At 59.8% G+C, this 56,592-nt stretch carries 54 protein-coding genes (1 of these 54 cut by a window edge); 16 read left to right on the plus strand and 38 right to left on the minus strand.

Features of this window, described 5'->3' with window-relative positions; all coding sequences use genetic code 11:
• Positions 1 to 56: 56 nt before the first annotated feature.
• Entirely contained in the window at positions 57 to 284 is a 228-nt protein-coding gene (locus tag J7399_RS16230; RefSeq protein WP_209087576.1) for a hypothetical protein, read from the minus strand.
• Positions 285 to 516: 232 nt separating this feature from the next.
• Between J7399_RS16230 and J7399_RS16235 the strand changes: the two genes are divergently transcribed.
• The gene (locus J7399_RS16235) at positions 517 to 1,098 is read left to right on the plus strand and encodes an NAD(P)H-dependent oxidoreductase (protein ID WP_209087578.1); all 582 of its coding nucleotides are present in this window, start codon (positions 517 to 519) and stop codon (positions 1,096 to 1,098) included.
• A 174-nt stretch (positions 1,099 to 1,272) separates the two neighbouring features.
• On the opposite strand, the gene J7399_RS16240 is transcribed toward J7399_RS16235, so the two are convergent.
• Positions 1,273 to 1,797, minus strand: coding sequence for a GrpB family protein (locus J7399_RS16240; RefSeq protein WP_209087580.1), 525 nt, complete (start codon positions 1,795 to 1,797; stop codon positions 1,273 to 1,275).
• Between the two features lie 124 nt (positions 1,798 to 1,921).
• Positions 1,922 to 2,581: a DUF2161 family putative PD-(D/E)XK-type phosphodiesterase gene (locus tag J7399_RS16245; RefSeq protein WP_209087582.1), complete on the minus strand. Its 660-nt coding sequence runs from the start codon at positions 2,579 to 2,581 to the stop codon at positions 1,922 to 1,924.
• Positions 2,582 to 2,697: 116 nt separating this feature from the next.
• Between J7399_RS16245 and J7399_RS16250 the strand changes: the two genes are divergently transcribed.
• Entirely contained in the window at positions 2,698 to 3,699 is a 1,002-nt protein-coding gene (locus J7399_RS16250; RefSeq protein ID WP_209087584.1) for a TraB/GumN family protein, read from the plus strand.
• 104 nt (positions 3,700 to 3,803) lie between these two features.
• Positions 3,804 to 4,718, plus strand: coding sequence for a manganese-dependent inorganic pyrophosphatase (locus J7399_RS16255; protein ID WP_209087586.1), 915 nt, complete (start codon positions 3,804 to 3,806; stop codon positions 4,716 to 4,718).
• Positions 4,719 to 4,813: 95 nt separating this feature from the next.
• On the opposite strand, the gene J7399_RS16260 is transcribed toward J7399_RS16255, so the two are convergent.
• From J7399_RS16260 to J7399_RS16315, 12 genes are all read right to left on the minus strand, one after another.
• A complete protein-coding gene (locus tag J7399_RS16260; RefSeq protein WP_247742934.1) occupies positions 4,814 to 5,710 on the minus strand; it encodes an alpha/beta fold hydrolase in 897 nt (298 codons plus the stop codon).
• Positions 5,710 to 6,171, minus strand: a complete 462-nt coding sequence (locus tag J7399_RS16265) for a MarR family transcriptional regulator (protein ID WP_209087588.1) — start codon at positions 6,169 to 6,171, stop codon at positions 5,710 to 5,712. The genes J7399_RS16260 and J7399_RS16265 overlap by 1 nt, the downstream gene beginning before the upstream one ends.
• 144 nt (positions 6,172 to 6,315) lie before the next feature.
• Positions 6,316 to 8,253 (minus strand): beta-galactosidase, encoded by a 1,938-nt coding sequence (locus J7399_RS16270; protein ID WP_209087590.1) that lies wholly within the window; start codon positions 8,251 to 8,253, stop codon positions 6,316 to 6,318.
• The gene (locus J7399_RS16275; protein WP_209087592.1) at positions 8,250 to 9,110 is read right to left on the minus strand and encodes an SMP-30/gluconolactonase/LRE family protein; all 861 of its coding nucleotides are present in this window, start codon (positions 9,108 to 9,110) and stop codon (positions 8,250 to 8,252) included. The genes J7399_RS16270 and J7399_RS16275 overlap by 4 nt, the downstream gene beginning before the upstream one ends.
• Entirely contained in the window at positions 9,107 to 9,712 is a 606-nt protein-coding gene (locus J7399_RS16280) for a 2-dehydro-3-deoxy-6-phosphogalactonate aldolase (RefSeq protein WP_209087594.1), read from the minus strand. The genes J7399_RS16275 and J7399_RS16280 overlap by 4 nt, the downstream gene beginning before the upstream one ends.
• A 4-nt stretch (positions 9,713 to 9,716) precedes the next feature.
• Positions 9,717 to 10,607, minus strand: a complete 891-nt coding sequence (locus J7399_RS16285; protein ID WP_209087596.1) for a 2-dehydro-3-deoxygalactonokinase — start codon at positions 10,605 to 10,607, stop codon at positions 9,717 to 9,719.
• Positions 10,608 to 10,610: 3 nt separating this feature from the next.
• On the minus strand, positions 10,611 to 11,372 hold the full coding sequence (locus J7399_RS16290) for an SDR family oxidoreductase (RefSeq protein ID WP_209064356.1): 762 nt from the start codon (positions 11,370 to 11,372) through the stop codon (positions 10,611 to 10,613).
• Complete coding sequence (locus tag J7399_RS16295; protein ID WP_209087598.1) at positions 11,372 to 13,081, minus strand: IlvD/Edd family dehydratase; 1,710 nt, start codon at positions 13,079 to 13,081, stop codon at positions 11,372 to 11,374. The genes J7399_RS16290 and J7399_RS16295 overlap by 1 nt, the downstream gene beginning before the upstream one ends.
• Positions 13,078 to 15,144, minus strand: a complete 2,067-nt coding sequence (locus tag J7399_RS16300) for an alpha-galactosidase (protein WP_209087600.1) — start codon at positions 15,142 to 15,144, stop codon at positions 13,078 to 13,080. The genes J7399_RS16295 and J7399_RS16300 overlap by 4 nt, the downstream gene beginning before the upstream one ends.
• Complete coding sequence (locus J7399_RS16305) at positions 15,141 to 15,989, minus strand: carbohydrate ABC transporter permease (protein WP_209079575.1); 849 nt, start codon at positions 15,987 to 15,989, stop codon at positions 15,141 to 15,143. The genes J7399_RS16300 and J7399_RS16305 overlap by 4 nt, the downstream gene beginning before the upstream one ends.
• Before the next feature lies 1 nt (position 15,990).
• On the minus strand, positions 15,991 to 16,917 hold the full coding sequence (locus tag J7399_RS16310) for a sugar ABC transporter permease (protein WP_209087602.1): 927 nt from the start codon (positions 16,915 to 16,917) through the stop codon (positions 15,991 to 15,993).
• Between the two features lie 100 nt (positions 16,918 to 17,017).
• The gene (locus tag J7399_RS16315; protein WP_209079573.1) at positions 17,018 to 18,274 is read right to left on the minus strand and encodes an ABC transporter substrate-binding protein; all 1,257 of its coding nucleotides are present in this window, start codon (positions 18,272 to 18,274) and stop codon (positions 17,018 to 17,020) included.
• Between the two features lie 148 nt (positions 18,275 to 18,422).
• Here J7399_RS16315 and J7399_RS16320 point away from each other — a divergent pair, with 148 nt between their 5' ends.
• Together J7399_RS16320 and ugpC are read left to right on the plus strand one after the other, a co-directional pair.
• Positions 18,423 to 19,217 carry an IclR family transcriptional regulator gene (locus J7399_RS16320; RefSeq protein WP_209064345.1) on the plus strand — a complete coding sequence of 265 codons (795 nt, stop codon included), beginning with the start codon at positions 18,423 to 18,425 and terminating at the stop codon, positions 19,215 to 19,217.
• Positions 19,214 to 20,272, plus strand: a complete 1,059-nt coding sequence (ugpC, locus tag J7399_RS16325) for a sn-glycerol-3-phosphate ABC transporter ATP-binding protein UgpC (RefSeq protein ID WP_209087604.1) — start codon at positions 19,214 to 19,216, stop codon at positions 20,270 to 20,272. The genes J7399_RS16320 and ugpC overlap by 4 nt, the downstream gene beginning before the upstream one ends.
• A 370-nt stretch (positions 20,273 to 20,642) precedes the next feature.
• On the opposite strand, the gene J7399_RS16330 is transcribed toward ugpC, so the two are convergent.
• Together J7399_RS16330 and J7399_RS16335 are read right to left on the minus strand one after the other, a co-directional pair.
• Entirely contained in the window at positions 20,643 to 21,260 is a 618-nt protein-coding gene (locus J7399_RS16330) for a class I SAM-dependent methyltransferase (protein WP_209087606.1), read from the minus strand.
• A 116-nt stretch (positions 21,261 to 21,376) separates the two neighbouring features.
• A complete protein-coding gene (locus tag J7399_RS16335) occupies positions 21,377 to 21,967 on the minus strand; it encodes a TetR/AcrR family transcriptional regulator (RefSeq protein WP_209087608.1) in 591 nt (196 codons plus the stop codon).
• Positions 21,968 to 22,087: 120 nt separating this feature from the next.
• Between J7399_RS16335 and J7399_RS16340 the strand changes: the two genes are divergently transcribed.
• Positions 22,088 to 23,149 (plus strand): alpha/beta hydrolase, encoded by a 1,062-nt coding sequence (locus J7399_RS16340; RefSeq protein ID WP_209087610.1) that lies wholly within the window; start codon positions 22,088 to 22,090, stop codon positions 23,147 to 23,149.
• A 127-nt stretch (positions 23,150 to 23,276) separates the two neighbouring features.
• Here J7399_RS16340 and J7399_RS16345 read toward each other — a convergent pair whose 3' ends face one another.
• The 6 genes from J7399_RS16345 to J7399_RS16370 form a co-directional block, all read right to left on the minus strand.
• Positions 23,277 to 23,630 carry an H-type lectin domain-containing protein gene (locus J7399_RS16345; RefSeq protein ID WP_209087612.1) on the minus strand — a complete coding sequence of 118 codons (354 nt, stop codon included), beginning with the start codon at positions 23,628 to 23,630 and terminating at the stop codon, positions 23,277 to 23,279.
• A gap of 113 nt (positions 23,631 to 23,743) precedes the next feature.
• Positions 23,744 to 24,139, minus strand: coding sequence for a F0F1 ATP synthase subunit epsilon (locus tag J7399_RS16350; RefSeq protein ID WP_209064335.1), 396 nt, complete (start codon positions 24,137 to 24,139; stop codon positions 23,744 to 23,746).
• A gap of 11 nt (positions 24,140 to 24,150) precedes the next feature.
• The gene (gene atpD / locus J7399_RS16355) at positions 24,151 to 25,575 is read right to left on the minus strand and encodes a F0F1 ATP synthase subunit beta (protein ID WP_209064333.1); all 1,425 of its coding nucleotides are present in this window, start codon (positions 25,573 to 25,575) and stop codon (positions 24,151 to 24,153) included.
• Positions 25,576 to 25,591: 16 nt separating this feature from the next.
• Positions 25,592 to 26,464 carry a F0F1 ATP synthase subunit gamma gene (locus tag J7399_RS16360; RefSeq protein ID WP_209087614.1) on the minus strand — a complete coding sequence of 291 codons (873 nt, stop codon included), beginning with the start codon at positions 26,462 to 26,464 and terminating at the stop codon, positions 25,592 to 25,594.
• 12 nt (positions 26,465 to 26,476) lie between these two features.
• A complete protein-coding gene (gene atpA / locus J7399_RS16365) occupies positions 26,477 to 28,015 on the minus strand; it encodes a F0F1 ATP synthase subunit alpha (protein ID WP_209064330.1) in 1,539 nt (512 codons plus the stop codon).
• Complete coding sequence (locus J7399_RS16370; protein ID WP_209064327.1) at positions 28,015 to 28,575, minus strand: F0F1 ATP synthase subunit delta; 561 nt, start codon at positions 28,573 to 28,575, stop codon at positions 28,015 to 28,017. Before J7399_RS16370 ends, atpA begins: the two co-directional genes overlap by 1 nt.
• A gap of 439 nt (positions 28,576 to 29,014) precedes the next feature.
• Between J7399_RS16370 and J7399_RS16375 the strand changes: the two genes are divergently transcribed.
• Complete coding sequence (locus tag J7399_RS16375; protein ID WP_209087616.1) at positions 29,015 to 30,589, plus strand: hypothetical protein; 1,575 nt, start codon at positions 29,015 to 29,017, stop codon at positions 30,587 to 30,589.
• 264 nt (positions 30,590 to 30,853) lie between these two features.
• On the opposite strand, the gene J7399_RS16380 is transcribed toward J7399_RS16375, so the two are convergent.
• Positions 30,854 to 31,594: a methyltransferase domain-containing protein gene (locus J7399_RS16380; RefSeq protein WP_209087618.1), complete on the minus strand. Its 741-nt coding sequence runs from the start codon at positions 31,592 to 31,594 to the stop codon at positions 30,854 to 30,856.
• A gap of 61 nt (positions 31,595 to 31,655) precedes the next feature.
• Here J7399_RS16380 and gloB point away from each other — a divergent pair, with 61 nt between their 5' ends.
• The 3 genes from gloB to J7399_RS16395 all read left to right on the plus strand — a co-directional run bounded on the left by gloB (position 31,656) and on the right by J7399_RS16395 (position 35,984).
• A complete protein-coding gene (gene gloB / locus J7399_RS16385; RefSeq protein ID WP_209087620.1) occupies positions 31,656 to 32,423 on the plus strand; it encodes a hydroxyacylglutathione hydrolase in 768 nt (255 codons plus the stop codon).
• A 268-nt stretch (positions 32,424 to 32,691) separates the two neighbouring features.
• Entirely contained in the window at positions 32,692 to 35,022 is a 2,331-nt protein-coding gene (gene clpA / locus J7399_RS16390) for an ATP-dependent Clp protease ATP-binding subunit ClpA (protein WP_209064318.1), read from the plus strand.
• Positions 35,022 to 35,984, plus strand: a complete 963-nt coding sequence (locus J7399_RS16395) for a M23 family metallopeptidase (protein ID WP_209087622.1) — start codon at positions 35,022 to 35,024, stop codon at positions 35,982 to 35,984. Before clpA ends, J7399_RS16395 begins: the two co-directional genes overlap by 1 nt.
• A 57-nt stretch (positions 35,985 to 36,041) precedes the next feature.
• On the opposite strand, the gene J7399_RS16400 is transcribed toward J7399_RS16395, so the two are convergent.
• From J7399_RS16400 to J7399_RS16410, 3 genes are all read right to left on the minus strand, one after another.
• Positions 36,042 to 38,279 carry a peptidoglycan -binding protein gene (locus J7399_RS16400; protein WP_209087624.1) on the minus strand — a complete coding sequence of 746 codons (2,238 nt, stop codon included), beginning with the start codon at positions 38,277 to 38,279 and terminating at the stop codon, positions 36,042 to 36,044.
• Between the two features lie 3 nt (positions 38,280 to 38,282).
• Positions 38,283 to 39,521, minus strand: coding sequence for a biopolymer transporter ExbB (locus tag J7399_RS16405; RefSeq protein ID WP_247738805.1), 1,239 nt, complete (start codon positions 39,519 to 39,521; stop codon positions 38,283 to 38,285).
• Positions 39,522 to 39,625: 104 nt separating this feature from the next.
• A complete protein-coding gene (locus J7399_RS16410; RefSeq protein WP_209064312.1) occupies positions 39,626 to 40,150 on the minus strand; it encodes a gamma-glutamylcyclotransferase in 525 nt (174 codons plus the stop codon).
• Positions 40,151 to 40,219: 69 nt separating this feature from the next.
• Between J7399_RS16410 and J7399_RS16415 the strand changes: the two genes are divergently transcribed.
• Complete coding sequence (locus J7399_RS16415) at positions 40,220 to 41,218, plus strand: DUF2125 domain-containing protein (RefSeq protein WP_209087626.1); 999 nt, start codon at positions 40,220 to 40,222, stop codon at positions 41,216 to 41,218.
• 9 nt (positions 41,219 to 41,227) lie between these two features.
• Here the strand turns inward: J7399_RS16415 and J7399_RS16420 are convergent, their stop codons facing one another.
• The 6 genes from J7399_RS16420 to J7399_RS16445 all read right to left on the minus strand — a co-directional run bounded on the left by J7399_RS16420 (position 41,228) and on the right by J7399_RS16445 (position 46,607).
• Complete coding sequence (locus J7399_RS16420; RefSeq protein ID WP_209087628.1) at positions 41,228 to 42,079, minus strand: extensin family protein; 852 nt, start codon at positions 42,077 to 42,079, stop codon at positions 41,228 to 41,230.
• Positions 42,076 to 43,011 carry a prephenate/arogenate dehydrogenase family protein gene (locus J7399_RS16425; RefSeq protein WP_209087630.1) on the minus strand — a complete coding sequence of 312 codons (936 nt, stop codon included), beginning with the start codon at positions 43,009 to 43,011 and terminating at the stop codon, positions 42,076 to 42,078. The genes J7399_RS16420 and J7399_RS16425 overlap by 4 nt, the downstream gene beginning before the upstream one ends.
• A complete protein-coding gene (gene hisC / locus J7399_RS16430; RefSeq protein ID WP_209087632.1) occupies positions 43,008 to 44,093 on the minus strand; it encodes a histidinol-phosphate transaminase in 1,086 nt (361 codons plus the stop codon). The genes J7399_RS16425 and hisC overlap by 4 nt, the downstream gene beginning before the upstream one ends.
• 268 nt (positions 44,094 to 44,361) lie before the next feature.
• Positions 44,362 to 44,718 carry a hypothetical protein gene (locus tag J7399_RS16435; protein WP_209064302.1) on the minus strand — a complete coding sequence of 119 codons (357 nt, stop codon included), beginning with the start codon at positions 44,716 to 44,718 and terminating at the stop codon, positions 44,362 to 44,364.
• A gap of 267 nt (positions 44,719 to 44,985) precedes the next feature.
• Entirely contained in the window at positions 44,986 to 45,606 is a 621-nt protein-coding gene (rpsD, locus tag J7399_RS16440) for a 30S ribosomal protein S4 (protein ID WP_209064300.1), read from the minus strand.
• Between the two features lie 167 nt (positions 45,607 to 45,773).
• Entirely contained in the window at positions 45,774 to 46,607 is an 834-nt protein-coding gene (locus tag J7399_RS16445; RefSeq protein ID WP_209087634.1) for a LysR family transcriptional regulator, read from the minus strand.
• A 92-nt stretch (positions 46,608 to 46,699) separates the two neighbouring features.
• On the opposite strand from J7399_RS16445, the gene J7399_RS16450 reads away from it, so the two are divergent.
• Both J7399_RS16450 and J7399_RS16455 read left to right on the plus strand, forming a co-directional pair.
• Entirely contained in the window at positions 46,700 to 47,695 is a 996-nt protein-coding gene (locus J7399_RS16450; RefSeq protein WP_209087636.1) for a zinc-binding dehydrogenase, read from the plus strand.
• Positions 47,696 to 47,838: 143 nt separating this feature from the next.
• Positions 47,839 to 48,465, plus strand: a complete 627-nt coding sequence (locus J7399_RS16455; RefSeq protein ID WP_209087638.1) for a hypothetical protein — start codon at positions 47,839 to 47,841, stop codon at positions 48,463 to 48,465.
• Here J7399_RS16455 and J7399_RS16460 read toward each other — a convergent pair.
• Positions 48,437 to 48,973 (minus strand): winged helix-turn-helix transcriptional regulator, encoded by a 537-nt coding sequence (locus J7399_RS16460; RefSeq protein WP_209087640.1) that lies wholly within the window; start codon positions 48,971 to 48,973, stop codon positions 48,437 to 48,439. The two genes, J7399_RS16455 and J7399_RS16460, sit on opposite strands and share 29 nt — an antisense overlap.
• Positions 48,974 to 49,024: 51 nt before the next feature.
• On the opposite strand from J7399_RS16460, the gene J7399_RS16465 reads away from it, so the two are divergent.
• Positions 49,025 to 49,402, plus strand: coding sequence for a VOC family protein (locus J7399_RS16465; RefSeq protein ID WP_209064279.1), 378 nt, complete (start codon positions 49,025 to 49,027; stop codon positions 49,400 to 49,402).
• Between the two features lie 8 nt (positions 49,403 to 49,410).
• On the opposite strand, the gene J7399_RS16470 is transcribed toward J7399_RS16465, so the two are convergent.
• The 3 genes from J7399_RS16470 to J7399_RS16480 all read right to left on the minus strand — a co-directional run bounded on the left by J7399_RS16470 (position 49,411) and on the right by J7399_RS16480 (position 52,289).
• Positions 49,411 to 50,478 carry a Hint domain-containing protein gene (locus J7399_RS16470; RefSeq protein ID WP_209087642.1) on the minus strand — a complete coding sequence of 356 codons (1,068 nt, stop codon included), beginning with the start codon at positions 50,476 to 50,478 and terminating at the stop codon, positions 49,411 to 49,413.
• Between the two features lie 125 nt (positions 50,479 to 50,603).
• Positions 50,604 to 51,530 carry a lipid A-modifier LpxR family protein gene (locus J7399_RS16475; protein WP_209087644.1) on the minus strand — a complete coding sequence of 309 codons (927 nt, stop codon included), beginning with the start codon at positions 51,528 to 51,530 and terminating at the stop codon, positions 50,604 to 50,606.
• A 141-nt stretch (positions 51,531 to 51,671) separates the two neighbouring features.
• The gene (locus J7399_RS16480) at positions 51,672 to 52,289 is read right to left on the minus strand and encodes a response regulator transcription factor (protein WP_209087646.1); all 618 of its coding nucleotides are present in this window, start codon (positions 52,287 to 52,289) and stop codon (positions 51,672 to 51,674) included.
• Between the two features lie 279 nt (positions 52,290 to 52,568).
• Between J7399_RS16480 and J7399_RS16485 the strand changes: the two genes are divergently transcribed.
• Together J7399_RS16485 and J7399_RS16490 are read left to right on the plus strand one after the other, a co-directional pair.
• Positions 52,569 to 53,090: a molybdopterin-dependent oxidoreductase gene (locus J7399_RS16485; RefSeq protein WP_209087648.1), complete on the plus strand. Its 522-nt coding sequence runs from the start codon at positions 52,569 to 52,571 to the stop codon at positions 53,088 to 53,090.
• A 155-nt stretch (positions 53,091 to 53,245) separates the two neighbouring features.
• A complete protein-coding gene (locus tag J7399_RS16490) occupies positions 53,246 to 55,873 on the plus strand; it encodes an ATP-binding protein (RefSeq protein WP_209087649.1) in 2,628 nt (875 codons plus the stop codon).
• Positions 55,874 to 55,880: 7 nt separating this feature from the next.
• Here J7399_RS16490 and J7399_RS16495 read toward each other — a convergent pair whose 3' ends face one another.
• Positions 55,881 to 56,592 carry the 3' portion of a LysR family transcriptional regulator gene (locus J7399_RS16495; protein ID WP_209087651.1) on the minus strand. 197 nt of this gene lie beyond the right edge of the window, so 712 of the gene's 909 nt are visible here — the last part of the coding sequence; its start codon lies off the right edge, out of view — the gene reads right to left on this strand; its stop codon occupies positions 55,881 to 55,883.

Consider the following 56,592-nt stretch of genomic DNA (forward strand, 5'->3'; position numbering starts at 1 on the left):
CGGCGGGCTGCGCCCTTGTTCCGGGCCCAAAGGCAACAGCAAAGACACCTTATGCCTTAAGGCTTAGGAACGTATTTGTAAGCTGGATCCCGAATTACTTTATCGGCGTGAGATACATGTCCAGAGCGACTAGCAACTTCGCTGAGAGACTGAGCACTTATTAGTTTCAAAGACTCAGCAATGCTCTTCAGTGAATGGACAGCCGAAACAATTGCCCAAATCACAAAAATCAACGGCGCTAGGCCACTTACAAAGGCAATCAGTACTGCTGCTTCAGAGTTCATTCAAATATCCTTTAGGTCGATAAATACAAAACACGTTTTCGGAGAGCAATCCGGTGACAACCGAGACCGAAGCTCTATCTTTAGAACGCATTTCAACCTAAAAACGCTACTCCTCGAAAGTCCACGCCCATTCGTGGCGATTGCCGACCTTTCCTGCCTAGCGCTCCCCCCTCGCAATCCACCGCCCCCTCCCCTATCTCTCTGAGAACACAGCCAAACCGGATCAGACGACATGCATGTTCTCACGGTGATCGACCACCCCAACCCCACCTCTTTCAGCCACGCGGTTGCCGCCGAATTTATGCGCGGCGCACAGGCGGCGGGTCACACCACTGAGTTGGCCGATCTCAACGCTGAGGGGTTCTCCCCGCTCTGGTCCATGGCCGATATCGAGAGTACAGACACGCCCCCGTCTGACGTGCGGCGCGAGCAGGAGCGCATTGAGCGGTGTGACGCGATCTGCCTTGTCTTCCCACTGTTCTGCTGGGGCATGCCGTCGATGATGAAGGGCTGGATGGATCGCGTCTTTAGTTGGGGCTGGTCCTATGATCAGCTCGATGATCCCGCACAAAGCCTCCTAAAACCCCGCACCGGCGTGTTGCTCATCCCCGCCGGCGCGCGCTCTGACGAGATGGAAGAGGAAGGCTATACGGCCGCGCTTAACACCCTCTGGAGCAAAGGCACCTTTGGCTACTTCGGCCTCTCCCCGCGCAAGATCGAACTTCTGAACGGCGCCACCGGCTCCGCCCCCCGCCGCGCCGCTCTCTTGGAGCGCAGCTACCAGACCGGCCTCACCTTGGAGCCGCCGTGTTAAGTCTGACCAAGAGCAACCTCACTCAGGCACCACATTTCGCAGGCGGCGAAGCCGACCAGCCCCCGACCCTCCCCCAAGGGAGGGGGCTTCACCCCCACCCAGGGTCGGGGGCCGGTCTATGTGACCCGACGCAGCTGCGGCAGATTTGTTGGGCGACGAACTAGAAAACTGCCCTCAGCTCTGATCCCGCCCCCGCGCCCAGACCGAGGCCTCCGCCTCAACCCGCTGCACAAAGGCGTCTTTGCCGTCAATATACGCCTCCCAATCGCCGCGACCCTCGGCAATCAGCTCGCGCTTCAACGCGCCATAGTCCGCCGCCACCTTGGGATGCGCGCGCAGGTAGTCGCGAAATGCCAGATGGCGTGCCACATGCGCAGAGCCTCTTTCAAACACATGCAGGTGATGGCTGCGCTGCCCCGCAGCGTCCATCTTGCGAAAATACCGCCGCCCCGGGATGCCGAGCTCTCCCATCACCTCATAGCCCAGCGCTTCAAACTGCGCCTTGGCCGCATCCACCGCCGCCAGATCCGCTACCTCACCAAGCAGATCTAGGATCGGCTTAGCCACCAGTCCGGGCACAGAGGTACTGCCAATGTGATGCAACTCGATCGCCTCTGCGCCCAGTGCCGCGTGGATCGCGGCCGCCTCTTTCGCAAAGCCCGCCGCCCATGCGGGATCATGTTCCACAACCAAAACCATGCCGCTGCATTAACCTTTCAAGTCCAAAAAATTCCACCTCCGCGAAACAGCCGCAATACCGACGCGATACCGACGTGCCAACAGGGCCAGTTTTGCGGATTAATGCACCGTCCCGGCGCAACGCTTAACCCGCATCTGCAAGCGCCGCGACGCCAGATTCGCTCAACATGTAGACGCCTTTTTCGACCTTCTCAAACCAGCCATAGTGGTTGTCCCGCATCAGGGTTGTTGCGTTCTCCACACCTGTGCCACCGGCCACATCCCGCCCCCGGCTTGCGCCGTTTTCATTGAGATATACCGCGCATTTTTCCGCGTCCTGACGGTAAACCGTCACGGTTGCGCCGCGCGTCCCGCCCACATTCGGATCTCCCTCAAGGCGCGAAAACGCCTTTAATAGCTGGGCTTTACGTGCCTTGGATTTTCTCGGTTGAAACGGCACCGGATCACAATGCGCCTCCACCGCGCCGTCCTTGAGCCGCACCGAAAGCACCCCGATGCCCAGCCGTTTGCACAGGCCAATATTGCCGGAAAACGCCTTCCATCCGGCCCGCCCCTTCCAGCGCGGCACCGCCACATAAACCGCATCCGTCACCGCCTGCCGCGCCACCGCCTGTTGCAGCAACGCGAGGGAGAAACCAGTCTTTAACTCTATGATGACAGGCTCTTCCCCTGCCCGCATCGCCACCACATCCGCCGCACCCACTTCGGCTTTCACCTCAAATCCCCGCGCCTCCAGCCAGGCTTTGATCGGGGCATAAAGCTCTGTTTCGGCGATCTTGCTCATACCTCTTGGTAGCGGCAATTTGGGCAAATGCCCACAACGCTTTGCCTGCCGGTGCACGCGCCCTTGAGTGCAGGAGGCAAACTGCTAATTTGGCGCCAATTCCTATGAGGTTTCTGATGCGCATCTTCACGACGTTCTTGTTTCTGCTCGGGTTTTCCGGGGCAGCCATGGCCAATTGCGAAGGCCCAAACCTGTTTGAACAGCGCCCCAAGACGGAACGCACGGCGATGCTTGAGGCCGCCGCACAAGCGCCCTTCTCCGAAGGTCTGCTCTGGCAGGTGGAGAAAAACGGGATTGTCTCCCACATCATTGGAACCTTCCATCTGCACCTGCCCGAGCACGCCGCCACCGTGGAGCGCCTGCGCAGCCTTACGCCACAGCCCCAGCAGCTCTTCATGGAGATGACATCGGAGGCCCAGCTCAGCTTTCAGCGTCACCTGACCCAAAATCCGGAGCTCTTTCTGATCCAATCCGGCCCCTCCCTCATCGACCGTCTCGGAGATGAGAACTGGGCCAAAGTCTCTGATCAACTGAAGGCCCGTGGCATGCCGCCCTTCCTGGCTGCGCGCTATCAGCCTTGGTTTCTGGGCATGACGCTGATGGTGCCGCCTTGCGCCTTTGATGTTGTTAAATCTGGCAAAAAAGGGCTGGATCTGCAAATCGAAGCCCTTGCCCAAGCGCGTGATCTGCCCCGGCATTCTCTGGACAACACCGAGAGCCTGATTGGGCTGCTTGCCGGTGACCCGATCGAGCAGCAGGTCGATGATCTGCGCTGGAGCCTTGATCTGGGCACCGACCTTTCAGGCGCAGATATGATCCCCACGGTGATCGACATGTATCTCTCTGAAACCATTCAGCTTATCTGGGAGCTCAACCGTGCGGACATGCTACAGGCGGCACAGGGCGATGCCGACGCAGAGCGCATCGCCACCCTGCTGCAGCAGGTCGAAGAAGACCTGATCAAAACCCGCAACACCGACTGGGTTAAGACCCTCTCCCCCGCGCTGGCCAAGACCCCTTCGCTTGTCGCCTTTGGCGCGCTGCATCTGCCTGGAGACCACGGCGTTCTGGCCCAGCTTGAGGCCGCAGGTTTCACCGTGACGCGCCTGCCGCTCTAGGCCAAATCGCCGCCCCGGCGCCTGCCCCCGTGACAAAGCCCGCGCGCCCTTCTATAAGGCGCGCAAATCCGCAATATTCCCCTGTTTTCTAAGGACCTCTCGACATGACCATTCAGGTTTTTGGCCACAAGTCTCCTGATACCGATTCCACCGGCTCCCCGATCATCTGGGCGTGGTATCTCTCTGAAATCAAAGGCTCCCCAGCCGAAGCAAAGCTGCTGGGCGAGCCCAACACCGAAGCCGCATGGCTGCTGGAGCGCTGGGATCTGACCAAGCCTGAAATCATCGCCGACGTGGCAGATGACGCTGCCGTGGTGATCGTGGACACCAACAACCCTGCCGAGCTGCCTGCCAACATCAATGGCGCAGACGTTCAGGCGATCATCGACCACCACAAGCTGGTGGGCGGCCTGGAAACCAAAGGCCCGATTGACATCACCATCCGCCCCGTGGCCTGCACCGCGACCATCATGCACGACCTGATGGGCGACATCGAGATGCCAGACTGGATCAAAGGCACCATGCTGACCTGCATCCTGTCTGACACGCTGGAATTCCGCAGCCCGACCACCACCGACCATGACAAAGCCGTGGCCGAGAAACTGGCCGCAGATCTGGGCATCGACATCCCGTCTTATGCTGCTGAAATGTTTGCCGCAAAATCCGATGTGTCTTCTTTCTCCGACGCAGAGCTTCTGCGCATGGACTCCAAGGAATACGAAGTCGACGGCACCAAATTCCGCGTCTCCGTTCTGGAAACCACCTCTCCTGCCATCGTGCTGGACCGCAAAGCGTCCCTGATGGAAAGCATGACCACCGTGGCCGCTGAAGACGGCGTGGATCAGGTTCTGCTTTTCGTGGTGGACATTCTGAACGAAGAAAGCACGCTGCTGGTGCCAAACGATTTGGTGAAATCAGTCGCGGCGAAGTCCTTTGACGCAACCGCTGAAACCGACAGCGTTGTGCTGCCGGGTGTTGTGAGCCGCAAAAAGCAGATCATTCCAAACCTCAAAGTCTGATCGCGCATATAGCATAAAACGAAATGCCGGCGTGTCCCCACACCGGCATTTTTCTTTTCCCTCGTAGGGTGCGCAGTCCCTGCGCACCCCACCAATCACTTAGGCGCAGCCCCCTCCGGCAACGCCCCTTCCGCCAGCCACTCCCACAGCTCCGCCCAAAGCGCCTCCCGCCCTTTGCGAAACGCGCCTTCATGGCCCAGCTTCTTGACACCCAGCGCCGCTGGTGTGCGCAAAGCCAAATGCTTCTCTGTAAGGGAATAATATGACAGCGTGTCTTCCGAGGCGGCCTCAGTTGCAATCGGATCGTCACTCAGGGACCAGGAGCATATCGGGGCGGTCACCTGATCGTAGTGATGCGGGTATTTGCCTGATGCGAGATCCGGCAACAGATAGCTCCTCCGGCTGCTCCACCGCCGCCAGGTGCGGAACACTTTCGGTGGCAGAGCTTCTCCGCCCCAGATGCCACCGGCCGGAATAGATCCATATCTCGCAAGGCAATAGCTGCCATAGCCCCACCACCAGAACAGCTCCAGCGGCCAATTCACAGGCTTGTGCAGCCGCCAGTACCCGCTGCCCACCGCCACAAAAGCATGCCGCACCGCAAGCGTATTATTCTGAGCAAACCCGACAAATTGCCCGCCAACGCTATGCCCCAATGTGGTCAGCGGCAGCCCCTCTGCTTCCTGCGCCAACCAGCTTAGCGCCGCCGTCATATCCAATCGTCCCCAATCGGGATAATCGATCTCAGAAGCCGCGAGATCTCCACCGCCACTGTCGCCGATTCCCCGAAAATCATAGGTCAGCACCACCGCACCCCGCGCCGCCAGATAGGCCGCCGCATGACGGTAAAACCTGCGCGGATATCCGGTCCCTGCCGAGATCAGGATCGCCACCTGCGGCGCAGCCCCTCGATAGAGCGTGCCAGTAAGTGCCGTGCCATCCTCGGTGGTGAGCGTTACATCTTCGACAGCAACATCACTCATATCCAACATCACACCCGCTCCTCTGAAAGGTCCACCTGATCAATGATCTCTTCCGCATTCTCAGCCATATGGGTCAGAAAGCGTCCGATCACCTCCTGCTCGGCCTCGTCAAAAGGTGCGAGCAGCAGCCCGTTGATGTGCTGAACCAAAGGCAACGTACGCTGCAGTAAATCCTGCGCAGACGGTTCAAGGTACACTCTCACCACGCGCCCATCAGCATCCTCACGCGCGCGACGGACAAAGCCGCGCTCGACCATACGGTCGATCAACCCGCTGAGGCTCGATTTGCGCATCGAAAGCGTTTTGGCCAAGTCGGTCACCGTTTGACCGTCCTCTTTGGACAAAAGCGCCAAGACACCGTGTTGCGGCATCGACAGCCCAGCCATGGCTTGCGTCTTTCGCTCAGACGCCCGCGCCAGCGCCGCATAGGCTTTGTTGATCAGAAAAAACAGACGAGGTTGTCTGGCCATTTTGGTTCGCATCCGAATTTGTTTCGCTTAATTCGTATACGAACCACCTGCTTTGACAAGCCATCTTGACGTTGACGTCACGCCAACCAAAAAGGGCGAGAGAACCTCCTCGCCCTTTCTGTATATCCATTTGAGTTGCCGAGATCAGCTCCGGCTCAGATCGCTCACCGCAATTGGCACGCCGTCTTTGAGCACCGCAACGCCACAGGCGGGCACCGTCACATCCCCAAGGTTTTCCGCAAAGCCATTGTAGTTGATCACAAATTCCAGCTCTCCGAAGCGGCGCTTGCGCAGCCCCTCCGGCACAGGACTGACAGTGAAACCAGCCTTCCCAGCTGCCATAGCCACAAGCCGATCCCACAACGCATCATCTGGGAAACTGCCGAGATACCAACGGTCTCCCTGCCCCATCAGCACCGGCGCGCCAGCCTCCGTCGCCAGCAGCACCTCTGCCCCGCCGCTCAGCCGTTCATGCCAATGATCAGCCATGCCACCGCCAGCCACCGGCATCCCGGCATGAGGTGGCATGCTTTCAATCAGTTCCACACGCACATCCAGCCCCGGCAACTCCGGGCGTCCACCCGCAGGGATAAAGAAGTCTTCGGTAATCGCCCCGGTGCGCGGCCCATAAATGCCCAACGCGCCTGCGGTACTCACCGCCTCCACCAATGCCAGATCCACCGTCGCCACGCCCGGTGCAAACACCGCTTTGTAGCCTGCAAAGTCACGGCAAGAGGCGCTTACGATGTCCACCGAAAGCCCCGCACGGCGCAGCCCGCGGTAGGCCGAAAACACCAGTCTGAAATAGTCAAAGCCAGCGCCCTGCGGCTGTGTGTGCCAGGCCCAATCCGAAGGATAATCAAACACCAGCGCCACCTCGGCCTGCTGTGTCTCTTGCGGGGGCAAATCGGCCAAAATCTTGGCCACCGCACGCGCCTCATCCATGCCCGGTGCCTCACGGCCATCGGGCGTCTGCAGCCCTGCGTGCATCTGCTCCTGCGCAAACGGGGCCTGCCGCCAGCGGAAATAGCTCACTACCTCTGCCCCATGGGCAAAGGCCTCCAGCGACCACAGCGCCACCATCCCTGGCAAAGGTGCGGGGTTATACGGTGCCCAATTCACCGGGCCGGGTTGCTGTTCCATGACCCACCAACGACCCTTGCCCACCGCACGATAGAGATCGTGGTGGAAGGCCTGCATGTCCGGATCCCCTTGGCGCAGGAACCGCACCTTATGGTCCTCTGACGCCTCCAGGCGATCTGATAGAAAGCCAATCGGATAGCTGTCCCAGCTCGCGATATCGAGGTCTTCGCCCACATCAAAATGGTCAAATTCCAGAATGCGGCCCATGTAGTTGTGGATCAGCGGCGCATCGGTATGGGCACGCAGAATATCGGTCTGAACCTTGTTGAATGCCACCACTTGATCGGAGGAAAACCGGCGGAAGGCCAGCACATGTGCAGGGTTCGGCTCGGTCACCGTAAGGTTGGGCAAGTCGATCTGTTCAAAGGAGAAATACTCCATCGACCAGAAGATATTGCCCCAGGCCTCATTCAGCGCCTCAACCGTGCCATAGCGCGCCTTGCACCAGGCTTGGAACGCGACCTTGGCGGGTTCTGAATAGCTCAAAATCGTATCGTGACAGCCGTACTCATTGTCGGTCTGCCAGGCCGCCACATATGAGTTCCTACCGTAGCGCTCCGCAATGATCTTGGTGATCCGCGCGCTCTCCGCCTTAAACCCTTCATGGCTGAAGCAATAATGCCGACGCGAGCCAAATTTGCGTGGATTGCCATTTTCATCCACCGCCAGCATGTCGGGGTGTTTGTCGATCATCCAGCGCGGCGGTGTCGCGGTCGGTGTGCCCAGCACAACCTTCAAGCCGGCACTGCCCAGCACGTCAATCGCGCGGTCCAGCCATTCCAGCGTCAGCGTGCCTGCCACAGACTCCATACGGCTCCAGGCAAACTCGCCAATCCGCACCCAGGTGATGCCTGCCGCGATCATATCGGCGGCATCTTTCGCCCACATCTCCTCCGGCCAATGCTCCGGATAATAACAGACGCCCAGCTCTTGTTTCATAGGATCACCCGCGGTTCCGCAACGCCCTGACCGGCGTTTTCCTGCACAAATGTCATGCCGTTTTCCGGCGCAGCAGCCAGAACATCAGCCGCCAGATCTTCCGCCGCTGTGGTCACATAGAGATCGCGCAGCTCGGGGCCACCAAAGGCAGGACAAGAGGCTTGCACCCCGCCCACCTCCACGGCCTTCACAAAGTTGCCCGCAGGATTATAGGCCGCCACACGCGCGGCCCCCCATTGCGCGATCCAGACATTGCCTTCGGCATCCACGACCGCGCCATCCGGGTTCAACCCTTCCGGCTTCAGGTCGAGATAAACCTCCACCGCGCCCACAGGCCAGCCGGTATCCGAGTCCACACTTTGGCGCATCACCTGCCCTGTCGGCGTGTCGGCGTAATAGGCACAGGCGCGTGTCTGATCAAAACAGATCGCGTTTGAGATGGTGATGTCTCCAACCACCTGACGCAGTTCCCCTTTGTAGAACCGATAGATCGCACCGGCCTTGGCCTCAGCGGATTTCCCCATGGTCCCGATCCAGAAACCGCCCCAAGGATCTGCGCGCCCGTCGTTAGAGCGCGTCACCGGATTGTCGGCTTCCAGATCGACCACATGCTCGCGCAGGCCGCACTCCAGATCCATCCGCCACAGCGCGGTCTCTGAGGCCACGAGGAGAGTCTCCTCATCCACCCAGCCAGCGGCGGAGAAGAACTCATCAAACACCCATTCCTGCTGCACGCCCTCTTTCTGGGTCAGCAGACGTTTGCCTTTGATATCAAACCAATAAAATTGCTCGCGCACCGGATGCCAGAGCGGCCCTTCCCCCAACTCACAGACACGATTGTCAAAGACGACGCTCATGCCATGGCCTCATCATAGGCCGCCACAATCGCATTTGCCTTGGTGCGCACATCAGCTGCACTCATCCCCGGTTTGTAGATCGCAGAGCCGATGCCAAATCCGCTCGCACCTGCCGCGACCCACTCACCAAAGTTGTCCGGCCCCGCACCGCCCACAGCATAGACCGCACGGTCTTTGGGCAGCACGGCGCGCATCGCTTTAAGGCCCGCTGGCCCCGCCATGTCACCGGGGAAAAGCTTCAGCCCTGTTGCGCCAGCCTTCAGTGCGGCAAAAGCTTCGGTGGGCGTGAACACGCCGGGCCAGCTTTCCATGCCAAGACTTGCTGTGTGGGCAATCACGTCCACATCGCAGTTGGGCGAGACTATCAATTGCCCGCCAACCGCTTTCACCGCGTCCACCTGCGCCACCTCCAGCACCGTGCCTGCGCCCACAAGCGCTTGAGCGCCGATGGATTTAGCCAGCAACCCGATGCTCTCCAGCGGCTCCGGCGAGTTCAGCGGCACCTCGATCTTATCAATGCCTGCGGCGAGAATTTCCTGTGCAATCGCTTCCACTTCGCCCGGGGTCACCCCGCGCAAGATCGCAATAATCGACCGGCTCATGTTGTTATCCCAAAAGGTTGCGCGCGGCGATCAGCCCCGCAAGTGTCATTTCCTGGCAGTCCACCACAGAGACGAACCCACCCTGCGCCTTGAGCGCCTCAGCGTAGATATTTGAGAGCGCCGCATCGCCAATCACCGCGATCTGCTGCCCCAGCCAATAGGGGCGCGATGCCGCCAGCTCGGCACCCAACAAAAGGCCCGAGAGCCGCGCACGGCCAACAGCCGCAGGCGTCGCCTCCAGCAGGTCACTGGCCCGGATCGCAAACAGCTCTGTCGCGAGATTTTCCGGGCGCGACAGCGTCACATCCATGCCCGCGCGGAAGGCCTCTTCGTCCCAGCCTTCGCCGACCGAGTGCTGCAGCACCGATTGTTTGGACAGAAGCGCAAACATCTCTCCGGTCATGAAGGTGCGAAAGCTCACCACCTCGTCCGCGCTCACATGCACCCATTTCGTATGGGTGCCCGGAAGGCACAAAACCCCGTCCCAGTTCTGATGTTTGGACAGAAAGCCAGCAACCTGGGTCTCTTCGCCCCGCATCACATCGGCGGGTTTCATCTGCTTCAGGCCCGGCACCACATGCACACGCAGGCGCGCATCCGTATCCGGCACGCGAATGATGCGTTCCGCCAAGGCCGGCGCAGGCACCGCGCTGTAAGGCGCCTCAACCCAGCCCTGACGCGCGCCAACCATGCCGCAGGCAATCACATCGGTCACGCCATCGCCCAGCCAGTCTCCAACCAGCGCCATCAAGGCCGGCTCAAACTCTGCCTTGCTGAGCTTGGACATACCCTGCTCTGACTCTGCAGTGGCCAGCACCTTCTCGCCCGACATGGCAAAGACCCGCAACCGAGAGGTGCCCCAATCCACCGCGATCCATTCTGCTTGCACGCTCATCACTTACCCCGAAACCACAACGCCACCGTCCACTGCCATACATTGGCCCGTCATCATCCGGCTGGCATTGGAGGCGAGATACAGCGTCGGATCGATCATATCCTCGGGCTTCAGATGCTCTTTCAGACACTGACGCTCCATATGCGCCGCCAGCGCTTCCGGCTCGGCCCACATGTCCAATTGTTTCTGGGTCAGCACCCAGCCCGGCGCCAGCGCATTGACGCGAATGCCTTTTGGCCCCAGCTCCCGCGCCAGCGAACGGGTCATCCCGGTGATCGCCGCATTGGCCGCCGTATAAATCGGGTAGCCTGCGTTACCCATGATGTAGCTGATCGAGCTGAAATTGATGATCGAGCCGCCGTCCGTCATCTGCCGCGCCGCTTCCTGACAGGCAAAGAAATAGGCTTTCTGGTTCACCGCCTGCATCCAGTCGTAGAACGCTTCGTCCACCTCATCGAGTGCATGGCGCTGGTCGTTGGCCGCGTTGTTCACCACCACATCCAGACCGCCGTGTTCTCCCACCGCCTGCTGGATCGTTTCGCGCAGGCGCGGAATGTCAGAGATATCGCCTTGCATGAACAGAGGCGTGGCGCCGTGTTTGGTTTCCATCTCTGCGATGAAGTCATCCGCAGCGGAGCGCCCGATGATGGCCACCTTTGCGCCCTGCGCCATAAACCCGTCGGTCAGGGCCGCGCCGATGCCACTGGCCCCGCCTGTGATGTAAACGGACTTGCCTTTGAGATCTGGAAAAATCGTGCCTGCCATCAGTGGCTCTCCCGTGTGACCAAACGTGTGTCCTTGCCGACGAGGAAGTCGAGGTCCGCACCTTTGTCGGCCTGCAACACGTGGTCGTAATAAAGTTTTGCGTAGCCGCGTGTATAATGCTCTGGATCGGGCTGCCAGTCGGCACGGCGCGCCTCAAGCTCTGCTTCATCCACCAGCAGCTCCAGCACACCGTTTTGCGCTGACACTTTGATGCGGTCACCGGTTTTCACCAACGCCAGCGTGCCCCCGGCCTGTGCCTCCGGGCTGACATGCAGGATCACAGTGCCAAAGGCCGTGCCAGACATACGCGCATCCGACACGCGGATCATATCTCGCACGCCCTCCTTCACCAGCTTGGCTGGGATCGGCATATTGCCCACCTCCGGCATCCCCGGATAGCCCTTCGGACCACAGCCTTTCAGCACCAGAATAGTTTCCGGCGTCACCGGCAGATCATCCCGGTCAATATTGGCTTTCAGGTCTTCGATGTTTTCAAACACAAAGGCCTCGCCCTCATGCTCCAACAGCGCATCCGTCGCCGCGGAAGGCTTCACAATCGCGCCGTTGGGAGCAAGATTGCCTCGCAGCACGCGCAGCCCGGCGGCGGGTTTGACCGGATTATCGAGCGGGCGGATCACGTCGTCATTATAGATCTCAGCCCCCTCGTGATAGGTCACAATATCTTTGCCCAACACGGTATTGGCCGGACGCACGTGATCTTTCAGCTGGCTCAACACGGCAGGCACACCGCCCGCGTAGCAGAAGTCTTCCATCAGGTATTTGCCTGATGGCATACAGTTGACGAGCAGCGGGATTTCAGAACCGATCTCAAAGTCCTTCAGCGTCAGATCCACACCCACACGGCCCGCCAGCGCCAGCAAATGCACCACCGCGTTGGTGGAGCCCCCCACTGCCGCATTGGCCAGAATGGCGTTTTCAAAGGCTTCTTTGGTGAGGATGTCCGACGGTTTCAGATCTTCATCCACCATTTCCACAATGCGTTTGCCGGTCAGATGCGCCAGCGCCATCCGGCGCGCATCCACTGCAGGCAATGCCGCATTGGTCGGCAGCGCCATCCCCATCGCTTCGACAAGAGAGGCCATGGTGGAGGCCGTGCCCATGGTCATGCACACGCCCGCGCTGCGGCTCATGCCGCTTTCTGCATTCATGAAATCCTGCAGGGTCATCTCGCCCGCGCGGACCTCTTCAGAGAACTTCCAGACATCGGTGCCAGAGCCAATGTCCTTGCCCTTGAACTTGCCGTTCAGCATCGGGCCGGAGCTCACCACGATGGTCGGCAGGTCCACCGACGCCGCGCCCATCAGCTGCCCCGGCGTGGTCTTGTCACAGCCGCCCAGCAGCACAACACCGTCAATGCCATAGGCGCGGATGCTCTCTTCCACATCCATCGCCAGCAGATTGCGAAACAGCATCGCGGTCGGCTTCATCTGGGTCTCGCCAAGCGACATCACCGGGAACTCCACCGGGAAGCCCCCCGCCTCCCAGACCCCGCGCTTCACGCCTTCGGCCAACGTGCGCAGACCGGAGTTACAGGGGGTCAGCTCCGACCAGGTGTTGCAAATCCCGATGATCGGGCGCCCATCAAAAGCGTGATCCGGAAAGCCCTGGTTTTTCATCCAGCTGCGGTGAATGAACCCGTCTTTGTCCAGCTTGCCATACCAATGCTGGGAGCGGCGTTTCTTGGTCATACTCGTTTTCCTTCAATCACCCACATCCGGTCCGGGAAGGACCACGGCAGGATGAGTCCGTGTTGCATCAATATCTGGCCACTCACCGTGAGCGGCCCGTCTTTTATCGGCATCTCGCGACGGGACAAATGATGTGCCTCCTCGCGGTTGATCAGCTCAATTTCGTAGTGCGCATCCGGCTCTAGCCCCGTGAGCCTCAAAGGACGCGGCATGATCTGCCTCCCGGTGTCCGCCTTACCGGCAAAAACCACAAAGCGCGTCTTGTCCTGCGCCAGTTGCTGCTCTGCAATCACACTGCTGTCCGCCGCATCCAGCCGAAGGATGTCCGCCGACATACGCCAGTCCCGATTGGCCTTCCACCAGGTGGTGACACGGGTCAGCACCTCGGTTTCACTGTCCGTCAGCTCGCGAGGGTCCATTTCGCACCCCATATGCCGCTGCGCCGCCACCCAGGCGCGGAAATGGATGTCATGCACCCGCCCGGAGGTATGGCAATGGCGCGGCCCAACATGGCTGCCGGTGATCGCCGCAGGCAGCATCAGCGCCGCATCATGCTGAATACGCAACCGCTCCAGCGCGTCATTGCTGTCACTCAGCCAAACCCGCTGCGTATTGCGCAAAATCCCCGCATCAATCCGCCCCCCACCAGAGGCGCAGCTCTCAATCTCCACCTTAGGGAACGCCGCGCGCAGCGCGCCCATCAGCGCATAGATGCCTTCCGCCTGCGCCGCATCAGCCACGGGCAGCAAGCGGTTGTGATCCCACTTGATGTAATCAATGTCGTGGCTTTCCAGGATCGCGCTGATCTTGCCATAGAGGTAACCCCGCACCTCAGGGTTGGCCATATCCAACACCCGTTGCTGACGCCCTTCGATCTGATCTGCGGGCCCGAGGATCCACTCCGGATGGGCCCGCGCCAGATCACTGTCGAGGTTGACCATCTCCGGCTCAAACCACAGGCCAAAGACCATCCCAAGCGACGCCACATGATCTATCAGCGGGCTCAGCCCGTCTGGCCATTTGCGCGGATCAATGTCCCAATCCCCAAGACTGGAGGTGTCATCATCGCGTTTCCCGAACCAGCCGTCGTCCAGCACAAACCGCTCCGCGCCCAGTGCCGCGGCCCGATCGGCAATCGCCTTGAGTTCCTCAAAGTCGTGATCAAAGTAGATCGCTTCCCAGCAATTATAGTGCACCGGGCGCGCACGCTCCGGATGCGGCCAGGTCACCACATGGTCCCGCAGATGACGCTGGAATGCCACTGCGCAGCCATTCAACCCTGTATCGGAAACCGATAGATAGAGCTTTCCAGTCTCAAACTGCGTCCCCGCGCGGCGCGTGCCGGTGGCATGGCCCCACTGGATCTGACGCCGCCCATCCGGCAGCTCTTCGGCATACATGACATGTCCACCAGACCAGCCGTAATGCATCGCAAAGACCTGGCCTTGTGTATTGCTTGCGCCCTGCTCCGGGAAATAGGCCAGCGGCGGGTGCTCATGGCCGGACCGGCCCGTGCGCGCCTCCCGCATCAGAACCCCTGCGCGCCATGGGCTGCGTTCCATCTGAAACTCACCAACCCAGCGGCCCGAGAAATGCAAAATCTCCGCCCCCATCTGCGGCCCCGGCAGCACCGGCGCAGCCAGATGGTGCACACTGATCTCCGCACGGGAGGTCAGCGTGGTTGAGGCGGCAATCACATCACCCTCAACGGCAAAGGTGAAGGTCAGCGTCAGCCCGGCCTCTGCGTCCTCGCAGACAAAGCGCGCGCCGTCGGTCTCAATCAGTTTAAAACGTGGATAAAGCGCCTGCCCATCGCGGTAGGCCACCAGCCCCGCCTGCCCCTGAAAGCTGTTGCCCGCTTCCGGACACAGCGACAGGGCGGGCAGTGCGTCGATCATGCCCCCGGTCACATCACGCGCGGTCGCGGCCGCAAGCGCGCTCAAATCGTCTCCCGCAGGCAACGGAGCGCCCCAGTAGAGCGCGCCGGGCACGCCCCCGTCTGAACCAAGCACCAATGTCTGACCCGGCGCATCAATGCGCCAGGTTTGCAAAGCTTGCGTCACTTCACAGCTCCCAAAGTGAGACCGGCAATGAAGTGCCGTTGCATCAGGAAGAACATCGCCACAGGGGGCAGAGCCGCCACAATCGAGCCTGCGCTCATCAGGTGATAGGCAGCACGGTACTGCGCGTTAAACGAGGTGATCCCGGCGGTCACAGGCTGGCTCTCCGCCCCTTGGGTCAGCACCACCGCCCAGAAATAGTCGTTCCAGATGAAAGTGAAGATCAGCACCGAAAGCGCCGCCAGCGCGGGCTTCATCAGGGGCAACACCACATACCAGAAGATGCGCCATTCGCTCACACCTTCCACCCGCGCCGCCTCAATCAGCTCAAACGGCAGAGCGCGGATGAAGTTGCGCATAAACAGCGTGCAGAACCCGGTCTGGAAAGCCACATGGAACAGCACAAGGCCGGTCTTGGTGTTGTACAGCCCCATGTCCAGCGTCAGGTCACGAACCGGCACCATCAGGATCTGGAACGGCACGAAGTTTCCGGCCACAAACATAAAGAAGATCCAGAGGTTGGCGCGGAACTTATAAATCCCCAGCGCAAACCCCGTCATCGAACTAAGCGCCACAGCCCCGATCACCGTTGGGATGGTGATCATAAAGGAGTTCAGCAGATAACGTGGCATGTCGGAGTCAAAGAAGACCCGCCCATAGTTCGCCGCGCCTTCAAAGCTCGAAGGCAGCCCCCAATAGTTGCCGGAAGTGAAATCCGCATCCGGCTTGATGGAGAACAGAGCCACGGCCAGCAATGGCGCGAGCCAGAGCAGCAGCGCAATCGGCAGCATGGTCTTATAGGCAAGCTGCGCGGCCTGAGGCTGTTTTTCAATCGGTTGTGGAAACATCTCAGTGCCCCTTCTCTTCGCGGTACATCGACCACAGGAAGTAGGTGATAAAGCAGAGCATGATCAGGAACAGCACCACGGCAATCGCCGCGCCATAGCCCATGCGGAAACCGTATTCCGACAGCGCCACTTCAAACATATAGTAAGCCAGCACACGCGAGCTGCCAAACGGGCCGCCCTGCGTCATGATGGAGATCAGATCAAAGGAGCGCAGCGCGCCGATGATCGTCACCACAAAGGCAATGAAGGTCGCCGGGCGCAGCTGCGGCAGAATGATGTGCCAGAGCATTTTCCAACCCTTCGCCCCATCCAGACGACCGGCCTCGATCTGCTCCGGATCCACCGCGTTCAGGCCGGTGAGGTAGAGGATCATGCAGTAAGCCGTCTGCGGCCACAGGCCCGCAGCAACGATGCCATAGGTCACAAGGTCTTCGTTCCCAAGCACATTGATCGGGCCCATACCAACCCAGCCCAGCATTGTGTTCAGCAGGCCGAAGTTCGGATCGTAAAACCAGCTGAACACCAGACCAACCACCACCTGGCTGATCACGAAAGGAAAGAAGAACAGGGACTTATAGATACGGATGCCCGCAACGGTCTGGTTCAGGAACAGCGCAATGAACAGTCCGGCAGGAATGGCAAGCAGGTAGAGAAACAGCCACAGCACGTTGTTTTTCAACGACACAAAGAAGGCGTCTCGATCCACATACTCCCAATAAAGGTCTTCATAGTTGCGAAAGCCCACATAGGTCTTTTCGCCCAACCCGTCCCACTCATAGAGCGACAGGTTGAAAGATTGGAACACCGGCGCGATCACATAGACCGCGAAAAACAGGATGCCCGGCGCCAGGAAAACCCAGGGCGCGATGCGCTGTTGATTGCGGTGGAACCAGCTTTCGGTTTCAGGAATTTCAGAAGAAACGGTCATAACATAACCCGGGGTTTGAGGGCTGAGAGGCGGAGAATTCCCCCGCCTCTCGTGTCAAACGGCGGTCAACTGGCCAGAAGGCCAAGCCAACGCCTTGTTTTTATTTATAGATACGACCGCGTGCGCGCTCGAGCTTGGCCAGGATCTTGTCCAGCTGATCTGGCTTCACCATGAACTCCTGGAAACCTTCCATGGAGACTTTGGCCATCTCTGCTGGGGCATCACGGTCCCAGAACTGCGCCACACCACCGGTGGAGTTGGTGGACAGCATCTCAAAGCCCTGCTGCAGGAACTTGTCATCATCCACGGAGGAGGCTGCGTTCACAGGCAGCTGACCCAGGTTCTTGCCGTTGTTGATGATGGTCTGCTCTTCTGGCGAAGTGGCAAAGCGCAGGAACTCACGTGCCGCTTCTTTGTTCTTCGCGTTTGCAGGGATGTGGAAGGTGTCGGTTGGTGCATCTTCAGATAGTGCAACGTCCGGGTTGATCTTCACAAACTGATAGAAGTCCAGCTGGTCATCAGACAGGCCTGCTTCGCGCAGCGGCGCCACAGCGAAGTTGCCCATCAGATAGGCTGCTGCTTCACCGTTCACCATGAACGGCAGCGCTTCCTGCCAGCTGTAGGTCTGGTGGTCAGCAATAAAGCCGCCCATGTCGATCAGCTCTTTCCAGTTCATGAAGGTCTGCTTCACGCGCTCGTCTTCCCAAGACACGTTGCCAGCGGCCAGATCCATGTGGAAATCAAAGCCGTTGGTGCGCATGTTCAGATAGTCAAACCAGCCGCCAGCGGTCCACAGGTACTTGGTGCCGATGGTGTAGCAGGCGCGGCCAGACTCTACGATCTTGGCGCAGTTGGCTTTCTCTTCGTCCCAGGTGGTTGGCTCAGACAGGCCCAGCTCCGCGAAGATATCTTTGCGGTAGTAAACGCCCCACTGATAGTAGGTGTAGGCGACGCCCCACTGCTTGTCGTCAATGGTCAGAGCACCTTTGGTGGAAGCCAGACCTTCTGCGATGGCTGGCTCTGCATAAAGATCGGATACATCTTCAAACAGGCCCGCTTCTACGTAGGGGCGCATACGGTTGGCGGCATACCAGGTGGCAACATCCGGCGCATTTGCGGTCAGGAAGTTGCGGATCTGGGTCTTATAGGCTTCGCGATCGATCACAGTGGTTTCGATGTTCAGGTCCGGGTGCTTCTCACCGAAACGCGCAATCATCGCTTCCATTGTCGCGCGCGGCGCTGGGTTCGATGTGTCCAGGAAAATGGTCAGATCGCCGCTCAGCTCCGCGGAAGCCGGTACAGCAAACGCCGAAGCAACCGCGGCCGCGGCTGCAGTGGTTTTCATTTTGGAAAGCATTGTGTCCTCCCTGTGCTCCAAAATTATGTAAGTTTTGGTTTCATTATTTGAAACCTCGTTTTACATATTGAAAACTACACCCTGTTCGAGCTAGGTTGTCAACAGATTCCTGCGGATCCGCAGGAAAGCGGAGGAGCATAGAAGCGTCATGGCAGGCGACGGAACAGTCGGCAAAGCACTGGATGTGCTTGATCAAGTGGCCGCCTTTGAGCGGCCTGTGCGCTTTGGAGAGTTGCAGGAACAAAGCGCCTTCCCGAAGGCCACGCTCTATCGGTTTCTGCAAACCCTGACCAATCAGGGCATGCTGTCTTATGACAGCGAACGGCAAACCTACACGCTGGGCATTCGCCTGGTGCGTCTCGCCCATGCCGCATGGACACAAAGCTCGCTTGCCCCCATCGCCCGCCCACATCTGGATGCGCTCTCGCAAGCCACCGGAGAAACCGTGCATCTCGCGCAGCTGGACGCCTCGCAGGTGCTTTATGTGGACAAACGAAACGCGCGCGACCCGGTTGAAATGTATTCTCAGGCTGGCAAGGTTGGCCCCGCCTACTGCACCGGCGTTGGCAAAGCGATGATGGCCTTTCTGGATGAAGCCACTTTGGCGTCCGCCATCGCCCAACAGAGCTTTCACCGCTTCACCCCCACCACCTTGGTGACAGGGGAAGACTTGCGCGCCGAGCTCGAAAACATCCGGGCGCGCGGTTACGGCTTTGACCGGGAGGAACATGAACCCGGCATCGTCTGTATCGCAGCGCCAGTTCTCACACCCAACGGCCGCATGCTGGGTGCTTTGTCCGTGACTGGCCCGACCAGCCGAACCTCACTTGATCAACTTGAAACCTGGGCGCCGCGCGTGATGGAAACCGCCGCTCAAATTGGCCGGGAAGCCCAGGCATGGCGTTTCCCCGAAACCAGACAACAAAAGGTAGCGACCACATGACAGGCGTAACTCTGCAAGGAGCCATCAAGAAATACGGCGAAACGCAGGTGATCCACGGCGTGGATCTGCAGATCGAAGATGGCGAATTCTGTGTGTTTGTCGGCCCGTCAGGCTGCGGCAAGTCCACCCTGCTGCGCATGATCGCCGGTTTGGAGGAGACCACCGGCGGCACCATCAACATCGGCTCGCGCGATGTCACCCACATGGACCCGGCCAAGCGCGGCGTCGCCATGGTGTTCCAGACCTACGCGCTTTATCCGCATATGACCGTGGCCGAAAACATGGGCTTTGGCCTGCGCATGAACGGCGTGCCCAAGGCCGAGATTGAGGAGAAGGTGCAAAAGGCCTCCTCGATCCTCAAGCTGGATCAATACCTCAAGCGCAAACCCAAAGCGCTCTCGGGTGGTCAGCGTCAGCGTGTCGCCATTGGCCGGGCCATTGTGCGCGGGCCGGAAGTCTTCTTGTTTGACGAACCGCTCTCCAACCTCGATGCGGAACTGCGTGTCGACATGCGCGTGGAAATCGCCCGCCTGCATCAGGAAATCGGCGCCACCATGATCTATGTGACCCATGATCAGGTCGAAGCCATGACCATGGCCGACAAGATCGTGGTGCTGCGTGATGGCCGCATCGAACAAGTCGGCGCGCCGCTGGATCTCTACCGCGATCCCGACAACCGCTTTGTGGCGGGTTTCATCGGCTCCCCCTCCATGAACTTCCTGGAATGTGATGTGGTGGACGGCACGCTGACAAACCCCGCCTTCTCCGCGCCCATCCCCTCCCCCATCGCATTGCCGCAGAACCAGACCAAAGTGACGCTCGGCATTCGCCCGGAGCATCTGCAATTGGATCACAGCGCAGACCAGCTCACCATCGAGCTCACCGAAGCGCTTGGCGGCGTGTCCTACTGCTATCTCGGCGGCATCGGCGACACCCGCCTGATTGTTGAGGAACGCGGCGATGATCGCAGCCCTGAAGGCGCGAAGGTCGGCCTCACAATCCCGGCCGAGCGCATCTACCTGTTTGACCCCGACACCGGCGCGCGCATCCGCTGAGTGACGGAACAAGCAACAAACAGACGCCCCGTTCTTTGAGCGGGGCATTTTTCTGTGCATAGCAGTGCACTGGCTTGATTTTGGGAAATCCGGACACAACGGACATAAAGCGTCAGCGCTTGACCAACCGTTTTGGAATTCATTTCATCGCGTGCAACTGAACAAGTTGACCACGGCCGGAATTCTGACTTCACCCCTTGCTTGGAACTTCTCAAAGGCTAGCTTCACAGCCCCTTCTATTGCCGCCTCATCCGTTTCTGTTCCCATATGAGCTTTCACTATGCGAGCCGCAGGACCTACCTTACTGGCCGCTCTGGCAGCGCCTGCGACACCGCCCGGAGGTGTCAGTTCAATATCCATTGGTCGCGCTTCAATATTGGACAGACCTGCCTGAACAATCAGTTCTCTGACACGATCGCAATCTTGAAATGCAGTTGGACCAGGAGCATGGGGATTCCCCTGAGGCTGAGGTCCAAGCCTTTCCTCTGCCGCTTTTTTTGGGTATCTCGAACCAAGGGTTTTCCGCTACTGACGCCCAGCTCACGAAGACCATTTTACCTTGTGTATCCAGCGCCCTGGCTAAATTTCCCAATGCGACAACCGTGTCAGAGAAAAAGCTCATGCCCAATCGTGAGACCAAAATATCAAAAGACTGGTCAGAAAAATCATGTGTTTGAGCATCGGCCAAAAGGAATGAAACGTTCCGTAAACCTTCCCCTTCTGCTCTTCTGGATGCGCGTTTGAGAAGCGGGTCAGAGATATCTACCCCAAGCACCGCGCCGTCGGAAACCCGTCGAGCGGCTTCAAGTGTACTGGCACCGGTTCCACATCCAATGTCGATGATACGGTCCGTAGGAACAATTTCAGCAACATCGAGCATCATGTCCAGCATGCCGGACATCGCGGTATCCAGAGCATGCTCGTGTTCAATCCATTTCAGGCCCGCGGGAGACGTCCAATAATCAGCCTGCGCCCTATTTGCTTCCATGAAAGATCACCTCTTTCATCCCAAACTAGCAAACATTCCCGGAATGCGCAGCATTGGACATTTGGCGTCAATCCAGCCACACGCCTCAGCGCCTCACTGCAGGTATCAACCCGCGCTCACCCGTCCGCCTTGTAGTGCGCCAAAAACATTGCGACGCAATCATCCAAGGCATCCTTTGGCGCCGGAGTCTCGCCGAGGAAAAATTCCGGCCAGAAGAAGAAGTTTTTGACGAGCGCCAACAGCTGGTTGGTGGCAAAAACCGGATCCGCCTTACGCAGCACGCCTGCCTCCATGGCCTCTCCAATCAACCGCGTCATCGGGTAATCGTGGGTTTCCGTCTCGGTGAAGAATTTTCTGGAACGGTCAAGATCGCGGATCAGCTCAGAAAGAACCATGCGGTTCAATCCGATGGCCGTCTCTTCTGTTATGACCGCGATATACCGCCACAAAGCGTCTTTTAACTGCTCTACGAAGTCGCCGCTTGGGTCGTAGGCCACCGGCTCCATGCTCTGGTTCTGCTCCAACATGATCGCCGAGATGGCTTCAAACAACGCCTCCTTGCTCTCGAAGTGATTGTAGAGCGTGCGACTCGAAACCTGCGCTTTTTTGGCGATTGAGGTGGTTTTGGCCCCCAGAAATCCCTGTTCGCGGAACTCATCGATCGCCGCATCGATAATATCTTTTCTTTTCTTTTCAGTGCGTTTCACGATTTTCCACCCCAAAAGTAAAATAATCTGTTTACAAGAGACATCCGCCCCACCTAAGTAAACACAGAGATTTACTTTAGCAAGGCGAAACACGATCCTGGAAACCAGTGGACCACGACAATGACCAACCTCTCAAGACGCCACCTCATCCAAACCGCCTCGCTTGCCTCCCTGATGTCCTTCGCGGGCTGGGGCGCAGGCGCAAAACAGACATCCCTTCCCATCAACGCAGGAGCTTCTGAAATGTCCTTCAAACCCGGAACAAACCCCGTCACTTTCAAATCCTTCGGCCTTGATCTTGTGGGCGATCTGTATCTGCCCGAAGACTTCGACCCGGCCAAGACGTACAAGGCCATTGTCGGTGCCAGCCCCTTCCCGCAGGTCAAGGACCAGATCCCAGCGACCTACGGCCCCGAAATGGCCGCGCGCGGCTTTATCTACCTTGGTTTCGACTACATGGGCATGGGCTCCTCTCCGGCGCTTCCCGGCGAACATATGCAATCACGCTACAATTTCCGCCTGATCGAGAATACATGGGACGCCGTGTCCTATCTGGGCACCCTACCGTTTGTTGACGAAATCTACGGTCTTGGCGTTTGTCAGGGCGGTCAGACGATCGCCTCAGCAGCGGTCACAGACCACCGCATCAAGAAGATCGCTATGGTATCAGGTATGATGGCCTCAGACGCATTTCAGTGGACAGACCGGGATATGGCCAATCAGATGATCGCCGCCGCCAACGCCTCGATGCAGACGCAATATGAAACTGGCGCGCCAGACTATGTTGCACCCTTTGGTCTGAACGACGAGATGTCCCGTGAAGAGTTCACCTCTGCAGCTGCTTATCCGGAGATGGCTGGCGAAACTTACGACTACTACGGTCGCGACGGCGCCAAAGGGCCGATTGCCGTACCGAATTACACCAATATGCACATCGGTGATCAGCCCATGCAGTCCTTGTTCTCGATCTGTGAAGCATATGCCGACAAGATCGTGCAACCATCGCTGACAATCTATGGCACAAACGCCGCAACTGCGATTTGCTCAACCGCCTTTGTCGAGAAGCTGACCAACGACCACAAAGAGCTGGCCTTTGACGAGTTCACACACGTGGATTTCTACCACAAGCCAGAGGCCGTCAAAGCCTCCACCGATGCCGTGGCAGAATTCTTCAACGCGTAAAATGATTGGTGGAGGTCATAGCAATATGATCTCCACTTTCTCTTGCACTTAAGCTGATACCAGTAGACCAACAGCGCCCATAGCTATTGGCTCCCCCCAGTGACGCCTCTGCGCTCCACCGCAGGCTTCAATCCGCGATCACCCAGTCGTCTGCATAAGCCAGCTCGCCGATCGCCATCCAGGACATGCGCACACGTGCCACACGGCTGTCGCCCCAGGTGCGGAATACGAGCTGAAACCCGAGATTGGTGATTTCTTCGGCCACCACTTCGGAACGGATGTTCGGGCCGCTGTCCATATCCCACAGCGACAATGACACATGCACCGCCGGCGGCACGCGGTACTTGGACCGAAACTTGACCAGTTTGCGCCGCTCCCGTGGCCCATCCCCGGTCCACATCTGTCCATTTTCTTCAAAGTCGGAGAACAGGGCCACATCCCCCTGATCCACCCCGACATAGCTATTTCGTATCCGTTTCATCGCCATCTGTGTGCAAGCCAATAAAGGCAGCATCAAGCCAAAATATGGTTACGAAAACGCAAAAGGCCCCGCCGTGGTGGCGAGGCCTCATGTTGATCATGTCCCGGTTGGGATCAGACCATATCTTCCATGAGCTGTTCCAGATCGGAGAGGAATTTCTCCGCACCGTCCTTGTGCTCTTCACCGGCTTCGGCGGCAGCCTTGCGGGCGTCTGCGATGACGTCCTCAAGATCTGCCTTGGTCACGGTGTCACCGCTATGTGCGTGTTCCGCGATCACCGAGATCGACTCTGCAGAGATTTCCGCGAAACCGCGGGTCACCACAAAATCCTTCTCACCATCCGCCGTCTGAACCCGCACCACGCCTGGGCGCAGCGAGGTCAGCAAAGGCGCATGGCCTGGCATTGCGGTGAGGTCACCATCAGCGCCAGGGATCTGCACGGCGGTCGCCTGGAGCGAAGCAAGGCTCCGCTCAGGGCTGACCAGATCAAATTGCAGTTCGTTTGCCATGTCGGGCCTCCTTAGGCCGCTTCAGCAGCCATCTTCTCGGCTTTTGCGATCACTTCCTCGATGCCGCCAACCATGTAGAAGGCACCTTCAGGCAGGTGGTCGTATTCGCCAGCCACAACAGCTTTGAACGAAGCAATGGTGTCTTCCAGAGGCACCTGAACACCGTCAGAACCGGTGAAGACCTTCGCAACGTCGAACGGCTGGGAGAGGAAACGCTGGATCTTACGCGCACGCGCAACGGTCAGCTTATCTTCTTCAGACAGTTCGTCCATGCCGAGGATCGCGATGATGTCCTGCAGCGACTTGTAGCGCTGGAGAATACCCTGAACCTCAAAGGCCACGTTGTAGTGCTCTTCACCCACAACAGATGGGTCCATCAGGCGCGAGCTGGAGTCCAGCGGGTCCACAGCTGGGTAGATACCCAGTTCGGAAATCGCACGGGACAGAACGGTTGTCGCGTCCAAGTGAGCAAAGGTTGTCGCTGGTGCCGGGTCGGTAAGGTCGTCCGCTGGAACATACACAGCCTGGATCGAGGTGATCGAGCCGGACTTTGTAGAGGTAATACGTTCCTGCATCGCACCCATGTCGGTGGCCAGTGTTGGCTGATAGCCCACAGCAGAAGGAATACGGCCCAGAAGCGCAGACACCTCGGAACCCGCTTGGGTAAAGCGGAAGATGTTGTCCACAAAGAACAGAACGTCGGTACCGGATTGGTCACGGAACTGTTCCGCCAGGGTCAGACCGGTCAGAGCAACACGGGCACGCGCACCGGGAGGCTCGTTCATCTGGCCGTAAACCAGAGCAACCTGAGAGTCTTCGAGGTTGTCAGGCTTAATCACGTTGGATTCGATCATCTCGTGATAAAGGTCGTTCCCTTCACGGGTACGCTCACCAACACCTGCGAACACCGAGTAACCGGAGTGCACTTTTGCGATGTTGTTGATCAGTTCCATGATCAGAACGGTTTTGCCCACGCCGGCGCCGCCGAACAGACCAATCTTACCACCTTTGGAGTAAGGTGCCAGAAGGTCGATCACCTTGATGCCGGTGACGAGGATTTCGGACTCGGTTGCCTGCTCAGCGAACTCAGGTGCTGGCTGGTGGATGGCGCGGGTTTCTTTGGCTTCGACCGGGCCACCTTCGTCAACCGGCTCACCGATCACGTTCAGAATACGACCGAGGGTCGCGTTGCCAACCGGGATCGAGATCGGAGCGCCAGTGTCTTCCACTGCTGCGCCGCGAACCAGACCTTCGGTTGCGTCCATTGCGATGGTACGAACGGTGTTTTCACCAAGGTGCTGGGCAACTTCCAGAACCAGTTTCTTACCGTTGTTTTCGGTGTTCAGTGCGTTCAGGATCTCCGGCAGAGTGTCGTCGAACTGCACGTCGACAACAGCGCCGATGACCTGAGTCACCTTACCTTTTGCGTTTGCCATGTTTCGTCTCCGGTTCTTAGAGCGCTTCCGCGCCCGAGATGATTTCAATAAGCTCGTTGGTGATCACAGCCTGACGTGAGCGGTTAAACTCGATGGTCAGCTTGTCGATCATGTCGCCTGCGTTGCGGGTTGCGTTGTCCATTGCAGACATCCGCGCACCCTGCTCAGAGGCACCGTTTTCCAGCAGTGCAGCAAAGATCTGTGTAGCGACGCCGCGCGGCAGCAGGTCAGCCAGAATGGCCTCTTCGCTGGGCTCGTAGTCATACAGAGTTGCTTCGCCACCTTCCTCAGCCTCAAATGCGGCCGGGATGATCTGCTGTGCGGTCGGGATCTGGCTCACGACGTTCACGAACTTCGAGTAGAAGATCGTTGCGACATCAAATTCGCCCGCGTCAAAGCGCACGAGAATGTCACGGGCAATGCCCTGAGCGTCGTCGTAACCCACGCGTTTCACCTCGGTGAGGTCAACGTGGCCTACAAAGTCATCACCCAATTCGCGTTTGATCGCGTCACGGCCCTTCTTGCCAACGGTCAGAACCTTGACGGTTTTGCCTTCAGCTTTCAGTTCCGCCGCTTTCGCACGCGCCAACTTAGCAATGTTTGCGTTGAAGCCACCGCAGAGGCCGCGCTCAGCGGTCATCACCACCAGAAGGTGGGTCTGATCGCTGCCGGTCCCTGCAAGCAGCTTAGGTGCAGAGTCAGAGCCGCCAACCGAGGCCGCGAGCCCGGCCAGAACGGCGTTGAACCGTTCTGTGTAGGGGCGCGACTGCTCAGCAGCTTCCTGCGCGCGGCGAAGCTTCGCCGCGGCAACCATCTGCATGGCTTTTGTGATCTTCCGAGTGTTTTTCACACTCTCGATCCGGTTTTTTAGGTCCTTCAGACTAGGCATTGTCCGAACCCCTTATGAAAAGTCAGCGGCGAACGCGTCCAGAACGGCTTTCACTTTGTCAGCGGCCTCGCCTTTGATCTTCGGATCTTCGTCGGTGATCCACTGAAGCAGGTCGGCGTGCTTGCTGCGCAGGAAGGTCAGCAGAGCTTCTTCAAAGCGGCCAACTTCGGATACGTCCACTTTGTCGAGGTAGCCGTTCACACCCGCGAAGATCACGCAGACGATTTCTGCGTTGGTCAGTGGGGAGTACTGAGGCTGCTTCATCAGTTCGGTCAGACGTGCACCACGGTTCAGCAGCTGCTGGGTTGCGGCGTCAAGGTCGGAACCAAACTGAGCAAACGCTGCCATCTCACGATACTGCGCGAGGGACAGTTTCACCGGACCCGCAACGGAAGACATCGCGGAAGTCTGCGCGGAGGAACCCACACGGGAAACCGACAGACCGGTGTTCACAGCAGGACGGATACCCTGGTAGAACAGCTCGGTTTCAAGGAAGATCTGACCGTCGGTGATGGAGATCACGTTGGTCGGAATAAACGCGGAAACGTCGCCACCTTGGGTTTCGATGATCGGCAGCGCGGTCAGCGAGCCTGCACCGAAGTCTTCGTTCAGCTTCGCGGAACGCTCAAGCAGACGGGAGTGGAGGTAGAAAACGTCACCAGGATAGGCTTCACGGCCGGGCGGACGACGCAGCAGCAGGGACATCTGACGATAGGCCACAGCCTGCTTGGACAGGTCATCATAGATGATCAGCGCGTGCTTGCCGTTGTCACGGAAGTACTCGGCCATCGCGGTTGCGGCGTAAGGTGCCAGGAACTGCATCGGTGCTGGGTCGGACGCAGTTGCGGCCACAACGATGGAGTATTCAATCGCGCCGGTTTCTTCCAGCTTCTTCACCAGCTGAGCAACAGTGGAGCGCTTCTGGCCAACCGCGACGTATACGCAGTACAGCTTCTTGCTCTCATCGTCGCCTGCGGCGTCGTTGTAGGATTTCTGGTTCAGGATCGCGTCCAGAGCAACGGCGGTTTTACCGGTCTGACGGTCACCAATGATCAGCTCACGCTGGCCACGGCCGATTGGGATCATCGCGTCAACGGACTTCAGGCCGGTCGCCATTGGTTCGTGAACGGATTTACGCGGGATGATGCCTGGCGCTTTAACGTCTGCAACACCACGTGTGTCAGAGTCGATCGGACCTTTGCCGTCGAGCGGGTTGCCCAGACCGTCAACAACGCGGCCCAGCAGGCCTTTGCCGGTTGGAACGTCCACGATGGAGTTGGTGCGCTTAACAGTGTCACCTTCTTTGATGTCACGGTCGGAACCGAAGATAACGACACCCACGTTGTCGTTTTCCAGGTTCAGCGCCATGCCCTGAATACCACCTGGGAATTCAACCATCTCACCGGCTTGAACGTTGTCCAGGCCGTAGACGCGCGCAATACCGTCGCCGACGGAAAGCACACGGCCGACTTCGGCCACTTCGGCCTCTTGGCCAAAGTTTTTGATCTGCTCCTTAAGGATCGCAGAGATTTCGGCTGCTTGGATACCCATTATCCGACCTCTTTCATTGCATTCTGTAGGGATGCGAGCTTGGAGCGGATCGAGGTATCGATCATCTTCGAGCCCACTTTAACGACAAGACCGCCGACGAGAGACGCGTCAACGGTCGCATTAATCTTGACATCTTTGCCCACGCGCGCGGCCAGGGTCTTGGCCAGCTTTTCGCTCTGGGTTTTGGTCAATGCCTTGGCGCTGGTGACGTCTGCAGTCACTTCGCCTTTGTGCTCTGCAAGCATCGCTTGCAGGTGCTCAATAAGCTGCGGCAGCACAAACAGGCGACGTTTCTGCGCCATCAGGCCCAGCACGTTCACCAGTACATCTTGTACACCGATTTTTTGGGCAACGGCCGTGATGGCTGCACCTTGTTCATCGCGGCTGATCAAAGGCGAATTGATCAGATCACGCAGCTCTGCGCTGTCGGCGACTGCCGCGCTCAGGCCTTCGAGGCTGCTTTCCAATTCGCTCAGCGCATTGTTCTCTTGTGCGATCTCAAAGACCGCGGCGGCATAGCGTTCTGCAATGCCGGAGGAGATCGAAGCTGGTTCGGACACGTCCACCCTTCCGCTTGCTGGCCTCACCTCTCGCATACAATTGTATGCAAAAAACGAGGGCGTTTATGGCCCCGGGACTAACGAGGCGTTAAAATCCGTCGCGGGTGTAGCAGAGGGACGCTCGCCTAGCAACAAGTTTGCACGGCAATAGGAAGGTCTGGAAAATGGCCTCCACAGCCATCGAACCATCCGCTGTCAAGGCGTTGGCGCAAGCGGCTCTAAACATATCCTATGAACCTGTTTTTTAGGCGAAACCCGTGAGTTTCCCAAATATTGACCCAAACCATTCGTGGCGTTGCGTCACATAGTGCGACAATTCGGCACGCCTAGCCTTATCCGGTTTCGGTCACCCACGGCATGTATCAACGAAATTTCAATCTACTACGCGCTCAATACTTCCTCGGCGGACGGAGTCCGATTCTAAATTTCTGAGGTAGTCATGGGACCGCTTGTAATTCTCTCTCTGCTGGGCATCGGCGCAGCAACCGCCGTTGTGGATGTGATGGGCTCCTCAAACGAGGACCAAGATGGGACCACTCCGCCGGAAAAGGGTGATCAGCCCGATGAGGACACCTCCTCCAACCTGATTGAAGAAACTCCCGACAGCTCCGGTGACACCCCCACTGAGCCTGATGCAGCCGCCCCAGCTTTAGAAGACGCGATCATGGGTACCGATGAGGGCGACAGCCTTATTGCACGCGGTAGCGACAACATTATGGCGGGCGATGGCGAGGATACATTGATCTCCTGGGGCTCAGGCGAAGTTCACGGCGAAGACGGCAACGACGCCTTCAAGATCGGCGGCTCCGTGCAGGGCTTTGGCGGGGACGGCGAAGACTATATGCACATCTCTCAGGCCGCCCGCGGCTATGGCGGCGACGGGGATGACACCTTCTTTCTGAAGGCCTCCCAGTCGGCAGAGGGCGATGCAGCCCACGCCGATGGCGGCGATGGCGACGACACCTTCCTGATGCGGCCCCTGTCCGGCTTCCCCGAGGACACGCTTGCCCATGTGCTGACCGGCGGTGCCGGTGCCGATGTCTACGCATTGGATGTGGACGCGGCCACGGCCATTCGCGATGGCGAGGATGGCAGAGACCTCATCGTGGCGCGGATCACCGATTTTGACACCGAAGAGGACATGCTTCTGGTCGACATCGGCGCCAGCGCCAATATGCCCGACCTTGCGCAGATCCCGACGCCGGAAATCACGACCACCACAGATCCGGATGGCGCCTTTACCGATGTGCACATCAGCTGGCAAAACCCGCTGAACCCCGACAATGTCGAAACCCGCACCGTGCGACTTGAAGGCGTCACCGATTTCTCTGCTGAGGATGTGGAGCTCACCAGCGTCTTTGACCCCGACAGCGGCTATTTCAAAGACGAGACCAATGGTGCCAGCGCCCATCGCATGTTTGCCCTCAATCACCTGACCGGCACCGCCTCCGATGACACGCTGACCGCCAAGGAAAACAGCCTGATCGCGCTGAAAGAAGGCAATGATACGCTGACGCTCGTGGGCGGGAGCCACCTGGCGCATGGCGGTGAAGGCGATGACACGATCACCGTGACCGAGGACAGCGACGGACCAGTGCATCTCTTTGGCGGTGAAGGCGACGATGTGATCACCGCTGATCTGGTCAAAAACAACGACACCGCGCTCTTTGGCGGGGATGGGGATGACCACATCACCTTCGGCCTTGGCCACTACGTGGATGGCAACGCGGGCGAAGACACGCTGGTGCTCAATGTGATGCCCGATGCCTTTGATCAGGGTCCCGCAGTACTGCGCACCCTCACGGGCAATCATCTGACAATCAACATCCCGCCTGAGCTTCAGGGCGAGGTCGACATCGTCAACCACACCTACGGCAACGGCTTTGAAGTGGCCTATTCCGAAATCTACGTGGGCGATGTGGCCGTGCTCAAACTGCTTGAGGAAGACTTTGAAAGCGGTGTCGGCATTGCCGATGACGATCCGCGCATCACCATCTTGCGCAACGTGGCCTAGGATCTTCTGACATTCAGCGCGCGCTCCGGCGCGAGAAGAATTTTGCTCAGCGCGAGGCATTTTGACCGCTCTGATCTGGTTGATCACGAGGGAAAAATTACGACGCGATGGGCAAAATTCGCCGCGTCTCTGTGAGATTTGGCCAAAATCCACCATCGCCGCGTTATTTTGGTTCGAAAAGGGGCCACCTTTACATCACCAAAATGCCTTGCGCTGGTGGATTTTGGTCTCAAACCGGGGGGGCGCGGTGAATGTCAACAGACCCTAGGCTGGCGCCACTTCCGGGCTGGGCGCTAGAACGCCCAGTTGCCGCGTGACCCGCGTGCGCACCCCGGGCCCGCTTGGAGCCTGCACCCGTTTGCTGGCCTCCACAATCAAGACGCCCCCTGCCATCACCGGCGACACCGTCTTGCCAAAGCTCTCCAGAAGGTTGCCGGTCTTGCGCCAGAAGCGCTTGTGGCTTGGCGGCTGATAAAGCGTGGCGCGGTGCCGCTCCGGCATAAACCCGTGCTGCTTCAGCAAGCCTTCCAGCTGCGCCGTAGAATAAGGCCGGCCAAAGCCAAAAGGCGTCTTATCGCTGCGCGACCACATGCCGGAACGGTGCGGCACAATGAACACCGCGCGACCACCCGGCCCCAGCACGCGACTGGCCTCCGCCAGCACATCTCCGGGCCGCTCGCTGGTTTCAAGCCCGTGCATGATCACCAGCTTGTCTGCATGTCCGGTCGCAATCGGCCATAGCGTCTCTTCACAGAGCGTCGCAACATTCGCCATCCCCGCAGGCCAGGGCATCACCCCCTGTGGCCCCGGCATCAGGCCGACAACGCGCCGCGCCTCCGCCAGATAGGGCCGCAACAGCGGCACCGCAAAGCCAAACCCGACGACCGTTTGTCCCTTGGCCTCGGGCCAAAGCTCCAGCAATTCGTCACGCACAGCCTTCTGGGCCGCACGCCCCAAAGTGCTGCGGTAATAGAAATTGCGTAGGTCCTGCACATCAAGATGCATTGCGCCTGGCTCTCTGATCGGCAAATCTAGTGCTAACATAACCATGCAGAGGCGGATTTCCATGCCCCATCAGATCGTGACCATTCCCTGCCTGTCAGACAACTACGCCTTTCTGGTGCATGATGAGGCCAGCGGAGCCACTGCACTGGTCGATGCACCCGAGCCCGGCCCGATTCTCGCAGCCCTTTCCGAGCGCAACTGGCAGCTCAGCTATGTGCTTTTGACCCATCACCATTGGGATCATGTCGACGGGCTCGCCGGCATTCTTGCGGAACATCCCGCCAAGGTGATTGGCGCCAGCGCCGATGCCCACCGCCTGCCCGCGCTGGATCTCGCCCTGGCGGAGGGCGACAGCTTTGATTTTGCGGGCGAAGAGGTCGCGGTGATTGATGTGTCCGGCCACACCGTGGGCCACATCGCCTTTCATTTTCCCGACACACAGGCCGTCTTCACCGGCGACAGCCTGATGGCCATGGGCTGCGGCCGTCTTTTTGAGGGTACACCGGCGCAGATGTTTAAGAGCCTCAGCAAGCTCGCCGCCCTTCCAGACACCACAACCGTCTGCTCAGGTCACGAATACACCGCCTCCAACTGCGCCTTTGCCGCCTCTTTGGGCGAGGACAATCCGGCTCTGACCGCGCGGATCCTTGAGGTGGATGCCTTGCGCGCGGAGGGGAAATTCACCGTGCCCTCCAGTCTCGGGCAGGAAAAGGCCACGAATCCCTTCCTGCGCGGAGACGATCCGGCCCTTCGGGCCGCCATCGGCATGCCGGATGCCACGGCTGAGGAGGTCTTCACCGAAATTCGCAAGCGCAAAGATCATTTTTGATCGGCCTTGCCAAATCATGCAGGGCGGCGCCGCGCAAAGGCATGGTGCCGCCTCAAATCCAGCCTTTACTGGCCGTTTTGCAGCCCATTCCTTCAGCGTTTCACGACAGAGTGACCCAACCTTAGGCTGCATCCTGCGACAATCTGTGTCAAATTTTACAGAAAGTCCTTGAAGACCGCCGACAATCGACCAAACTTTAACAGTACAGACCCTATGATGATACGCGGAGGTTCCGCCTTCATCTAACCTCGGAGGGAGCAGTCACACCGTGCCGTCATTTTCAAACACGCTCGAACAAGCCATTCATGCCGCACTTGCACAGGCCAACCAGCGCAAACATGAGTTTGCCACACTGGAGCATTTGCTCCTGTCGTTGCTGGAAGAGCCCGATGCCCTGCGCGTGATGCAGGCCTGCGGCGTGAACATCGACGAATTGCGCAGCGACCTGATCGAATTTATTGACGATGACCTGTCCAATCTGGTCACCGACATCGAAGGCAGCGAGGCGGTCCCGACCGCCGCATTCCAACGCGTTATCCAGCGCGCCGCGATCCATGTCCAAAGCTCAGGCCGCACCGAAGTCACCGGTGCCAATGTGCTGGTGGCGATCTTTGCGGAGCGTGAATCCAACGCCGCTTATTTCCTGCAGGAGCAGGACATGACCCGCTATGATGCGGTCAACTTCATCGCTCATGGCGTGGCCAAAAACCCCGCCTTTGGCGAGGCGCGTCCGGTTTCTGGCGCCGAAGATGAGAGCGAACAGCGCATCGAAGGCACGGCAGAGGGCGGCGAAGGCAAAGAAAGCGCGCTGGCCAAATACTGCGTCGACCTGAACGCCAAAGCCAACAAAGGCGACGTTGACCCGCTTATCGGTCGCGACCATGAGGTCGAGCGCTGCATTCAGGTGCTGTGCCGCCGCCGCAAGAACAACCCGCTTCTGGTGGGCGACCCGGGCGTCGGTAAAACCGCCATCGCCGAAGGTCTCGCGCGCAAAATCGTGCAGGGCGAAATCCCCGAGGTTCTCTCCCAGACCACGATCTACTCCCTTGATATGGGCGCCCTTCTCGCCGGCACCCGCTACCGCGGTGACTTTGAGGAACGCCTCAAAGCTGTGGTGACCGAGCTTGAGGATCACCCGGACGCCGTCCTGTTCATCGATGAAATCCACACCGTGATCGGTGCTGGTGCCACCTCCGGCGGCGCAATGGATGCCTCCAACCTGCTGAAGCCTGCGCTTCAGGGTGGCAAACTGCGCACCATGGGCTCCACCACCTATAAAGAGTTCCGCCAGCACTTTGAGAAAGACCGCGCCCTGTCCCGTCGTTTCCAGAAAATCGACGTGAACGAGCCAACCGTGCCCGACAGCATCAAGATCCTCAAAGGCCTCAAGGAGTACTTTGAAGAGCATCACGGCGTGAAATACACCGCCGATGCGATCAAGACCGCTGTGGAACTGTCTGCGCGCTACATCAATGACCGCAAACTGCCGGACAAAGCCATCGACGTGATCGACGAGGCCGGTGCCGCACAGCACCTGCTGGCGGCTTCCAAACGCCGCAAGACCATCGGCGTGAAAGAGATCGAAGGCGTGGTCGCCAAAATCGCGCGCATCCCGCCGAAAAACGTCTCCAAAGACGACGCCGAAGTGCTCAAGGATCTGGAGAAATCCCTCAAGCGCGTGGTGTTTGGTCAGGACAAAGCCATCGAGGCGCTCAGCTCCGCCATCAAACTGGCCCGCGCCGGTCTGCGCGAGCCTGAAAAGCCCATCGGCAACTACCTCTTCGCCGGTCCAACCGGTGTCGGTAAAACCGAGGTCGCCAAACAGCTGGCAGACACGCTGGGTGTGGAACTTCTGCGCTTTGACATGTCTGAGTACATGGAGAAACACGCGGTCTCCCGCCTGATCGGCGCGCCTCCGGGCTATGTCGGCTTTGATCAGGGCGGTCTTCTGACCGACGGTGTGGATCAGCACCCGCATTGCGTGCTGCTGCTTGATGAGATCGAAAAGGCCCACCCCGATGTCTACAACATCCTCTTGCAGGTGATGGACAACGGCGAGCTGACCGATCACAACGGCCGCACCGTGAGCTTCCGCAACGTGGTTCTGATCATGACCTCCAACGCGGGTGCCACCGAACAGGCAAAGGCCGCCATCGGCTTTGGCCGCGACCGTCGCGAGGGCGAAGACACCGCCGCAATCGAGCGCACGTTCACGCCGGAATTCCGCAACCGTCTGGACGCGGTGATCTCCTTCCAGCCTCTGCCGAAAGAGACCATCCTGCAGGTTGTCGAGAAATTCGTGCTGCAGCTTGAGGCCCAGCTGATGGACCGCAACGTGACCATCGAGCTCACACCAAAGGCCGCGCAGTGGCTGGCGGACAAGGGCTATGACGACAAGATGGGCGCCCGCCCGCTTGGCCGCGTGATCCAGGAGCACATCAAAAAGCCGCTCGCCGAAGAGCTGCTCTTTGGCAAGCTTGCGAAAGGCGGCGTGGTCAAGGTCAAGGTCAGAGATGGCGAGCTGGTGCTCGATCTGTCCGGCCCGGACAAGCCGCGCATCACTGGCGACAAACAGCCGCCGCTGCTGACGGCGGACTGATGCGCCTCACAGGCATCGCACTTCTTGGCGCGCTCGCAGCTTTCCCCGCTGCGGGCGCGCCATTGTTTTCGCTGCCTGTCGACTGTGAGCTGGGCGAAACCTGCTTCATTCAGAACTATGTCGATCAGGACAGCTCGGATGGCACGCAGGATCACACCTGCGGCGGGCTGTCTTATGACGGGCACAAAGGCACGGATTTTGCCCTCCCCACCGCCAAGGCCATGACTGAAGGAGTCAATGTGCTTGCTGCTGCGGGCGGGGTGGTTCTGGGCGTGCGCGACGGCATGCGCGATCAGATCATCCGCACCGAAGACATTCCCAAACTCAACGGGCGTGACTGCGGCAACGGCGTCGCGATTGACCACGGCGACGGCTGGGTCACCCAATATTGCCATATGAAGCGCAACACCGTCAGCGTCGCCACCGGAGATCAGGTCAAACGCGGCCAGCCCCTGGGCGAGATCGGCCTCTCCGGACGCACACAGTTTCCGCATCTGCACATCTCCGTGCGCCACAATGATCAGGTGGTTGATCCTTTCTCCGCCGACACCCTCGGCACCTGCGGCGGCGCGCACAGCTCCCTCTGGGCAGAGCCTATTTCCTACGTGGCGGGAGGTTTGATCCGCATCGGATTTGAGGTCGGCATTCCGGAATATGACCGGGTCAAAGACGGCATGGCCGGGCGCGACCGCATCCCTGCGCAGGCCAAGGCGCTTGTGCTGTTTGGGCATGCTTTTGGCAGCCGTCCGGGCGATCAGATGACCTTTACGATCTATGGCCCGCAAGGCGCTGTCTACAACCAGACCATGCTGCTGGACCGCGCACAGGCGCAGTATTTCCGCGCTGGCGGGCGCCGCACACCGCAGGGCGGCTGGCCCAAAGGCACCTACACAGGTGAGGTTCTTCTCAAGCGGGACGGCGCCATTCTTGATCAGTCCACGGCGATCCTGACGATAGAATGAGATCGCTGCCCCGCATGTAGGGAGCAGCAAATGATCAAACAGTACCTTTGAAACCGCTTATTTCTCGGTGAATTTCAACTCGATCCGCCGATTGCGCGCCCGCGCCTCCTCGGAGTCTGCCGGATCCACCGGCTGATACTGGCCAAAGCCATTGGCAGACAGGCGCGTGGGCGGCAGGCCCAGCACATCAATCAGATAACGCACCACAGACAGCGCCCGTGCTTGGCTCAGCTCCCAGTTATCGGCAAAGACGCCACCTGAAATCGGCACATCATCGGTGTGGCCATCCACCCGCAGGATCCAGTTGATCTCGGCCGGAATGTCATCCACCACGCCCAGCAGAATGCCCGCCACCTTGGCGACTTCACTCTGTCCTTCCGGTGACAACTGCGCACCACCCGGCGGGAACAGCACTTCAGAGGAGAACACAAAGCGGTCGCCGACAATCTGCACCCCTTCCTGCGCGCCAAGCACATTGCGCAAGCGCCCAAAGAACTCAGAGCGATATTGCGCCAGATCCCGCGTCTCCGCCGCCAGCGCAGCGGCCTCGGCCTCAAGCGCCAGCTTCTCTTCTTCCAGCCGTTTGCGCTCTGCTTCTTCCAGCTGCCGCCGTCTGCGCTCCTCTGCGGCGGCCCGCGCAAGTGCCGCGTTGAGATCAGAGCCAAGCGCCTCAAGCTGGACCTGCGCCGCCGCATCCCGTTCCGCATATTCATCCAGAATGCCCTGCAGCGATCCCAACTGTGCACGCAGCGCGGCAATCTGCTGATTGAGCACTGCGATCTGGCGCTGGCTCTCCGCCGATCTGGCCTCTTCTTCTGACAGTGCTTTGTTGGCCTCTGACAGCAAAACATCCCGGCGCTCCGCCTCGCTCAGCGCATCGGCCTGCGCCGCTTCCGCCGCCCGCTGGGCTGCCAGTGCCGCCGCAAGGGCCTGTTGCACATCGTCACCGTCGCGCAGCTGCTGCTCTGCGGAAAGCTTCGCCGCCAGAGCCGCCGCAAGCCGCTCACGCAGATCATTGCCGCTGTCCTGCGCCTGCACCTGCGCGGCCACCGCCGCTGCCAGTTGATCTTCCAACGTGGCAACCCGCGTGGTCAGCCCGTCCACCTGCGCAGAAGAGGCAGCGCCTTCGGTCTCCGCAGCCAGTTTTGCGGCCAGCGCTTCGGCCAATTGGGCCTCAAGCGTCGCCAGATCGTCAGAGCGTTCAGAAACCTGTGCTTCCGCCGTGGCGCGCGCGGCCACTTCCTGCACCAGCTGAGCCTGCAAATCACTCACGGTGCGGCGGTTCTCTTCAAGCCCCAGCAATGTTGCCGCCAACTCTGCCTTTACCGAGGCCAATTGACCATCGCGTGTGTCCAGCTCCGTCTGAAGCGTTGCCAGCTGCAGCGCCGCCTCCGCCAGATCAGAGCCCACGTCCTGCCCTTCGACCAGCGCCGCCGCCAGTTTCAGGTCCAGATCATCCCGCGCAGCTTCCGCCGCTGCCAAAAGCGTCAGCGTGTCCTCAGCCTCTTTGCGCTGTTCTTCCAGCGCCAGCGTCATGGCGGTCAGCTCCGCATCGGCGTTTTCCAACCGCTTGCGCAGCTCTTCCGCCGCCGCTGCCTCAAGCAAGCGCTGCTGTTCCTGCTCGGTGAGCGCGCGGTCCAACTGATCCGCCTCCGCGCCCAGCTCATCAATCTGCAGCTGCCCTTCGGCCACATCTTCGCGCAGGCTCGCAATCAGCGCTTCCATTGCCTCCGCTTCTGCGGCCACCAGACGGGCAGCCTCTGCACCGGCATCAATTTCATCCCGCGCCGCCGCCAGCGCCAGATTGAGCGCCGCGCGCTCATCAATCAGCGCATCGCGTGCCACTTCCAGCGCGGCCACATTGGCCTGTGCGTCATCGCGTTGCGCCAGCAGTGTCGCCACCTGCGCCTCAAAGCTTGTGATCTGCGCCCGCGCACGTTCCAGCGCTGCGCCTTGGGCATCCCGCGTTGCCGTCAAAGCCGCGATCAGCGCTTCCTGCTCGCGCAGCTGGCTGTCGCGATCCGTCAACGTCGCCGTCAAACCGCTCAGCTCGCCTTCCAGATCGCGCGTCCGCGTCCGCTCCAGCCCCAGCGCATCAGCCAGCGCCGCAACTTCGCCCTGTAGCGCATCAAGCTCGCTTTCCTGTCCGGTGATGGTCTCGCTCAGCACAAACTGCACGATCATGAAAATCGTCAGCACAAACATCAGCACCAGCAAAAGCCCGGTCATCGCATCCACGAAACCGGGCCAGATCGAGCCTTGAAACCGTTGTCCTGTGCGCCGCGAGAGGGCCATGGATTAGCCCTCCTGCCCACCTTTTGAGATTGGCGAGCGCTTGAGCTGCACCTTGGTGTTGGGCGCGGCGTTTTCCGCTTCCTGCGCCTTGGCCAGCCGCCGCAGCACACGGGAAATCCCGCTCAGCTCGGTGCGCAGCTCCGCCATGCTTTCCTGACGCCCGGCGGAGATCTCTTCCAGAATGCGCAGCATCTGCACATCGATCGAGCGCAGCCGCATCCGGCTTTCCGCATCAATGCCACCGTCCCCGACAGTCCCCTCGCCCATCTTGGCCAGCAGCGCTTCCTGCCCTTCCGCCAGCCGCAACAATGCCTGGGTCACAGGCGTCTGCGTGTCCACGCGGTCCGCCATCCGGTTCACCGCCTCGATCAGCTCACCCATCTGGCCGCTGTTCTGCCCGCGCATCTGAGCGGTTTCGATCATGGTTTCGCGCAGCTGATCAAGCTGGCCCGACATATGCTCAAACGCCGCCCCCAGCACCTGAATATCGCCGCCCTCGCCATCGCTGGTGGCAAAACCCACCCGCGTGATCGAGCTCAGCCATTCTTCGAGTTCGCGATAAAACCGGTTCTGTCCATGGCCGGCAAACAGCTCCAGCAGGCCCACAATCAGCGAGCCCGCAAGCCCCAGCAACGAGGAAGCAAAGGCCACGCCCATGCCACCAAGCTGGCTTTCGAGCCCCGTCATCAGACGCGAGAACACCTCAACACCGCCTTCGCCACCGCCCACATCAAGGCTGCGGATCGTGTCCACCACCGCAGGCACGGTGGTCGCAAGGCCGTAGAAGGTGCCCAAAAGGCCCAGGAAAATCAGCATATTGACGAGGTATCGGGTGATTTCCCGCCCCTCATCCACACGGGTGGCCACCGAATCCAGAATGGAGCGCGCCGAGGAAGAGGCGATCTGCCCATGCGCCCCGCGTTCCCTCAGCAGGCTCGCCAGCGGTGCCAGCAATGTCGGCGGGTTGTGCGCGTCATAGCCGTCGCGCAGCCCCGCAAACCCCTCGATCCAGCGCACCGAGGAAATCAGCGACAGCACCTGACCAAAGGTCGCGGCCACGCCGATCAAAAAGACAAAGATGATAAAGCCATTCAGATAGGGGTTTGCCTGAAACACAGGCAAGACACGCGGCAGGGCAAAATAGCCCAAAGCCCCGGTCATTCCCAAAACGCTCACCATCAGGAAAATCTGGCGCGTTGGCTTAGAGAAATGCGGCTCGACTTTGCGGTCCGGCTGATCCATGAGGACGGATCCTGACACTTGTTTATTCTGCGTTATTCAGCGCTCACCCTACTGGCATGTCCTTCATGTGCCAAGGTATTTCCAGCCCCCGCCCCGCGCTGGTGTCAGGCTGTGGTCATTCTGCTTACTTCGCGGGACAACCAGGCCAAATCCGCATCCTCAATGCCCAGCTCAAACAGGTGATTGGCGGTGTTGTGCAGATATTCAGTGTTCGGCCCACGCCCACCCACAGCCGTGGAAATGATCGCGGCCTGCTCCGCCAGTGGCAGGTGGCAATACTGCACATGTTCGGGATCGATCACATAGGTCACCGCCTCCACCACACGCCCATCGGTCAGCGTCAACGGCAGGTTGCGCTCCAGATAGGCCGAGCTGATCAGCTCCCGCTCGCGCAGATACTCAAGCGTGCGCGCCTCATGACCCTCTGCCACCTTCAGCGCCAGCCCCTGACAATGCGCGCCCACTTCGGCGTCCAATGCCAGCACCAAACCGGGGTGCTCAACCGTGCCGCGATGATGGATGGAGCGCATGCAGAAACTGCGGTGCCAGCCATCAAGCCGCGCCACCGCCTGTTCGGCGACCTCAAAACCGGGGTTCCACAAAAGGGACCCATATCCAAATACCCACATATGCTGCCTCTGGTCCTACTGGCTTTGCGCCGTTAAACACCAAACTGGATCGGGGAGAAAGGGCCAGCCATGATGAAACGTCTCACAGTTCTGATCGCTCTGGCGGCCATGGCATGGTCCGGTTTCTGGCTCGCGGGATACTGGGGCCTCTCCAAAGGCATCCCCGCCTGGTTTGAGGCACGCCAGAATGATGGCTGGGTTGCCGAATATAACGATCTCTCCCTGCGCGGCTTCCCCAGCCGCCTGGACAGCACGCTCACAAACGTGACCCTCGCGGATCCGGACACAAGCGTTGCCTGGGATGCGCCCTTCTTTCAGATTTTTGCGCTCACCTACCGCCCGCACCACGTAATTGCCGTCTGGCCAAACACCCAGACCGTTTCGACCCCAACCGAAAAGCTGACGATAAACACCGCAGACATGCGCGCCTCCCTGATTTTGGAGCCGGGCACCGATCTGACACTGGCGCGCAGCAATCTCGCGATCGACGGGCTGGCCATCAGCTCCTCACAGGCCTGGGAGCTTCTGGCCAACGCGGTGAACATTGCCATGCACCGGCAGGAGGACAATCCCACGCGCTACCGTCTCGCGTTTCAGGCCGATGAGTTTGCCCCGACCGCCATGCTCAACCTGCCTGCAGATCTCGACCTACCGCGCAGCTTCTCCAGCTTTCAGGCCGACCTGACCGCCGAATTCAGCCGCCCGTGGGATCGCTCCGCCATTGAACAGGACCGGCCACAGCCCGTCGCGCTGGATCTCACTCTGGCCGAGGTCATCTGGGGCGATCTGGAGCTTAATGCCGCCGGCGCCGTGACCATCGACCGCTTTGGTGTGCCGACCGGAGAAATCACCATCCGTGCGGTCAACTGGCGCGACATTCTGCAGGTTGCCCGCCAGTCTGAACAGGTGCCCGCCTCTGTGGTGGACACAGTCGAGCAGGCGCTTGGTTTTATCGCCGGGCTTTCGGGCAACACCGCCACACTCGACATTCCGCTGACCTTCAAACGCGGCGCAACCCATCTCGGCCCGCTGCCCATTGGCCCCGCGCCAAAAATTGTGCTGCGGTAAACGCGCCGCTTAACGGCAGTAAGGTCCGCCACGGTGGCGCGCCGTGTCAAAGTGGAAGTGATCGCGGTGGAAACGGTCCGAATTCGGCCCCAGCACCGTGCCAAACGGCCCACAGGCGCTTTTGTGCATTTTCTTGAGCATCCGGCCACGTTTGCCTTTGCCCCAGTCCCGCAGCACAGAGATTGTGTCGCCGTTTTCCAGTACCAGCGCTGAAATATCGATCGCCTTGCCTTTGCCGTGCTCGCTGATCTTGGCGCCTTTTTTGTGGTTGCGTGTCCGGCAGGAATAGCCCGCCGCGACCTTCAGCGTGTCGATGCCACCACCATAGTTGCGCACGGCTCTCTTAGCGCCTTTGTTGACCCATTTTTTCAGGGCTTTGGCGGTGTCACAGGTCATAACTGCCGGTGTGCTCAGCGCAACGCCGTCCACTTCATAAAGCTTGACCGCCCCGCGCCGAATGCCACAGCCGGGCAATTTCGCGGGCACAGGAGGCACCTCTTTGCCGATCAAATCGCGGTCCCGACAGATCTTGCCGATCCCGGCCGCCTTGCGCGCCTTCTTCTCTTCCCGAGTCACCCGCGCGGGTATGGGTTGCGCCACCGGCTCCAGTGCAGCCAATGAGCTTTGCACAGAGGCTGACACGGGCACGACATTGGCCACGGCACCGCCCGAGCCGGGTCGGATCACCGGGCGCAAAGACCGGTCCGGCGCAAAGCTTGGCAGCGCCACCGGAAACACCATCAGCCGCGTCACAGGGCGCAGGCTGCGCTCGGGCGCATTGGCCTGCGCAATGGGTGTGGCCGCTGTCAAAACTGCGCCCAAGCTCAGGACACCCAGCAGATATCCTGAAACGCGCCTCATGCGCTTGGCGCACCCCGGCCAAAGTTCGGCTCTGCGGTGTCCTGTCCGGCTTCAATAATGCCGCGCCGAATGGCGCGTGTGCGGGTGAAGTAATCGTGCAGATGATCGCCGTCACCGGTGCGGATCGCCCGTTGCAGCGCAAACAGCTCTTCGGTGAAGCGTCCCAAAATCTCCAGCGTCGCGTCTTTGTTCGTCAGGAACACATCGCGCCACATGGTCGGATCAGAGGCCGCAATCCGCGTGAAATCCCGGAAACCAGCGGCGGAGTATTTGATCACTTCGCTGTCTGTAACACGGCGCAGATCATCGGCGACACCCACCATGGTGTAGGCAATCAGGTGCGGCGCGTGGCTGGTGACGGCCAGCACCAGATCATGGTGATCGGCGTCCATCTCATCCACATTGGCGCCCATGCCTTCCCACAGCGCGCGCAGCTTGGCGACCGCCTCAGGCGCGCTGCCCTCCACCGGCACCAGCAGAGACCAGCGGTTGTCAAATAGCTCGGCAAAGCCGCTCTCAGGGCCGGAATGCTCGGTGCCCGCCAATGGGTGGGCAGGCACAAAATGCACGCCGTCCGGCAAATGCGGGGCCACCGCGTCAATCACGTGGCGTTTCACAGAGCCCACATCCGTCACGGTTGCGCCCTGCGCCAATGCCGGTGCAATCTCGGCGGCCACAGCGCCCATCGCCCCTACAGGCACACAGAGCACCACAAGGTCTGCACCCTCTACCGCCTCTTTAGCGCTGCCACACACACGGTCACACAGGCCGATCCGCCGCGCGGTCTCGCGGGTTTCCTCAGAACGGGCAAAGCCTGTGACCTCGCCCGCAAGCCCTGCGCGTTTGATCGCCCAGAACATCGAGGAGGCAATCAGCCCAAGGCCAATCAGAGCCACACGGTTATAAACCGGCGCGGACACCACGTCGCTCATCGTGCACCGGCCTTGAACTGACCAATGGCATGGGCCACACGACGGCAGCTTGGCTCATCCCCCACGGTGATCCGCAGGCAGTTGGGCAGCCCATAGCCCGCCACCTGACGCACAATCAGCCCCTGGGAGGCGAGGTAAGCGTTGCAGCCTTCCGCCTCTTCCTGATCGGCAAACCGCGCCAGAATGAAGTTGGTGCATGAGGTGTCAGACGGCACACCGATCTCCATCAGCGCCTCTGCCAGCCACGCCCGCAGGCGCGTGTTTTCCGCCCGGCATTTCGCCACCCATTCCTGATCACGCACCGCCGCTTCAGCCAGCTTCATCTGGATGTTTGACAGGTTGAACGGCTGACGCACCCGGTTGAGCACATCAATGATCTCTTTGGAGGCATAGCCCCAGCCCACGCGCAATCCGCCCAGACCGTAAATCTTGGAGAAGGTGCGGGTCATCACCACGTTGCTGCGCGCTTCCACAAGCCCGGCCCCACCGTCAAAGCCCTGCACATATTCGGTGTAGGCACCGTCATGCACCAGAATACAGCCCTTGGGCAGGCCATCCGCCAGCCGCGCCATATCATTGCCACCAATCATCGTGCCGGTCGGGTTGGCCGGATTGGCGATGAAGACAATCTTGGTGCGCTTGGTACAGGCCGCCAGAATGGCGTCCACATCCACAACCCGTTCACGCTCTGCCACCGGCACAGGCTTTGCGCCCACCATCTTGGCAAGGATCGGATACATGGAAAAGCCGTGCTCCGGATAGACCACCTCATCCCCCACTCCGGCATAGGCCTGTGCGATGAACTGCAGCACCTCGTCGCTGCCCACACCACAGATGATGCGGTTCACATCCAGCCCATGCACCTCGGCAATGGCCTGGCGCAGCTCCGCATGATCGGTCGAAGGATAGCGATGCAGATTGAACCCGGTCTTGGCATGAAACTCGGTGACCGCGTCACTGCATCCCAATGGGTTCTCATTGGAGGACAGTTTCACAACGTCTTTCACGCCCTCAACTGTGGCCTTCCCGCCAACATACAACTCGATGTCCAACACACCCGGCTGCGGCTGAATTTCTGACATGCGTTTCACTCCTTCGCTGGCTTGCTGTTTAGCCCCGCCCTGCCCGCTTGGAAAGACATCACAACCGCAAGGGGCGCTTTTGCCTCAACGGAACGCCCGCCTGTTGCCCAGCCACCCCAATCGCCTTGCCAAAGCGCGCACCCAAAGACCAAGCCAAATGCCCAAAAAAGAAAAGCGGCACCCAAGGATGCCGCCTCATCACACGCGCCCGAAACGAAGCGCCTGCCTCTTCTGTCTGTATCAGTTGCCGCGCGCGGCCAACCCGCGATCAGGTGTAGTAATCCACCACTGATTTGCTGGTATCAATCCCCGCCGCATCCAGCTTGTCTTTCAGGATGGTGGCAAAGTTGCCGTTCTGCGCGTTCTGATAGCTCGACACCGCCGAACGGATCGCACTCATCACGGCACCGTCCACGGCTCGGTTGCGCTGCGTCTCATGCGCCGGCCGCTGCGTTTGCGCCGCCTGCTGCACAGGTTGAACCACTTCTGTCTTAGGGCTTTCCACTGGCACCTGCGGTGCCTGCCCACTGTATTTGGCCAGTGCCGCGTGCAGCATTGCATTCTGCGTCGCGCTCAATCCATGCCAACCTGTGGTCTCGCCCAATATTCCGACCGCTTCGACCATGCCTTTACTCCTTTGCACCAATGTCGATCCGGCGCAGCCCCCGATGCTGCCTCGTTAATATTGTTGATACGCTTGCACTTTTTTAAGATTCTGGCAACCGAACCGCTAAAATTGTAAATAGAAATCAGGACGTTAAACAGGTTTATCGCTGGACAAATCACCGATTTTAGACCCATCGCCCAAGCGCAACCCAAGCCTGCACTGCAAGCATAGAAAAACCCGCCACAAGGGCGGGTTCTCCAGAATTTCCAAATGTCGCGGCGAAGATTAGTTCTTCGCGTAGAATTCCACGACCAGGTTTGGCTCCATGATGACCGGGTAAGGCACGTCGGACAGGCCAGGTGCGCGCACGAAAGTTGCGGTCATTTTGGAGTGATCTGCTTCGATGTAGTCAGGCACATCGCGCTCTGCCAGCTGAACAGCTTCCAGCAGCACTGCGAGTTGCTTGGACTTCTCGCGCACTTCGATCACGTCGCCTTCTTTCACGCGGTAAGACGCGATGTTCACGCGCTTGCCGTTCACCAGCACGTGGCCGTGGTTCACGAACTGACGCGCAGCAAAGACGGTTGGAACGAATTTCGCGCGGTATACAACGGCGTCCAGACGGCGCTCGAGCAGACCGATCAGGTTTTCACCGGTGTCGCCTTTTACACGTTCCGCTTCTGCGTAGATGCGACGGAACTGCTTCTCGGTCAGGTCGCCGTAGTAGCCTTTCAGCTTCTGCTTTGCGCGCAGCTGGGTGCCGAAGTCGGACAGTTTGCCTTTGCGGCGCTGACCGTGCTGGCCCGGGCCATAGTCACGACGGTTGACTGGGGATTTAGGACGACCCCAGATGTTTTCGCCCATCCGGCGGTCAATTTTGTACTTGGCAGCAGTTCTTTTTGTCATCTGCTGATCTCCTTCGTTCAGGTTTTCGAAGGGCGTTGTCCTCTCGCCGGATTTTGCCGACGTGACAGGGTTCCTCTTGCGAGGGCCACCAACACCAATGAATGCGCGCTTATACGGGGGATTCTTGGGGAGTCAAGCGGGGAGTGCCCTATCAGTGGCAGCGCCGCTTAAGCTGCCATAAAGTCGATAAGCCTGCGCATGCGATCTGGCAAGAGCCGACGGCTAGGATAGACCGCATACATGTCACGTGACACCGGCGGCACATCCGAAACCTCCAGCGGAACCAGACCGTCCCTCACCAGATCTTCAGGCAGCAGCGCCACGCCAAAGTCCATCCGTGCCGCGTCAGCCACCAGATTGAGATCATCGAGCACATGCGCGACCTTGGAAGGCTGCAGCCGCTCGCCATTGCTCAGAATCCAGGCCTGCTGCGTGCACACCGCTGGCAGTCCCAGCAGCACCTCGCGTGACACCACACCCGACACTCCATGCGCCTTGCAAAATCCAGCGGCCGCGCAGAACCGATAAGGCACAGACCAGAGCCGCCGGGCAATCAGATTGGAGTCCTCCAGCGGCCCCAGCCGAAAGGCGAGATCAATATTGTCGCGGAAGAAATCGAGATTGGCGTTCGCAGCAATCAGATCAAACCGGACCGTGGGATTATCTGCGGCAAAGGCCAGGAGCCGCGGACCTATGGAGACTCGCGCCGCCAAAGGCGATGCCGTCACGCGAATGGTCTGCTGTGCCGGTAGCTCCAGAATTCCAGCCACATTCTGAAGTGCCTCAACCGCGCCTTGGCTCTGATCAAACAGCCGACGCCCCTCCTCCGTGAGCCGCACATGTCTTGTGGTACGCTCAAAAAGCCGCACCCCCAGCTGGGTCTCCAACCCTGCAATCCGGCGGCTCACCCGACTGAGAGGTATGCCAAGACTTTCTGCCGCCTCAGAAAAACTGAGATGGCGCGCGACTGAGACAAATAAGGCAAGGTCGTTGTAGATCATTATCTCGTTTTTGAGATTATAACTCTTATTTTCAACTATTATCTTCTCGGATGTGGCCGCCTAACTTCTCCCTCAGACACAGGAGAAAGCACATGCCTTATGCTATCGAGATCCCCCACACCGGAGCCGCCGACGTCCTCACAAAGGTAACCCACGCGCCGCAGCCCCCAAAACCAAACGAAGTGCTGATCCGCAACCACGCCGCCGCTGTGAATTTCATCGACACCATTATCCGGCGCGGTGAGATGCCTGAGGGCATGATGCCCGACCTGCCCCATGTCCCGGGCGTGGAAGGCGCGGGCGTGGTAGAAGCCGTTGGCGAGGATGTCACCCAATTCGCCGAGGGCGACCGCGTTGCCTGGATGGGGCCGATTGGCGCCGGCGGCTATGGCACCCACTCTATTGTGGCAGCGCCCTACGTGACCAAAATTGCAGACAGCATCCCGTTCACCAAGGTCGCTGCGCTGCCGGTGAACGCCATGACCGCATACCACATGCTGGTCAACTTGGGCGGTGCGGCGGCAGGAAAATCGGTTCTCGTACATGCTGCCGCTGGCGGTGTTGGCACCATGACCCAGCACATCGCCAAGCACCTCGGCATGACAGTCATCGCCTCGGTCAGCACTGACAAGATGGACTATGCGCGCGCTCAGGGTGCCGACCATGTGATCGACTACCGCACGGGAAACGTCTCTGAACGGGTCAAAGAAATCACCGGCGGTCGCGGCGTCGACCTCAGCCTGAACCCGATCTCTGGCGCCACACTTGCCACGGATCTGGATGTCCTCGCCCCCTTGGGCACTGTGGTTCTGTTTGGCTTCCTCGCAGGCCCGCCCAGAGGGACATTTGCCGAAGATCTCGCCAAACACTTCCAAAAGTCCGCCGCCGTGCGTGTCAGCGACATCTACACCTATTTCCTCAACGCGCCCGAAGCATTCCAGGCCGACCTAACCCGCGTCTTTGCGCTTCTGGAGAATGACATCCTGCGCCCGCAAATCTCCACCTTGCCAATCTCCGAAGCATCAGAGGCGCACCGACAATTGGAAAGCGGCGCCACCACTGGAAAACTGGTGCTCACAATCGACTGACATCAAGCCGCCCCGCCGAAATGGCGGGGCCACTCCTCCCTCGCAACAGATCGCTCCCAGCCCCCAAATTCGCCGCAATTGCTCCCTATTCCCGCCGCAGCACCCCTTCAGAAAAAGACCGCATAGATTGAGTGGTACACGTTATGAAGCGCCTTATTGCTGCAGCCCTCATTGGCTACGTCACCTTCCTGCTAGCCCTCGCAGTGTTTCGTCCTGCCAACCCAAGCTACGCGGAGCTTGCGCAGGAATTTTGCCCCGTTGAATGGGCCGCGCTGGAGGCCTTTGATCCGCCGCTCTACCTCCAACACTATCACGATCAGGAAGCCGCACGCGAACGGGGCACGTCGCTTGCGGTCAACGCCGTGCTGCACCGCCCCTTCGTTCTTGCGCTGGCCAATGCTGATTTCGTGTCCCATTTCGTGAGCTTTGACAGGGCCGAAAACCACAGCCCCTACACCATCGCGCACACGCAGGGGCGTCTGGACTTTGTGAAATGCCTCAACCTCTCAGAAGAGGGCCGCGCCGTGACGCATCAGATGTACGAAGAGGTGTATCCGGAGGAAGAATACAGCCGCCATGACGGCATCCAGCACATCTTTGAGATGACTGACAATCTGTTCTGCATGGGTTTTGATCAGGCCTTTGAGGCGTTCAAAAAACTCGACCCCGACAGCCCCTATTATTACCACGCCCACTTCAACGTCACGAAGCAAAAGATGAAGGTCTGCCCCGCGCCCGAAGTCACGCCGCCATCGCCACAATCCGGCTGATCTCACCACCGGCGTTCACCGCCTGATAGACCGGAAACGGCACCCGCTGGGAGAGATCAATCTCCCGCGCCACCCAGTTCTGCGCCTCCAGCCGCTGCAACGACGCGGAAAGCGCCCGATCCGTGATCGCGCCCAGCCCGGCCCGAAGCCCCGAAAACCGCTGAGGCTGCTGCGCCAAGGCAAGTACCGGCACTGTCCAGCTTTTGCGCAGCACCCCCAGCTGCGCACCATCAGGCACCGCCTGCAGCACACGATGCGCCAGCGCCGCCGCCGCCGCACCCTCCTGCGTGAGCCGAAACTCAGGCCGGATCGGATGTCCATGCCCCGGATTGCGCTCCACCAGTCCCAAACCCATCAGATGCTGCAGACTTGCGGCAAATGCCGTGCGCCCCGCCCCGGTGGCGGCCAGCAAAGCGGCCTGTCGCCCCGGCACCCCCGCATGCATATGCGCCAGAATGTCCAACGCCCAGGCGCGAGAGGTCAGCTTGACAAGAGAATGGATGTCCATAAAGTATAGTTACTTTATTTTTTATTTCACACAAGACATAAGGACCCGCCCATGGCTCTTGCCCCCGTCGACAACCGCATCACCCTGGCCCTATCGGTCAAAGATCGTCACGCCAGCGCCGCGTGGTATCAGGAAAAGCTTGGATTTGAGCTGCGCTATCACATTGATGAGGCTGGCTGGAGCGAAATGGCCACCAACACCGAAGGCGTCACACTGGGTTTTGGCGAGCAGGCAGAGCCCAATCCGGGCAACTGTGTGCCGGTCTTTGGCGTTGCCGACATCGACGCGGCCCGCAGTGCCCTGGAAGGGGCCAATGTGCGGTTTGACGGACCCACGCAAGAAGTCCCGGGCATGGTCAAACTCGCCACATTCTATGATCCGGACGAAAACGCCCTGATGCTCGCACAAGACCTCAGCCAGACCGGCTGAGACAGAGGTCAGGCTGCGTCATGCAGCAGAATGGCCGCCTCGCTGGTGGTCAGATTGCGCCGCGCATAGGCGCCATAGCTGTGCGGATCGTCGGCCACATCCGGCAGATGCGCGGCCAGACGCGCGCGGTCTTGCGGCGCAAGGCTGTCCATCTCCGCACTGGCAGGGTGAAAGCTCTCGGTTTCCACGCCATTGGCCCAGATCACCTCGTGGCTTGGCAACAGCAGATGCACATAGGTGACTTCCTTCAGCGCGCTGTCCACCGCAACCGTGCGCCCGTTCACCAGATCGCGCGCGGTCACCAGAACCTCAGGCACATTGAACAGCGCCCGCGCCGCCGCGCCGCGCACCAGCATACGGTGCTCCGGGCTGACAATCAGCTCCTGATCAGGGCGCTCAATGCCCAGCGCACCGGGCCGGATGCGGATCGGGCGCAGCTTGGGCATCGCAAAAAGGCGCGCGCCGGTCATGCGGCGGCTGCCAATCCACTGAACTTCCTGCGCGCCGTTGTCCCGGGTCTGCACCCGGTCACCCTCGCGCAGCTCCTCAATCAGACGCGGCCCTTCCGGCGTGGCAATCCGCGTGCCCGGCGTGAAACAGATCACACCGCTGTTGGCCTCCGCCTTGGGGCGCTGCAGCGCGCTCATCGCATGATGCACCACCCAAAGCTGCCGATTCTTCGGCGGCAGCTCATCCAAAAACATCAACAGCGGGGCACTGCCCGCCACTTCGATCACCGTCGCCGTATAGCTGTCGGTGCCGTCGGTCACCACGAACCCGCCCTCCATGAGCGGATCCTCAACCTCGATTTCATCCAAAGATGTCACATGGGTCTGCGTTTTCACCGCAGCCCCAACCAGCCGACGCACCATATGCGCCGCCCGTTTGCGGATGTTTGCCCCTTCTTCGCCTCGGTCCAGACGCAATAGCCCCGTGGGGCCGTCCACACGGACGGCTTCCTGTGACCAGGACCACACCACGCCCGTGTCCAGCGCTTGTAGCGGTGCGGCCTTCTGACCGTCTATTTCTGTCTGTGACCAGGAGATGACAAACGTGCCACGAAAGCCCGTCTTCATTGCCCGATAACCTGCCATGTCTTTTTTTATTAACGGCAGGTTAACAAAATCGGACAGAATTGCCTACCCGATTCTCCGCAAACTCCGGCGAAGGGCGCCGCGCGGCCGCGCCGCGCCACCCCCTTTTAGAATTTGAAATCGAGCTTGATGGCCCCGACAACCTGCGCCTCATCCTGCGCTTCGAACTCTTCAGAAAGCCACGTCAGGCCATAAAAAACATGGTGTTTCTGGCCGCGCCAATGCACACCGGCACGCACCCGGCTGCGCATCTCCTCAAGCGCGATGCCGCGGTCTTCCGGCAGAAACACGCTGTCAAAAACATGTGCCACATCTGCACCAGCCACAAAGCTCCAGCCCGGCTGATGGTTGCGAATCGTGCGGTAGCGATGACCGGTCACCCAGTCCCGCACCAAGAGCTCACCTTCGCCAAATTTGCCGATGGTCAGGTCAAATCCGGCGCGCACAAGGCTTTCGTCACCAGCACGTGCCTCAACAAAGGGACGCAAGCGGGACTGCCCGCCCATCTGCACTTCGCGGCCAACCTCTGCCACACCACGCAGACGCCAGGTGTTTGGGATTTGAGCGGCCCGCACCTCAGGTGAGGATTGAGACACATTGATCAGGTCGTGAATGGCGTTTTGCAGCTCATCCAGATGGGTCATCGGGCCAATGGCCACCAAGTCACCGCCCAATGCGAATTCCGTACCGCTGCGCTGAAAATGCGTGTGCACACCGGCACTCAACATCCCCGCAAACGGACGGTCGGAGGTACTTGGGTTCACAAGCGTTCTGGGCGCGATCACCTCCCCCCCCAGTCGCAGCTCCAAAATATTACCCGCCGCTTCCGGCAACGCGCCGTCCCAGCCATATCCCCAGATGCGGCTGGTGCCATAAGAGCCGGTGCGCCAGCGGTCATACCCGTCGCCAATCGCATCATTCACAAGAAGGTTGCCAAATCCAAGATAGCTGCGCCCCTCTGCCATCGCAGAATGCGCAGTGATTCCGGCAGTGACTCCAATTGCAACAACAGTCGCAAAAATGCGCGCCAACATGATCTATCTCCAGCGGTAGTTTCCTCGGCGCTGCATAAAGCACACAAGCGCTTAAAGAACCTTTGAGCGTTCCAGTCAGGTGAAGTTAAGGAAACTTTGCGGCAAAATAGCATCAAAGCCGCGCGGTGCGCTCGGCGCGGCTCAGAACAGCTCCGCCTCGCGCGCAATCAGCGCCGCTTGGGTCCGGTTTGCAGCCCCAATCTTGCGGTAGAGATTTTTCACATGCAGCTTGATGGTCGGCTCTGACAGATCAAGATCACGCGCGATCTCTTTGTTGGCTTTGCCCTCCGCAAGCCCCTGCAGAACTTCCATTTCGCGTTTGGTGAGCTTTTGCGCAATCGGATGGCGCTCTGTACTTATCGCCTCTTCGGTCAGCAGGTCCGCAGGCACAAATTGCTCACCTGCCGCCATAAACCGAATGGCATTGACCAAAGATTTGGCTGGCAGGGTTTTGGGGACAAATCCGGCAGCGCCCGCCGCCATCGCCCGGTGCACCACGTCGCGCGAGGCCTCTCCGGAAATCAGCGCCACCCGCGGGGCCACCTTATGCGCAAGCACCTGCTTCAACCCGTCCAGACCGCGCATGCCCGGCATATTGTAATCCAGAAGCACAAGATCGAAGTCAGCCGTTTCATCCAATGCGGCAAGCGCACCGTCCAGATCGGAAACCCCGACGGTCGACATCGCACCGGCCGCTTCCACAAACGCCACCACAGTATCTCTCAAGAGATCATGATCATCAGCGATTAGTATCTTCAACAACTCACTCCGCGCTTCGTACTGGACATATCTCGCCCAGCCCCGGAAACTGCAAGGGTTTGATATCCCCATTTAAGCTGAGAAAAGTGAAGCATTTACTTCTACGAAACGCCACCATTGTTTTTTCAACCATAGAGAATCTTGAACCATCCCACGCCACCTTACGCGAGGTTAAATCGAAAACCTACCCCTTTGTATAGGATGCTTATCCTCATGCTCACGTGCACCATCGAATCCAAGCAGTTAACACTAACGTCAAGCAAACGAGGCGGCAGAAATATGCGACTAAAAACAACCGCGACTTTCGCGCTTGCACTCAGCTTGTTGCTACCACTCACGACAGCCCTTCGGGCTGCCGACGCCATGGACACGCCATCCGGAAGCGTCATCCTGACTGTGTCGGGCACGATCGACAAAACCAATGTCGACGACACAGCTCAGTTCGATTTGGAGATGCTGCGCGAATTACCGGCAGCCTCCATTTCAACATCGACCATATGGACCGAAGGGGTTCTTATGTTCACGGGTGTACCGATAGCGTTGTTGCTTGAAGAATTGGGGAATTCTGGCAACACGCTTCGGGCCTCCGCGATTAACGACTACACCATCGAGATCCCAGTTGCTTCGCTTGAAGGCGACGCGCCCATCCTGGCCTATGAAATGAACGGTGACACTATGCACCGCCGTGAAAAAGGCCCGCTCTGGGTGATCTACCCGTTTGATTCCGATGAGAAATATCGCACATCGCAAATCTACTCGCGCAGCATTTGGCAACTCGACAGAATTGAAGTCATCGACTAGCTTTTGCGCATGTCGCAAAGCCTGTCACACGTCTTTTCACGAGCCCAAGGGCTCCTCAGCGCACCGCAAGCGTAGTTCTAAGTATGTGGGTTGGTTTTGGTATATTCGCGCGAACGCAGCAAGACGGGCCTCTGTCCAGCACCGGAGGCAAAGCCGTGAGCGCGCGCTCCGGACAAACCGCGCAGGATCACGCCACGCAACGCCGCCACGCAACGCGGCCGTCCCTTTCACCAGACCGCTCCCCCTGGCGCCGCGCCCTCAGCATCGGCCTCATCGTGCTTGTCTGCGTGCTGACAGTCTTCTCCGCATATGCCGCCTACGAGGTGACCTCCAACTTCCGCGAGGTGCGCGCCAAGGCCTCCGATGACGTGGACTGGTCCCTCAATCAGGTCGAGCTGGAAAGCCGCGACTTCACCACCGCGCTGGAAACCGCCATTCTGGATCCGGAAGGCGGCCTCGCCCGCCTGCGGCTGCGCTATGACATTCTCTACAGCCGCGTCACCACGCTGGCGACCTCTCCCGTTTACCTGCGCCTGACCTCCGTGCCGGAGTTTGATGCGGCGCTGGAGCGTGTGCACCGCTTTGTCATCGACACGGTGCCGATCATTGACGCGCCCGATGCCGAACTGCGTGCCGCCCTGCCGCAACTCACCAAGGACTCAGCGCATCTGCGCAACGACACCCGCACCCTGTCCCTGAAAGGGCTGACCTTCTTTGCCGAACAGGCAGACCGCCAGCGCGCACAAGTGGCAGACACGCTGCTGCGCCTGACCGGCCTGATCGCCCTGCTCCTCGTCGCCCTGCTGGCGCTCGTCATCCACGCCTTCAACAACTACCGGCTCGCACGCCAGCACGGTCAGGCCCTGACCGAAGCCAACAACCGCATGAGCACCATCCTCACCACCTCGCTGGACGGCGTGCTGGTGACCGACGGCGAAGGCCGCCTGCTGGAGTTCAACAAAGCCTGCGAAGACATGTTCCAGTATAAGTTTGAGGACATTCGCGGTCAGAATGTGATCGACCTGATCGCCCCGCCGGGGACCGACGCCATCCACAAGGCCGCGATGGAGCGGATCCGCAACGGTCAATCCGACCACTTCGCGGGACGTGGCCGCATCCGCTCGGATTTGCGGCGCGCCGACGGCACGCTATTCCCCGGCGAAATCTCCGTCGAGGTTGCCGAAGAAGACGGCCGCCCGATCCTCTTGGGCTTCATGCATGACATTTCGGATCGCGTCGCCGCCGAGCAGGAGCTAGTCAAAACCCGCGATCAGGCGCTGGCTGGCGAGCGCGCCAAGGCAGAGTTCCTCACCGTGATGAGCCACGAAATCCGCACGCCTCTCAACGGCATGCTCGGCAATCTCAGCCTGCTCAACGACACCGCCCTGACCACCGCGCAAACCCGCTACATCCGCAATATGGAAATCTCCGGCCGCGTGCTCATGCGCCATGTGGACACGGTGCTTGATATCGCCCGCCATGAGGCCGGTGTGCTCAATATCTCTTTGGCCTGCACAGATCTCTCGGTTCTGCTTCAGGAGCTGGTCGACAGCCAGCTCAGCGCAGCCTCCGCGCGCGGAAATGCCCTCAGCTGGCGCTGGGAAGGGGCCCCGCGCGCCTGGGTGCGCACCGACCGCGCCGCCTTGGAGCAGGTCCTTCTCAATCTGATCGGCAATGCCATCAAATTCACCAACAAAGGTGCCATCACGGTTGAGGTTGAGGCGCTGCCCGAAACCATCGACGACACGCCGGTGATCGAACTGCGCGTCTGCGACACCGGCATCGGCATTGCCGAAGACCGTCTGGACAAGGTGTTTGAGGATTTTGTCACCAATGACACCGGCCTTGGGCAAGTGCCCGGCGGCACCGGCCTCGGCCTTGGGATCGCCCGCCGCATCGTCACCGCCATGGGCGGCACCCTTGGCGTTGAAAGCACCGAAAGCCAAGGCAGCGTGTTCTGGGTGCGTCTGCCCATGGCCCCGGGCCGCCGCCCGCCCCAACACGCGGAGGAAAGCGCACCCGCTCCCGCCATCAAACGCCGCGTTCTGGTGGTCGAGGACAACGCCATCAACCGCGAATTGGCCGAGGAAATGCTGCGCAATGCCGGCCATGAGGTGATCGTTGCCGCTGATGGCGAGCAAGGTCTGGAACAGGCCAGCGTGGCCGCATTTGATGTGATCCTGATGGACATCGCCATGCCGGTGATGGACGGGCTGATGGCCACCCTCGCCATTCGCGGCGGCAATGGCCCCAACAAACACACGCCGATCATTGCGGTCTCCGCCAACATCCTGCCAACCGAACGCCTGCGCCTGAAAGAAGCCGGCATGAACGGCTTCCTCGCCAAACCTCTGGATCGCGAGGCGCTGCAGAACACGTTGCAAACCCTGAGCACCGCCAAAACCTCAGCCGGGGAAGACGGCGCAAAAAAAGCCTCCGTGGCTGTCGACATCAAAACACTGACCAACAACCGGTCCGGCCTGCCAGCCGACACATTTGCCCGGCTGCTTACCCGCTTCCTCAACGAAGGGGACACGCTGCGCGACGCGATCGCCGCGCCCGACAGTGACCCCGCCACTGTCGCCAAAATGTGCCACAATCTGGCGGGGGCCGCGGCAGTCTTTGGGGCGCGCAGCCTGCACGCACAGCTGGTCGAAGCCGACACCGCCGCCAAAATGCAAGACGACAGCGGGTTTGGCCGCGCCTTGGCCGACTTCCCTGCGGTCTGGAGCGAAACCCGCGCCGCGCTTATGGATCACCTGCCCTCAGACGCCGCCGAGTAAAACCGCGCTAAGGCATCTCCGCACCCGTTGTGGGCGGAAAGCTCTGCAACGCTTCCAAAAACCAGCCCAGCGCCTGCCCGCGTCGCGGACCGCTGCGAAACACCACAGCCATCGAGACAGGGCCTTGGTCTGGAAAATCCAATACATCAAAGCGGGCGCGGAAATGGCGGCTCTCCGCATAGCTGGCCGCCACCATCCCCACCGCATCGCTGCGCTCGACAACGCCTGCGGCCATCGCGAAGTTCTGCATGATGTGCAACCGCCTTAGCAGGTCGCCCTCCATCTGCGGCATCACATTTTGCATCTGTTCCGCATAAGGTCCGCTGGTCTCAGGCACGATCAGCGGCAACCCCACCAAATCCTGCGCTGTGACCTGCCGCCCAAGCAAGGGATGCCCGTGGCGCACAAACAACCGCACTTGCAGCGGCGCCAAAGCCTCGGCACGCGCCCCCGGCTCCGCCATCAGCGGGCGCGAAGGCCCGATAAACGCATCGAGATCCCCCTGACGAAAGAGCTGCAGCCCCGCCTCAAACGAAGTGCCCCGCACATGCACGCGCACATCCGGATGCGCATTCACCAGAGACCACACGGCGCGGCTCATCAACCCTTCCATGGAGCTTGGCGCAATGCCGATCCGCAGCACCTGCTCGCGCGTCTGCCGCGCCGCATCCACATCTGATGTCAGCTGATCCACATCCGCCAGAATGCGGGCGGCGCGG

Origin of the sequence: Shimia sp. R9_1 (genome assembly GCF_017743775.1) — a bacterium.
Classification (GTDB): domain Bacteria; phylum Pseudomonadota; class Alphaproteobacteria; order Rhodobacterales; family Rhodobacteraceae; genus Shimia.

Excerpts from the sequence above, each read along its gene's own strand:
- J7399_RS16230 (WP_209087576.1), bottom strand. The coding sequence starts at position 284 with ATGAACTCTGAAGCAGCAGTACTGATTGCCTTTGTAAGTGGCCTAGCG.
- J7399_RS16235 (WP_209087578.1), top strand. The coding sequence starts at position 517 with ATGCATGTTCTCACGGTGATCGACCACCCCAACCCCACCTCTTTCAGC.
- J7399_RS16240 (WP_209087580.1), bottom strand. The coding sequence starts at position 1,797 with ATGGTTTTGGTTGTGGAACATGATCCCGCATGGGCGGCGGGCTTTGCG.
- J7399_RS16245 (WP_209087582.1), bottom strand. The coding sequence starts at position 2,581 with ATGAGCAAGATCGCCGAAACAGAGCTTTATGCCCCGATCAAAGCCTGG.
- J7399_RS16250 (WP_209087584.1), top strand. The coding sequence starts at position 2,698 with ATGCGCATCTTCACGACGTTCTTGTTTCTGCTCGGGTTTTCCGGGGCA.
- J7399_RS16255 (WP_209087586.1), top strand. The coding sequence starts at position 3,804 with ATGACCATTCAGGTTTTTGGCCACAAGTCTCCTGATACCGATTCCACC.
- J7399_RS16260 (WP_247742934.1), bottom strand. The coding sequence starts at position 5,710 with ATGTTGGATATGAGTGATGTTGCTGTCGAAGATGTAACGCTCACCACC.
- J7399_RS16265 (WP_209087588.1), bottom strand. The coding sequence starts at position 6,171 with ATGGCCAGACAACCTCGTCTGTTTTTTCTGATCAACAAAGCCTATGCG.
- J7399_RS16270 (WP_209087590.1), bottom strand. The coding sequence starts at position 8,253 with ATGAAACAAGAGCTGGGCGTCTGTTATTATCCGGAGCATTGGCCGGAG.
- J7399_RS16275 (WP_209087592.1), bottom strand. The coding sequence starts at position 9,110 with ATGAGCGTCGTCTTTGACAATCGTGTCTGTGAGTTGGGGGAAGGGCCG.
- J7399_RS16280 (WP_209087594.1), bottom strand. The coding sequence starts at position 9,712 with ATGAGCCGGTCGATTATTGCGATCTTGCGCGGGGTGACCCCGGGCGAA.
- J7399_RS16285 (WP_209087596.1), bottom strand. The coding sequence starts at position 10,607 with ATGAGCGTGCAAGCAGAATGGATCGCGGTGGATTGGGGCACCTCTCGG.
- J7399_RS16290 (WP_209064356.1), bottom strand. The coding sequence starts at position 11,372 with ATGGCAGGCACGATTTTTCCAGATCTCAAAGGCAAGTCCGTTTACATC.
- J7399_RS16295 (WP_209087598.1), bottom strand. The coding sequence starts at position 13,081 with ATGACCAAGAAACGCCGCTCCCAGCATTGGTATGGCAAGCTGGACAAA.
- J7399_RS16305 (WP_209079575.1), bottom strand. The coding sequence starts at position 15,989 with ATGTTTCCACAACCGATTGAAAAACAGCCTCAGGCCGCGCAGCTTGCC.
- J7399_RS16310 (WP_209087602.1), bottom strand. The coding sequence starts at position 16,917 with ATGACCGTTTCTTCTGAAATTCCTGAAACCGAAAGCTGGTTCCACCGC.
- J7399_RS16315 (WP_209079573.1), bottom strand. The coding sequence starts at position 18,274 with ATGCTTTCCAAAATGAAAACCACTGCAGCCGCGGCCGCGGTTGCTTCG.
- J7399_RS16320 (WP_209064345.1), top strand. The coding sequence starts at position 18,423 with ATGGCAGGCGACGGAACAGTCGGCAAAGCACTGGATGTGCTTGATCAA.
- ugpC (WP_209087604.1), top strand. The coding sequence starts at position 19,214 with ATGACAGGCGTAACTCTGCAAGGAGCCATCAAGAAATACGGCGAAACG.
- J7399_RS16330 (WP_209087606.1), bottom strand. The coding sequence starts at position 21,260 with ATGGAAGCAAATAGGGCGCAGGCTGATTATTGGACGTCTCCCGCGGGC.
- J7399_RS16340 (WP_209087610.1), top strand. The coding sequence starts at position 22,088 with ATGACCAACCTCTCAAGACGCCACCTCATCCAAACCGCCTCGCTTGCC.
- J7399_RS16345 (WP_209087612.1), bottom strand. The coding sequence starts at position 23,630 with ATGAAACGGATACGAAATAGCTATGTCGGGGTGGATCAGGGGGATGTG.
- J7399_RS16350 (WP_209064335.1), bottom strand. The coding sequence starts at position 24,139 with ATGGCAAACGAACTGCAATTTGATCTGGTCAGCCCTGAGCGGAGCCTT.
- atpD (WP_209064333.1), bottom strand. The coding sequence starts at position 25,575 with ATGGCAAACGCAAAAGGTAAGGTGACTCAGGTCATCGGCGCTGTTGTC.
- J7399_RS16360 (WP_209087614.1), bottom strand. The coding sequence starts at position 26,464 with ATGCCTAGTCTGAAGGACCTAAAAAACCGGATCGAGAGTGTGAAAAAC.
- atpA (WP_209064330.1), bottom strand. The coding sequence starts at position 28,015 with ATGGGTATCCAAGCAGCCGAAATCTCTGCGATCCTTAAGGAGCAGATC.
- J7399_RS16375 (WP_209087616.1), top strand. The coding sequence starts at position 29,015 with ATGGGACCGCTTGTAATTCTCTCTCTGCTGGGCATCGGCGCAGCAACC.
- J7399_RS16380 (WP_209087618.1), bottom strand. The coding sequence starts at position 31,594 with ATGCATCTTGATGTGCAGGACCTACGCAATTTCTATTACCGCAGCACT.
- gloB (WP_209087620.1), top strand. The coding sequence starts at position 31,656 with ATGCCCCATCAGATCGTGACCATTCCCTGCCTGTCAGACAACTACGCC.
- J7399_RS16395 (WP_209087622.1), top strand. The coding sequence starts at position 35,022 with ATGCGCCTCACAGGCATCGCACTTCTTGGCGCGCTCGCAGCTTTCCCC.
- J7399_RS16400 (WP_209087624.1), bottom strand. The coding sequence starts at position 38,279 with ATGGCCCTCTCGCGGCGCACAGGACAACGGTTTCAAGGCTCGATCTGG.
- J7399_RS16405 (WP_247738805.1), bottom strand. The coding sequence starts at position 39,521 with ATGGATCAGCCGGACCGCAAAGTCGAGCCGCATTTCTCTAAGCCAACG.
- J7399_RS16410 (WP_209064312.1), bottom strand. The coding sequence starts at position 40,150 with ATGTGGGTATTTGGATATGGGTCCCTTTTGTGGAACCCCGGTTTTGAG.
- J7399_RS16415 (WP_209087626.1), top strand. The coding sequence starts at position 40,220 with ATGATGAAACGTCTCACAGTTCTGATCGCTCTGGCGGCCATGGCATGG.
- J7399_RS16420 (WP_209087628.1), bottom strand. The coding sequence starts at position 42,079 with ATGAGGCGCGTTTCAGGATATCTGCTGGGTGTCCTGAGCTTGGGCGCA.
- J7399_RS16425 (WP_209087630.1), bottom strand. The coding sequence starts at position 43,011 with ATGAGCGACGTGGTGTCCGCGCCGGTTTATAACCGTGTGGCTCTGATT.
- hisC (WP_209087632.1), bottom strand. The coding sequence starts at position 44,093 with ATGTCAGAAATTCAGCCGCAGCCGGGTGTGTTGGACATCGAGTTGTAT.
- J7399_RS16435 (WP_209064302.1), bottom strand. The coding sequence starts at position 44,718 with ATGGTCGAAGCGGTCGGAATATTGGGCGAGACCACAGGTTGGCATGGA.
- rpsD (WP_209064300.1), bottom strand. The coding sequence starts at position 45,606 with ATGACAAAAAGAACTGCTGCCAAGTACAAAATTGACCGCCGGATGGGC.
- J7399_RS16445 (WP_209087634.1), bottom strand. The coding sequence starts at position 46,607 with ATGATCTACAACGACCTTGCCTTATTTGTCTCAGTCGCGCGCCATCTC.
- J7399_RS16450 (WP_209087636.1), top strand. The coding sequence starts at position 46,700 with ATGCCTTATGCTATCGAGATCCCCCACACCGGAGCCGCCGACGTCCTC.
- J7399_RS16455 (WP_209087638.1), top strand. The coding sequence starts at position 47,839 with ATGAAGCGCCTTATTGCTGCAGCCCTCATTGGCTACGTCACCTTCCTG.
- J7399_RS16460 (WP_209087640.1), bottom strand. The coding sequence starts at position 48,973 with ATGGACATCCATTCTCTTGTCAAGCTGACCTCTCGCGCCTGGGCGTTG.
- J7399_RS16465 (WP_209064279.1), top strand. The coding sequence starts at position 49,025 with ATGGCTCTTGCCCCCGTCGACAACCGCATCACCCTGGCCCTATCGGTC.
- J7399_RS16470 (WP_209087642.1), bottom strand. The coding sequence starts at position 50,478 with ATGAAGACGGGCTTTCGTGGCACGTTTGTCATCTCCTGGTCACAGACA.
- J7399_RS16475 (WP_209087644.1), bottom strand. The coding sequence starts at position 51,530 with ATGTTGGCGCGCATTTTTGCGACTGTTGTTGCAATTGGAGTCACTGCC.
- J7399_RS16485 (WP_209087648.1), top strand. The coding sequence starts at position 52,569 with ATGCGACTAAAAACAACCGCGACTTTCGCGCTTGCACTCAGCTTGTTG.